General features: G+C 73.8%; 48 protein-coding genes, 1 other RNA gene and 2 pseudogenes (1 of these 51 running past the window's edge). 37 read left to right on the top strand and 14 right to left on the bottom strand.

What is annotated here, in order from left to right; translation table 11 throughout:
- From ACIA6B_RS21010 to ACIA6B_RS21000, 3 genes and pseudogenes are all read left to right on the top strand, one after another.
- A pseudogene (locus ACIA6B_RS21010) lies at nt 1-123 on the top strand (ATP-dependent helicase); its annotated part reaches 324 nt to the left of the window's first position; the annotation flags it as partial.
- Between the two features lie 114 nt (nt 124-237).
- Nucleotides 238-2898 (top strand): annotated as a pseudogene (locus ACIA6B_RS21005) (DEAD/DEAH box helicase); the annotation flags it as partial.
- On the top strand, nt 2895-3911 hold the full coding sequence (locus ACIA6B_RS21000; protein WP_396775563.1) for an SWIM zinc finger family protein: 1017 nt from the start codon (nt 2895-2897) through the stop codon (nt 3909-3911). The pseudogene ACIA6B_RS21005 and the gene ACIA6B_RS21000, both read left to right, overlap by 4 nt.
- 51 nt (nt 3912-3962) lie before the next feature.
- On the opposite strand, the gene ACIA6B_RS20995 is transcribed toward ACIA6B_RS21000, so the two are convergent.
- Nucleotides 3963-4220: a DUF3040 domain-containing protein gene (locus ACIA6B_RS20995; RefSeq protein WP_281936927.1), complete on the bottom strand. Its 258-nt coding sequence runs from the start codon at nt 4218-4220 to the stop codon at nt 3963-3965.
- Between the two features lie 597 nt (nt 4221-4817).
- Between ACIA6B_RS20995 and ACIA6B_RS20990 the strand changes: the two genes are divergently transcribed.
- Genes ACIA6B_RS20990 through ACIA6B_RS20970 form a run of 5 tightly spaced genes read left to right on the top strand, consistent with a single transcriptional unit; the run spans nt 4818 to nt 11082 of the window.
- Nucleotides 4818-6896 carry a DUF1800 domain-containing protein gene (locus tag ACIA6B_RS20990; protein ID WP_396775561.1) on the top strand — a complete coding sequence of 693 codons (2079 nt, stop codon included), beginning with the start codon at nt 4818-4820 and terminating at the stop codon, nt 6894-6896.
- Between the two features lie 14 nt (nt 6897-6910).
- Nucleotides 6911-8284: a DUF1501 domain-containing protein gene (locus ACIA6B_RS20985; RefSeq protein ID WP_396775890.1), complete on the top strand. Its 1374-nt coding sequence runs from the start codon at nt 6911-6913 to the stop codon at nt 8282-8284.
- Nucleotides 8281-9696 (top strand): ferric reductase-like transmembrane domain-containing protein, encoded by a 1416-nt coding sequence (locus ACIA6B_RS20980; protein WP_396775559.1) that lies wholly within the window; start codon nt 8281-8283, stop codon nt 9694-9696. Before ACIA6B_RS20985 ends, ACIA6B_RS20980 begins: the two co-directional genes overlap by 4 nt.
- 13 nt (nt 9697-9709) lie before the next feature.
- The gene (locus tag ACIA6B_RS20975) at nt 9710-10306 is read left to right on the top strand and encodes an FMN-binding protein (protein ID WP_396775557.1); all 597 of its coding nucleotides are present in this window, start codon (nt 9710-9712) and stop codon (nt 10304-10306) included.
- 50 nt (nt 10307-10356) lie between these two features.
- Entirely contained in the window at nt 10357-11082 is a 726-nt protein-coding gene (locus tag ACIA6B_RS20970; protein ID WP_396775888.1) for an FAD:protein FMN transferase, read from the top strand.
- 450 nt (nt 11083-11532) lie between these two features.
- On the opposite strand, the gene ACIA6B_RS20965 is transcribed toward ACIA6B_RS20970, so the two are convergent.
- The gene (locus tag ACIA6B_RS20965) at nt 11533-12204 is read right to left on the bottom strand and encodes a bifunctional DNA primase/polymerase (RefSeq protein WP_107155866.1); all 672 of its coding nucleotides are present in this window, start codon (nt 12202-12204) and stop codon (nt 11533-11535) included.
- A gap of 216 nt (nt 12205-12420) precedes the next feature.
- Between ACIA6B_RS20965 and ACIA6B_RS20960 the strand changes: the two genes are divergently transcribed.
- From ACIA6B_RS20960 to mctP, 7 genes are all read left to right on the top strand, one after another.
- Nucleotides 12421-13650, top strand: coding sequence for a helix-turn-helix domain-containing protein (locus ACIA6B_RS20960; RefSeq protein ID WP_396775555.1), 1230 nt, complete (start codon nt 12421-12423; stop codon nt 13648-13650).
- Between the two features lie 16 nt (nt 13651-13666).
- Nucleotides 13667-14242 carry a flavoprotein gene (locus tag ACIA6B_RS20955; protein WP_396775553.1) on the top strand — a complete coding sequence of 192 codons (576 nt, stop codon included), beginning with the start codon at nt 13667-13669 and terminating at the stop codon, nt 14240-14242.
- Nucleotides 14243-14380: 138 nt separating this feature from the next.
- Nucleotides 14381-15211 (top strand): Nif3-like dinuclear metal center hexameric protein, encoded by an 831-nt coding sequence (locus ACIA6B_RS20950; RefSeq protein WP_396775886.1) that lies wholly within the window; start codon nt 14381-14383, stop codon nt 15209-15211.
- A complete protein-coding gene (locus ACIA6B_RS20945; protein ID WP_396775551.1) occupies nt 15208-15945 on the top strand; it encodes a zinc ribbon domain-containing protein in 738 nt (245 codons plus the stop codon). The genes ACIA6B_RS20950 and ACIA6B_RS20945 overlap by 4 nt, the downstream gene beginning before the upstream one ends.
- 5 nt (nt 15946-15950) lie before the next feature.
- On the top strand, nt 15951-17162 hold the full coding sequence (locus tag ACIA6B_RS20940; protein ID WP_396775549.1) for a bifunctional RNase H/acid phosphatase: 1212 nt from the start codon (nt 15951-15953) through the stop codon (nt 17160-17162).
- Between the two features lie 133 nt (nt 17163-17295).
- Nucleotides 17296-17541 (top strand): DUF3311 domain-containing protein, encoded by a 246-nt coding sequence (locus tag ACIA6B_RS20935; protein WP_396775547.1) that lies wholly within the window; start codon nt 17296-17298, stop codon nt 17539-17541.
- Nucleotides 17541-19190 carry a monocarboxylate uptake permease MctP gene (gene mctP, locus ACIA6B_RS20930; RefSeq protein ID WP_396775545.1) on the top strand — a complete coding sequence of 550 codons (1650 nt, stop codon included), beginning with the start codon at nt 17541-17543 and terminating at the stop codon, nt 19188-19190. Before ACIA6B_RS20935 ends, mctP begins: the two co-directional genes overlap by 1 nt.
- A gap of 59 nt (nt 19191-19249) precedes the next feature.
- Here the strand turns inward: mctP and ACIA6B_RS20925 are convergent, their stop codons facing one another.
- Nucleotides 19250-19717, bottom strand: coding sequence for a MarR family winged helix-turn-helix transcriptional regulator (locus ACIA6B_RS20925; RefSeq protein ID WP_281936906.1), 468 nt, complete (start codon nt 19715-19717; stop codon nt 19250-19252).
- A gap of 56 nt (nt 19718-19773) precedes the next feature.
- Here ACIA6B_RS20925 and ACIA6B_RS20920 point away from each other — a divergent pair, with 56 nt between their 5' ends.
- Nucleotides 19774-20997, top strand: coding sequence for an MFS transporter (locus ACIA6B_RS20920; RefSeq protein ID WP_396775543.1), 1224 nt, complete (start codon nt 19774-19776; stop codon nt 20995-20997).
- 7 nt (nt 20998-21004) lie between these two features.
- Here the strand turns inward: ACIA6B_RS20920 and ACIA6B_RS20915 are convergent, their stop codons facing one another.
- Nucleotides 21005-21766 carry a sulfite exporter TauE/SafE family protein gene (locus ACIA6B_RS20915; RefSeq protein WP_396775541.1) on the bottom strand — a complete coding sequence of 254 codons (762 nt, stop codon included), beginning with the start codon at nt 21764-21766 and terminating at the stop codon, nt 21005-21007.
- Nucleotides 21767-21878: 112 nt separating this feature from the next.
- Here ACIA6B_RS20915 and ACIA6B_RS20910 point away from each other — a divergent pair, with 112 nt between their 5' ends.
- Both ACIA6B_RS20910 and rnpB read left to right on the top strand, forming a co-directional pair.
- Nucleotides 21879-22853, top strand: a complete 975-nt coding sequence (locus tag ACIA6B_RS20910) for a serine hydrolase domain-containing protein (RefSeq protein WP_396775539.1) — start codon at nt 21879-21881, stop codon at nt 22851-22853.
- A gap of 67 nt (nt 22854-22920) precedes the next feature.
- Nucleotides 22921-23329, top strand: an RNA gene (rnpB, locus tag ACIA6B_RS20905) — RNase P RNA component class A.
- Between the two features lie 24 nt (nt 23330-23353).
- On the opposite strand, the gene ACIA6B_RS20900 is transcribed toward rnpB, so the two are convergent.
- The gene (locus ACIA6B_RS20900) at nt 23354-23575 is read right to left on the bottom strand and encodes a winged helix-turn-helix domain-containing protein (RefSeq protein ID WP_396775537.1); all 222 of its coding nucleotides are present in this window, start codon (nt 23573-23575) and stop codon (nt 23354-23356) included.
- Between the two features lie 482 nt (nt 23576-24057).
- Between ACIA6B_RS20900 and ACIA6B_RS20895 the strand changes: the two genes are divergently transcribed.
- Nucleotides 24058-24315, top strand: coding sequence for a hypothetical protein (locus tag ACIA6B_RS20895; protein ID WP_396775535.1), 258 nt, complete (start codon nt 24058-24060; stop codon nt 24313-24315).
- 23 nt (nt 24316-24338) lie between these two features.
- Here ACIA6B_RS20895 and ACIA6B_RS20890 read toward each other — a convergent pair whose 3' ends face one another.
- Nucleotides 24339-24692: a hypothetical protein gene (locus ACIA6B_RS20890; RefSeq protein WP_396775885.1), complete on the bottom strand. Its 354-nt coding sequence runs from the start codon at nt 24690-24692 to the stop codon at nt 24339-24341.
- A 230-nt stretch (nt 24693-24922) separates the two neighbouring features.
- On the opposite strand from ACIA6B_RS20890, the gene ACIA6B_RS20885 reads away from it, so the two are divergent.
- On the top strand, nt 24923-25879 hold the full coding sequence (locus ACIA6B_RS20885) for a threonine/serine dehydratase (protein WP_396775534.1): 957 nt from the start codon (nt 24923-24925) through the stop codon (nt 25877-25879).
- 138 nt (nt 25880-26017) lie between these two features.
- Here ACIA6B_RS20885 and ACIA6B_RS20880 read toward each other — a convergent pair whose 3' ends face one another.
- Together ACIA6B_RS20880 and ACIA6B_RS20875 are read right to left on the bottom strand one after the other, a co-directional pair.
- The gene (locus tag ACIA6B_RS20880; RefSeq protein WP_396775532.1) at nt 26018-26494 is read right to left on the bottom strand and encodes a roadblock/LC7 domain-containing protein; all 477 of its coding nucleotides are present in this window, start codon (nt 26492-26494) and stop codon (nt 26018-26020) included.
- A 5-nt stretch (nt 26495-26499) separates the two neighbouring features.
- Nucleotides 26500-26871 (bottom strand): hypothetical protein, encoded by a 372-nt coding sequence (locus ACIA6B_RS20875; RefSeq protein WP_107161564.1) that lies wholly within the window; start codon nt 26869-26871, stop codon nt 26500-26502.
- A gap of 281 nt (nt 26872-27152) precedes the next feature.
- On the opposite strand from ACIA6B_RS20875, the gene ACIA6B_RS20870 reads away from it, so the two are divergent.
- From ACIA6B_RS20870 to npdG, 6 genes are all read left to right on the top strand, one after another.
- A complete protein-coding gene (locus tag ACIA6B_RS20870) occupies nt 27153-27485 on the top strand; it encodes a PadR family transcriptional regulator (protein WP_396775530.1) in 333 nt (110 codons plus the stop codon).
- Nucleotides 27479-28447 carry a hypothetical protein gene (locus ACIA6B_RS20865; RefSeq protein WP_396775528.1) on the top strand — a complete coding sequence of 323 codons (969 nt, stop codon included), beginning with the start codon at nt 27479-27481 and terminating at the stop codon, nt 28445-28447. Before ACIA6B_RS20870 ends, ACIA6B_RS20865 begins: the two co-directional genes overlap by 7 nt.
- 136 nt (nt 28448-28583) lie before the next feature.
- A complete protein-coding gene (locus ACIA6B_RS20860) occupies nt 28584-28787 on the top strand; it encodes a hypothetical protein (protein ID WP_107161651.1) in 204 nt (67 codons plus the stop codon).
- A 77-nt stretch (nt 28788-28864) separates the two neighbouring features.
- Nucleotides 28865-29569: a histone gene (locus tag ACIA6B_RS20855; RefSeq protein ID WP_396775526.1), complete on the top strand. Its 705-nt coding sequence runs from the start codon at nt 28865-28867 to the stop codon at nt 29567-29569.
- Between the two features lie 79 nt (nt 29570-29648).
- Nucleotides 29649-31085 (top strand): RNB domain-containing ribonuclease, encoded by a 1437-nt coding sequence (locus tag ACIA6B_RS20850; RefSeq protein WP_396775524.1) that lies wholly within the window; start codon nt 29649-29651, stop codon nt 31083-31085.
- A 190-nt stretch (nt 31086-31275) separates the two neighbouring features.
- Nucleotides 31276-31974 (top strand): NADPH-dependent F420 reductase, encoded by a 699-nt coding sequence (gene npdG / locus ACIA6B_RS20845; protein WP_281936855.1) that lies wholly within the window; start codon nt 31276-31278, stop codon nt 31972-31974.
- A 66-nt stretch (nt 31975-32040) separates the two neighbouring features.
- Here the strand turns inward: npdG and panB are convergent, their stop codons facing one another.
- Nucleotides 32041-32886, bottom strand: coding sequence for a 3-methyl-2-oxobutanoate hydroxymethyltransferase (panB, locus tag ACIA6B_RS20840; protein ID WP_396775522.1), 846 nt, complete (start codon nt 32884-32886; stop codon nt 32041-32043).
- Between the two features lie 115 nt (nt 32887-33001).
- Nucleotides 33002-34762: an NAD+ synthase gene (locus tag ACIA6B_RS20835; protein ID WP_396775520.1), complete on the bottom strand. Its 1761-nt coding sequence runs from the start codon at nt 34760-34762 to the stop codon at nt 33002-33004.
- Nucleotides 34763-34959: 197 nt separating this feature from the next.
- Between ACIA6B_RS20835 and glnA (ACIA6B_RS20830) the strand changes: the two genes are divergently transcribed.
- The 6 genes from glnA (ACIA6B_RS20830) to ACIA6B_RS20805 all read left to right on the top strand — a co-directional run bounded on the left by glnA (ACIA6B_RS20830) (nt 34960) and on the right by ACIA6B_RS20805 (nt 44639).
- Nucleotides 34960-36309, top strand: a complete 1350-nt coding sequence (gene glnA, locus ACIA6B_RS20830; protein ID WP_107161577.1) for a type I glutamate--ammonia ligase — start codon at nt 34960-34962, stop codon at nt 36307-36309.
- A gap of 82 nt (nt 36310-36391) precedes the next feature.
- The gene (locus ACIA6B_RS20825; protein WP_396775519.1) at nt 36392-36817 is read left to right on the top strand and encodes a DUF350 domain-containing protein; all 426 of its coding nucleotides are present in this window, start codon (nt 36392-36394) and stop codon (nt 36815-36817) included.
- Between the two features lie 34 nt (nt 36818-36851).
- Entirely contained in the window at nt 36852-37544 is a 693-nt protein-coding gene (locus ACIA6B_RS20820; RefSeq protein WP_396775517.1) for a helix-turn-helix transcriptional regulator, read from the top strand.
- Nucleotides 37545-37612: 68 nt separating this feature from the next.
- Entirely contained in the window at nt 37613-40957 is a 3345-nt protein-coding gene (locus ACIA6B_RS20815) for an NACHT domain-containing protein (RefSeq protein ID WP_396775515.1), read from the top strand.
- A 38-nt stretch (nt 40958-40995) separates the two neighbouring features.
- Nucleotides 40996-41367 carry a VOC family protein gene (locus tag ACIA6B_RS20810; RefSeq protein ID WP_396775513.1) on the top strand — a complete coding sequence of 124 codons (372 nt, stop codon included), beginning with the start codon at nt 40996-40998 and terminating at the stop codon, nt 41365-41367.
- 227 nt (nt 41368-41594) lie between these two features.
- A complete protein-coding gene (locus tag ACIA6B_RS20805) occupies nt 41595-44639 on the top strand; it encodes a carbohydrate binding domain-containing protein (protein ID WP_396775511.1) in 3045 nt (1014 codons plus the stop codon).
- A 134-nt stretch (nt 44640-44773) separates the two neighbouring features.
- Here ACIA6B_RS20805 and ACIA6B_RS20800 read toward each other — a convergent pair whose 3' ends face one another.
- The gene (locus ACIA6B_RS20800) at nt 44774-45238 is read right to left on the bottom strand and encodes a hypothetical protein (protein ID WP_396775508.1); all 465 of its coding nucleotides are present in this window, start codon (nt 45236-45238) and stop codon (nt 44774-44776) included.
- A 179-nt stretch (nt 45239-45417) separates the two neighbouring features.
- Between ACIA6B_RS20800 and ACIA6B_RS20795 the strand changes: the two genes are divergently transcribed.
- Nucleotides 45418-46308 (top strand): virginiamycin B lyase, encoded by an 891-nt coding sequence (locus ACIA6B_RS20795; RefSeq protein WP_396775507.1) that lies wholly within the window; start codon nt 45418-45420, stop codon nt 46306-46308.
- 12 nt (nt 46309-46320) lie between these two features.
- On the opposite strand, the gene ACIA6B_RS20790 is transcribed toward ACIA6B_RS20795, so the two are convergent.
- Nucleotides 46321-47250 carry an LD-carboxypeptidase gene (locus ACIA6B_RS20790; RefSeq protein WP_396775505.1) on the bottom strand — a complete coding sequence of 310 codons (930 nt, stop codon included), beginning with the start codon at nt 47248-47250 and terminating at the stop codon, nt 46321-46323.
- A gap of 65 nt (nt 47251-47315) precedes the next feature.
- Between ACIA6B_RS20790 and ACIA6B_RS20785 the strand changes: the two genes are divergently transcribed.
- Nucleotides 47316-48083, top strand: a complete 768-nt coding sequence (locus ACIA6B_RS20785; RefSeq protein WP_396775503.1) for a type 1 glutamine amidotransferase — start codon at nt 47316-47318, stop codon at nt 48081-48083.
- 1 nt (nt 48084) lies between these two features.
- Nucleotides 48085-51117, top strand: coding sequence for a bifunctional [glutamine synthetase] adenylyltransferase/[glutamine synthetase]-adenylyl-L-tyrosine phosphorylase (locus ACIA6B_RS20780; protein WP_396775501.1), 3033 nt, complete (start codon nt 48085-48087; stop codon nt 51115-51117).
- 74 nt (nt 51118-51191) lie between these two features.
- On the opposite strand, the gene ACIA6B_RS20775 is transcribed toward ACIA6B_RS20780, so the two are convergent.
- Nucleotides 51192-52823 (bottom strand): hypothetical protein, encoded by a 1632-nt coding sequence (locus ACIA6B_RS20775; protein WP_396775499.1) that lies wholly within the window; start codon nt 52821-52823, stop codon nt 51192-51194.
- Nucleotides 52824-52868: 45 nt separating this feature from the next.
- Here ACIA6B_RS20775 and mptB (ACIA6B_RS20770) point away from each other — a divergent pair, with 45 nt between their 5' ends.
- Together mptB (ACIA6B_RS20770) and mptB (ACIA6B_RS20765) are read left to right on the top strand one after the other, a co-directional pair.
- On the top strand, nt 52869-54272 hold the full coding sequence (mptB, locus tag ACIA6B_RS20770) for a polyprenol phosphomannose-dependent alpha 1,6 mannosyltransferase MptB (RefSeq protein WP_396775497.1): 1404 nt from the start codon (nt 52869-52871) through the stop codon (nt 54270-54272).
- A gap of 11 nt (nt 54273-54283) precedes the next feature.
- Nucleotides 54284-55747, top strand: coding sequence for a polyprenol phosphomannose-dependent alpha 1,6 mannosyltransferase MptB (gene mptB, locus ACIA6B_RS20765; protein WP_396775495.1), 1464 nt, complete (start codon nt 54284-54286; stop codon nt 55745-55747).
- Between the two features lie 98 nt (nt 55748-55845).
- Here the strand turns inward: mptB (ACIA6B_RS20765) and glnA (ACIA6B_RS20760) are convergent.
- A partial coding sequence (gene glnA, locus ACIA6B_RS20760; protein ID WP_396775493.1) for a type I glutamate--ammonia ligase occupies nt 55846-56777 on the bottom strand: 932 nt, incomplete at its 5' end.

The following is a 56777-nucleotide window of genomic DNA, read 5'->3' as shown; positions in this document are numbered from 1 at the left end:
GACGCGTACGCGCTGCTGCGCGCGCCCCGGCCGGACCCGGTCGGGGCCAGCCTGCGCCACCTGGCCGAGCTGGCCGACTTCGCCGCCGACCTGGTCACCCGTGGCCGCCTGCTCCCCACCGTGCTCGCACTCAAGGAGGAGCCCCCGTTTAACGCCTCCGGTAGAGAAGGGGCCCCCTCTCACCACCCGGCGCGAGCCCGGCGTCGGCTCCGGGCGGTGGCGGAGGCCGACGTGGCGACCGCGCTGGCGCTCTGGCGGCCACTGCTCACCGGCACGGACGCGGGCTGGTCCCGTGACCTGGCGCTGGCCCTGCCCCCGGCGGCCCGCGCCGCCCAGGAGTGGCAGCAGGCGCCGTCGGGTGCGGCTGTCGTCGCCCCGACAACGACAACCGCACCCACACCGCCGGCCGCTGCCGCGCGTCCGCGCGGGACGGCCGGGCGGGCGGCGGGCGTGGGAGCGGGCGAGCTGGTGGCGGATGCGCTGGACGCGCTCGTCGACGCCGCCGCCCGGGCGGCCCTGGCCGACACCCGGCTGCACCGGGGCATGCGACCCGGCGGTCCGGTGCCGCGCTGGCTGGCCGCGCTCACCGGCCCGGAGCGCGCCTTCACCACCGAACCGGCCGCGTTGGCGACGCTGCGGCGCGAGTTGGACGCCTGGCAGCGCGACGCCGCCGGCGGCGCGGTACGGGCCACGTTCCGCCTGGTCGAGCCGGCCGTCGACCCGGCCGCCGAACTGGTCGAGGGTGGCGCGTGGCAGGTGGAGTTCGGTCTGCACCCGACCGACGAGCCGGGGCTGGTGGTCGACGCCGGGCACATCTGGCAGCGGCCCGCGCCCGCGCTCGTCGCGCGCGGCATCGACCCGCAGGAGACGCTGCTGGCGGAGTTGGGTCGGGCCAGCCGGCTCTGGCCGGAGGTGGACGCGGCGCTGCGTACCGCCGCGCCGGAGGGGATGGAGCTGGACGCCGAGGGCGCGCACCGGTTCCTGCGTGAGGGAGCGCCGGTGCTGCACGCGGCCGGCTTCGGGGTCCTGCTGCCGTCCTGGTGGCGGCGTTCCTCGTCCCGCCTCGGCGCCCGGCTGCGGGCGCGCAGCCGCACCGCGCCGGGCGCGGTCGCCACCGCCGCCGGCACGCTGGGGATGGACGCGCTCGTCGACTACCGCTGGGAGGTGGCGCTCGGCGACCAGCCGCTGACCGCCGAGGAGTTGGCCTCGCTGGCCGACCTGAAGTCGCCGCTGGTCCGGCTGCGCGGTCGCTGGGTCGAGCTGGACCCGCAGCGGCTGGAGGCCGGGCTGCGCCTGCTGCGGTCCTCCGGCGAGCTGACCGTGGCGGACCTGCTGCGGATGGGGCTCTCCGGCGAGGAGAGCGGTGGCGAGCTGCCGGTGCTGGACGTGGTCGCCGACGGGGCACTCGGCGAACTGCTGGCCGGCGAGGCGGAGCGGCGGCTCACCCCGGCCGACCCGCCACCGGGCTTCGTCGGGACGCTGCGGCCGTACCAGCGGCGCGGCCTGGCCTGGCTGACCTTCCTCCAGTCGCTGGGGCTGGGCGGGATCCTCGCCGACGACATGGGGCTGGGCAAGACGGTGCAGTTGCTCGCGTTGCTCGCCGGCGACCCGCCGCAGACCGGCCCGACGCTGCTGGTCTGCCCGATGTCGCTGGTCGGCAACTGGCAGCGGGAGGCCGCGACGTTCGCGCCCGACCTGCGCGTGCACGTGCACCACGGCGCGGAGCGGGCCCGGGGCGAGGAGTTCGGCGTCGCCGTGCAGGAGGCGGACCTGGTGCTCACCACCTACTCGGTGGCCGCCCGGGACGCGTTCGACCTGGCCGGCGTGGACTGGCACCGGGTGGTGGTGGACGAGGCACAGGCGATCAAGAACGCCGCGACCCGGCAGGCCGAGGCGGTCCGCGCGCTGCCCGCGCGGCACCGGGTCGCAGTCACCGGTACGCCTGTCGAGAACCGGCTCGCCGACCTCTGGTCGATCATGCAGTTCGCCAATCCGGGGCTGCTCGGCCCGGCCGCGACGTTCCGCAAGCGGTTCGCCGAGCCGATCGAGCGGCACGGCGACGCCGAGGTGGCCGAGCGGCTGCGTCGCGTCACCGGCCCGTTCGTGCTGCGGCGGCTCAAGACCGATCCGTCGATCATCAGTGACCTGCCGGAGAAGCTGGAGATGGAGGTGCTCTGCAACCTCACCGCCGAGCAGGCCGCGCTCTACCGGGCCGTGGTCGACGACATGCTGGCGAAGATCGAGTCCAGTGACGGGATCGAGCGCCGAGGGCTGGTGCTGGCCACCATGACCCGGCTCAAGCAGGTCTGCAACCATCCTGCCCAGTTGCTGCACGACGGCTCCGCGCTGGCCGGCCGGTCCGGCAAGCTGGAACGGCTCGACGAGATCGTCGACGAGGTGCTCGCGGCGGAGGAGAGGGCGCTGCTCTTCACCCAGTACGCCGAGTTCGGTGGGATGCTGCGCGGGCACCTGTCGGCGCGTACCGGCCGGGAGGTGCTGTTCCTGCACGGCGGTGTCGGCAAGGCCGAGCGGGACGCCATGGTCACCCGGTTCCAGTCGCCGGACGGCCCGCCGCTGTTCGTGCTCTCGCTCAAGGCCGGCGGCACCGGGCTCACGCTGACCGCCGCCAACCACGTGGTGCACGTGGACCGCTGGTGGAACCCGGCGGTCGAGGACCAGGCCACCGACCGGGCGTTCCGCATCGGCCAGCGTCGCCGCGTGCAGGTACGCAAGTTCGTCTGCGCCGGCACCGTGGAGGAGAAGGTGGCCGCGATGATCGCCGACAAGCGGAACCTGGCCCGGTCGGTGGTGGGCAGCGGCGAGCAGTGGGTCACCGAGTTGTCCACCGAGACGCTGCGGGAGCTGTTCACGCTGGAGGCCGGGGCGGTGGTCGAGTGAGCACCGGTCCCCGCTTCGACGAGTACGGGCCGCCGCTGCGGGTCGAGGGTGGGCTGCGCGCACGCAGCACCCGGGGCGCGATCGGGCGTTCCTGGTGGTCGCGGCGGTTTCTGGAGGTGCTGGAGTCGTTCGCGCTCGGCTCCCGGCTCACCCGGGGTCGGGCGTACGCGCGCCGGGGGCAGGTGCTCCGGCTGGACGTCGCGCCCGGACTCGTCACCGCCGAGGTGCAGGGGTCGCGGCCGGCTCCGTACCCGGTGCGGATCGGGCTGTCCGCGTACCCGGAGGAGGTGTGGCGTCGGATCGAGGCGGAGCTGGCCGGTCAGGCGTTCTTCAGCGCCCGGCTGCTCGCCGGTGACCTGCCGGCGGAGCTGGAGGAGGTGTTCGCCGCGGCGGGCGCGCCGCTGTTCCCGGCCGAGGTGGGCGAGCTGGCGCAGCGCTGTGGCTGCCCCGACTTCGCGGTGCCGTGCAAGCATCTGGCGGCCACGTTCTACCTGCTCGCCGAGGCGTTCGACGCGGACCCGTTCCGGCTGCTGCACTGGCGCGGCCGATCCCGGGCCGACCTGCTGGACCGGCTGCGGACGCTACGCGGTGTCCGGCCCGGCGGCTCGGCGGCGTCGGCGAACCCGCCGTCCGGCACGGCGATATCGTCGTCGGCCGGGCCGGTGGACCAACCGGTCGGGACGGCAGTGGCGTCGTCGGCCGGGTCGGTGGAGCAATCGGTCGGGACGGCAGTGGCGTCGACGGCCGGGTCGGTGGACCAGCCGGCTGGGGCGGCGTCGTCGGTGACCGGCGCCGGGCGGGTGCTGGCCGGGTTGACGCCGATCGAGCCGGCGGCGGAGCTGGACCGGTTCTGGCTCTCCCCGGTGGCGCTGCCCGATTGTCCGCCCACCCTGGACACCGGCCCGGAGCTGCTGCTGCGGCAGCTCGGCCCACCCGGCGCCGAGATCGGTGGGCCGGGCCTGGTCGAGCGGCTGCGCCGCGCGTACCGGGAGTTCCGCGGACCGACCGGTTGAGCGGGTGCCCCACCTCCACCCGAGGCGTTGAGCGGAGGCCCGCCCCTGCGCTCACCGCAGGCGGTGGCGGAAGCGCCACATCAGGGCGGCGTTGGCGACCAGCACCGTGGCGCAGATCGCCCCGGCCAACCGCCCGGCCAGCACGGTCATCGCCGGCAGCGAGGCCCACAGCGTGATCGTCAACAGCATCAGGTACCGGCCCCGGCGACCCCTGATCCGGTTGTCCAACCGGGCGAAGAACCGCGGATCGCTCTCCCGCAGTTGACGGGTGATCTGTTCGAACCTGCGCTGATCCTCTTGGCTGAGCATGGCGATGCCTTCCCCTCACGGCTTCAGCGGTTCGGCGGCTTACCCGGATTCCCCGCCCGTCACGCCCCCTGCCCCTGCTCGTTTCCCTCCACCCCTCCACCCCTCCACCCCTCCACCCCTCCACCCCCTCCGCCCCTCGACAACGAGCGCCCGGTTTCACGGAAAGAGTGGCCATCCGAGGCGGAATGGCCACTCTTTCCGTGAATCTGCGCGGGGAGGGTGGGGGAGGGAGGCGCGGCGGGACGGGGCGGGCGGGGCGGGGGAGAGGGGTAGGGGAGGCTTAGCGGCGCCTTAAGTTTGCCTGTGGGGGTGAACGGGGGGTGAGGGCCCGATGGCGGGCGAAACCTCGCGTCGGGGTGGTTGGCGGGTGAGTCGGCCCTGCTCCGGGGGGTGCCGGGGGGAGGGGTCGACGTCGGGTGGCCCGCGCCGGGCCTGAGCACCGTCTTAAGTGCGCTCAGGAGCCGCTCCGGGCCGCCTTGAGCAGCCGGTCCGGCCTGGCTACTTTCCCGTAGCAACTCTCCGGCAACCGTCGCCGCCCCTCCCACCCAACCCCCGGGTGGCAGGCGTGCCGGCGCTCGAAGAAAACGGGATAGCTACATGGCCGACCTGAACGTGCCACCGCGTCGACCTCGGGACGACCGCGGCTGGGACGGATACCAGCACCCCCATCCGGACGGGTACCGCGACCTGGGCGCCACCGCCCCGTACGCCGGCGGTCACCCCGCCCCGGCGCCGCAGCCCGCCCCGGGCCCCCAGTGGGTCGGACCGAACGGCTTCGCCCCGGCCGGCCACGCGCCCGGCGCGGGTCACCCCCAGCCGCACCCCGGCTACGCCCAGCCCGCCGGTGGGTACCCGCCGCCGGCCGGCCCGGGACTGCCCAACCTGGACGACGACTCCGACGACGCCCCGAGTCGGGGCCGGCGTCGTGCCCTCGCCACGCTCGGCGGCGCGGCGGTGGTCGCCGGCGGCGCGGCCTTCGCGCTCTCCCCGCAGTTGCGCGGCATCTTCTCCGACAGCCCGGCTGCCGGTGACGCCACCGGCACGGTGACCACGGACGGCACCCAGGCGCGGCCCAGCGGCCAGCAGCCCAGCACGGTGCGGACCTACACCGAGCAGAACGAGAGCTACATGGGCTCCCGGGCGGGCGCGGCGCTCAAGCGCAACGCCCCGACCGGCGGCCGGATCTTCGGCAGCCCGGCCGCCGCCGCTGCGGCGACCCAGGTGACCGTGAAGACGGTGCTCGCCAAGGACCCGATCCGCCACCTGCTGAGCCGGACCACGTTCGGCCCGACGCCGACGATGATGGCCGAGGTCAAGAAGCTCGGCATCGACAACTGGCTGCGCCGGCAGTTGGAGCCGGAGAAGATCGCCCCGACCAAGGGTGAGCTGAAGCTGGCCGAGCTGCCCTCATTGAAGCTCAGCCCGACCCAGCTCCGCGAGCAGCGCGACCAGCTCAACGAGCGCGGCGTCGACCCGGCCCGGGAGACGGTGGACGCCACCATCGCCCGGCAGATCTGGTCCGACCGCCAGCTCTTCGAGGTGATGGTCGACTTCTGGAACGACTTCCTGCACGTGGCCGCCGACTTCGACGGCGGCGAGACGTACCGCAACTCGTTCGACAAGGACGTCATCCGCAAGTACGCGCTGGGCAGCTACCCGGACATGCTGGTCGCCGCGAACAAGCACCCCGCGCTGCTGCTCTACCTGAACCAGGTCGACTCGCGCAAGGACGCGATCAACGAGAACCTGGCCCGGGAGAACCTGGAGCTGTACTCGGTCGGCGTCGACGGCGGCTACACCGAGAAGGACGTGCGGCAGGCCGCCATGCTCCAGACCGGCCGGGGCGTCGCGGACGGCAAGTACATGTTCTTCGGCGACCGGCACTACGTCGGCAAGGTGAAGATCCTCGGGTTCAGCCACGCCAACAACTCGAACGACCCGAAGGTCGCCGACAAGGTGATCGACTCGTACATCAGGTACATCGCGCTGCACCCGTCGACCGCGAAGTACGTGGCCCAGAACCTGGCCACCCGGTTCGTCTCCGACACGCCGCCGAAGTCGATCGTGGACCGGCTGGCGAAGGCGTACACCACCAACAAGGGCAACATCCGGCCGGTGCTGGCGACGCTCTTCAGCTCGTCGGAGTTCTGGGCCGCGGTCGGCCAGAAGGTCCGCCGCCCGATGGAGTACCTGGTCGCCACGTACCGGTCGCTGGGCGTGGGCCCGGACGCGACCGCCGGGTTCGAGGGCGACCAGCGGCGTACGCCGTTCGCCCAGGGCCTGCGGCAGATCCAGGACAAGATGCGCGAGCTGGGCCAGTACCCGATGGGCAAGCCCACCCCGGACGGCTACGCCGACGTCTACCTGGCCTGGACCTCGGCCGGCACCATGGTCGACGGCTGGAACGAGGCCGGCGACCTGCTCGGCGGCTATCGCAAGCAGTTCACCTACGTGAAGCCGGAGAAGCTGGTGGCGAAGCCGCCGACGACCGCCGGGGCGTACGTGGACGCGTTGGCGCAGAAGCTCGTGCACCAGAAGCTGAGCGCCAAGGAGAAGAAGCTCGTGCTCGCCGTGGCCGGGGTGTCCGAGGGCGCCAAGGTCGACGCCACCTTCAACGGGGCCATCGCCGCGGTCGCGCGGACGATCCTCGCGTCCCCCCAGCACCACCTCCGGTGAGGCATTCGATGGAGATGACCGTGAACCCGTACCCCCTGCACCCCGAATGCCCCGACGTGCGGCGACTGGCCGACAACCCGACCGAGGCGCTGCTGCGCGCCGAGGCGGACATCGTCGCGGCCGAGAACGCGGCCGAGGCCGACCGGTACCGCCGGTTGGAGGAGGTCGAGGAGGCCCAGCAGGACGGCCGGGGCGTCACCCGGCGTACCTTCGTGGCCGGCGCGGCGGCCACCGCGACCGCGCTGGCGACCGCGCAGTTCGTGACCACCTCGGCGTCGTTCGCGGCGACCAAGACCGGCACGCTGATCCACGTCTTCCTCTACGGCGGGCTGGACGGCCTGAGCCTGGTCGCTCCGGCGAACGACCCGGTGCTCGGCAAGTCCCGTCCCGACCTGCTGCTCGGCAACGACTCGCTGGCCCTGGCCCGCGGCTTCAAGCTGACCAGCGCGTTCGCCCCGCTGGAGAAGTGGCTCAAGGCCGGCCAGCTCGGCTTCGTGCCGGCCGTGTCGGACCCGCGGCTGTCCCGCAGCCACTTCCAGGCCGCCGACGCCTGCAACCTGGGCGGCCTGCCCGGCGAGACCGGCGGCCGGGGCTGGCTGGACAGCCTGGTCGACACGCTCGGCAAGGGCACCGCGTTCCGCAGCGTCGGGATCGGCAGCACGCTGCCCCGCTCGCTTGTCGGCGTGAACGGCGCGATCTCCCTCAACAACGTCGGTGAGCTGCGGCTCAACGGCGACGACAAGTACCGCGCGGCCACCGAGAAGGCGATCCGCGGCCTGTTCACCGGCATCAACCACCCGGTGGAGGAGGCGGTCATCGAGGGCATGGGCGCGCTGTCCACCGCCCAGAAGCTCGCCGCCAAGCCGTACGCCGCCGCGGCCGGCGTCAAGTACGAGGGCGTCGGGAACGCGTTCCAGCAGCTCGCCCAGCTCATCAAGGGCGGGGCGAACGTGCGGGTGGCGACCGTCGGCATGGGCGGCTACGACACCCACGAGAACCAGGGCACCAGCGAGGGCGGCCAGCTCTGGCGGCGGCTCAACGAGCTGGCCAACGCCATGGCCGCGTTCTTCACCGACCTGGGCGACAAGGCCGCGGACGTGACGGTCATGGTGTCCAGCGAGTTCGGCCGGCGGGTCGCCTCGAACAGCGGCGGCACCGACCACGGGCACGGCGGCGTGGTCACCGTGCTGTCCGGGCGCAAGCTCGCCGGCTCGCTGCTGGGCATCTGGAACGGCCTGGACAAGTTGGACAGCGGCGACGTGCCGGAGTACAACAACATGTTCAACGTCTACGGGTCGGTGGCGCAGGGCCGCTTCGGCCTGACCGCCGCCCAGGTGGACAAGGTCTTCCCCCGGCAGAAGTTCACCCCGATCAAGATGTACGCGTGACGTATCAGCACACCGACGCCGCCGGCCGTCGTACCGGGCACTCCGCCCCGTACGGCGGCCGTCCGGCTGCTCCCGTGCCGCCGGGCCGGCCGCGTCGCGGGCCCGGCGGCCGGCGGGCGCTGGCGGCGGCGTTCTGGCTCGGTCTGGTCCTCGCGGTCCTGCCGTGGTGGCTGGCCACCCCGGCCGGCTCGCTGGCCGACACCGCCGACCTGCTCACCGCCGGTGGCCGGATCACCGGCCTGATCGCCGGTTACCTGCTGCTGGTGCAGGTGCTGGCGATGAGCCGGCTCGGCGTGCTGGAACGGGCGCTGGGCGGCGAGCGGATCTCCCGCCTGCACCGGGACCTCGGCGCGACGCTGCTGGTGGCGATGCTCACGCACACCGCGCTGCTGCTGGTGGGCTACGCCCGGCAGGAGCGCAACTCCGTGTTCGGCGAGGTCGGCGCGCTGCTCACCGACTACGAGGACATGCTCTCCGCGTTCGTGGCCGCCGGGATCATGGTGGTGGTCGGGTTCACCGCGGTCCGTGGCATCCGCCGCCGGCTGCCCTACGAACTCTGGTACGCGCTGCACCTGACCAGCTATCTCACCCTGCTGCTCGGCTACGCGCACCAGTTCAGCAACGGCGCCCAGCTCTACGAGCCGGGGCCGGTGCGCACCGGCTGGATCGCCGCGTACCTGCTGGTGGTGGCCGCGTTGCTGTGGGGCCGGCTCATCGCGCCGCTGGTGTTCAACCTGCGGCACAAGCTGCGGGTGGCCGACGTGGTGGCGGAGAGCCCGGACACCGTCTCGGTCTATCTGACCGGGCAGCGGCTCAACCAGATCGACATGCTCGGCGGCCAGTACTTCCGTTGGCGGTTCCTCAACCCCGGCGGCTGGTGGCAGTCGCACCCGTTCTCGGTCTCGGCGGCGGCGAACGGCCGCTGGCTGCGGCTCACCGTGAAGGTGGTCGGCGGGCACACCGCCGACCTGCGCGACCTCACTCCGGGCACCCGGGTGTGGGCGGAGGGCCCGTCCGGCACGTTCACCGCCGCGCACCGCACCCGGGAGCGGGCGCTGCTCATCGCCGGCGGCAGTGGCATCGCGCCGCTGCGGGCCATGCTGGAGGAGCTGCCGCCCGGCGCGGCGCTGATCTACCGCGCCCGTACCCCGGCCGACGTGCTGCTGCACCGGGAGCTGGACTGGCTGGCCCAGGCCCGGCAGACCTCGGTCTGGTACGTCATCGGCCGCCGCGACGACCCCGGCCCGCGCCAGGTGATGAACCCCGAGGGGCTGCGCCGGCTGGTGCCGGACCTGACCCGCCGCGACGTCTACCTGTGCGGGCCGGGCGGCCTGGTCGACGAGACCGTGCGGGCGTTGCGGGCGGCCGGCGTGCCCCGCCGCCAGATCCACCTCACCGCGTTCGAGCTGTAGGAAGGCACCCACCATGCGTCGCGCGCTGATCGCGATCACCGGACTGGCCGCCGGCACCACCGCGCTCGTGGTCCTCAAGGGCGGTCCCGGCGCCGGGCAGGCCACCGCCGGGGACGTGCCGGTTGCGTCGGCTCCGGTCGCTCCGGGCGGCTCGCCCGCGCCCGACGCCCCGCCACCCACCGCGGCCGGCGTGACGCCGTCGGCGCCGCCCAGCGCCTCGGCGAAGCCGAGCGCGAAGCCCTCCGCCGACCGGACCCCGGCGACCCGGACCAGCACCCGCACCCGGACCGCCCCGGCCGCGCCGGAGACGACCACGAAGGCGCCGAAGCCGACCACGCGGACGGTCACTGGGCCGACCGTCACCTACCGGTACGGGTCGCTGCGGGTGCAGATCACGCTGAGCGGCAGCCGCATCGTCGACGCGACCGGGCTGGACATGCCGGTCGGCGGCCAGGAGGGGCAGCGCGCCGACGACGTGCAGGCCCGCTACAGCGGCAGCTCCGGCGAGGTGGTGGCGAAGCAGAGCGCCAACCTGAACACCGTCTCCGGCGCCACGTACACCAGCACCGCGTACAAGCAGTCGTTGCAGTCCGCCCTCGACAAGGCGTGACGCGGTTGGCCGCCGCCGACCGGCCCGGCCTGCGTCGGGTCGAGCAGATCATGGGTACGGCGATCAGCCTCGACCTGGCCGACGACCTGCCCGCCGCCACGTCGCACGAGTTGGCCGAGCGCACCTTCGACTGGCTGCGCGAGGTGGACGCCCGGTTCAGCACGTACCGGGACGACAGCGAGGTGTGCCGGCTGGACCGGGGCGAGCTGCGGGCGGTCGACGCCTCCGAGGACCTGCGGGCGGTGCTGGCGCGCTGCGCCGACCTGTGGACGGCCACGGACGGCTTCTTCGACGCGTACGCCACCGGGCGGCTGGACCCGTCCGGCTACGTGAAGGGGTGGGCGACGCAGGTCGCCTCGGACCGGCTGGTGGCGGCCGGCGCCCCGAACCACTGCGTGAACGCGGGCGGCGACGTCCGGGTCCGGGGGCACGGCCCGACCGGCGAGCCGTGGCGGATCGGGGTGCGGCATCCGTGGGACCCGGCGGCCACCTGCCTGGTGCTGACCGGCACCGACCTGGCGGTCGCCACCAGCGGTGTCTACGAGCGCGGCCACCACGTGGTCGACCCGCGCCGGGGCACGCCGGCGGGGGGCCTGCGCTCGGTCACCGTGGTCGGCCCGGACCTGGGCGTGGCGGACGCGTACGCGACGGCAGCGGTGGCCATGGGCGAGCCCGGCATCGCCTGGCTGGACCGCCTTCCCGCGCCCTGGCGGCACGCCGTGGTGACGGACGACGCCCGTCTCCTCCGCTCCCACGCCCTCCCCGCAACCTCCTGACCTCCCTGACCCCCCTGACCCCCTGGCCCTCCGGATGCGCTGTTTCACGGAAAGAGTGCCTGTGCGCGGCCGGATAGGCACTCTTTCCGTGAAACAGCGCGAGGGGGGACAGCGCGAGGGGGGACAGCGCGAGGGGGGACAGCTCGAAGGGGGACAGCGCGAGGGGGACAGCGGGGGGGGTGGGTCAGCGGAGGGGGCGGTGGAGGATGGCGGGGCGGGAGCCTGGGGGGCGGGCACCCGGGGGGCGGGCGCCGCGGGGGCGGGTGAAGGCCCACAGGTGCGGGCGGCGGCGGTGGTGCGGTGGTGGTTCGGTGCCGCCGGTGTGGCGGGCCGCGTCGTCCCTGGACATCCTCAACCCCCGCTCTGGCGCGGATGCGCCCTCGCCCGGCTCAACGAGCCCGGTGGCGGGGAGGTCGCTCTCGGCGACAGTCGGGCAGTCGACCCGTCGGATCAGCGACCCCGGCGGGGCAGCGGGAGGTGACCGGGGAACAGCTCCGGGGTGAGCGTGACGCCGGCTGCCCGCAACGCCGCGATCAGCGCGTTCTGCACCAGATAGGAGTCGGGGAGCTGCCAGCGGGCCTGTTCCGGGGCGACCGCCCAGCGCACCGCGCCCTCGGGCAGTCGGGTGGGCGGGGCCGGGATCCACGAGCCGGGGCCGTGCCGCACCACGTGGAAGCAGTGTTCCAGCTCCGGTCGCAGCGGGTCGCCGGGGCGGACCAGGAACATCCAGCGGCCGGTCGGGGTGACCAGCACCGGCCCGCGTACGCCGAAGCCGGCCGGGTGGGCGGCGACCGTCTCCAGCACCTGCCGGCCCAGGTGGGCGGCGACCTCCAGCACGTCGAACGCGCGCCCGGTGGGCAGCAGCACCCCGTGCGGGCGGCTGCGCCACCAGGTCGCCACCCGGGCCGGGTCGGCGCTGGCCGCGTGGTCCCACTCCTCCAGCGCGGGGTGGCAACCCACCGTGGGGCAGCCGGCCCGGCCGCAGACGAAGCGACTGTTGGCGAGGCAGGCGCCGGGTGTGACCGGCCAGCCGTGCAGCGCGTACCGGATCGCGACCCGTCGCAGCCGCACCCGCTCCAGCGGCGACAGGTGAGCGACGCGCGGTCGGACGTTCCCCCACATGTGTGCCATCCCCTCTCGCCCCACCGAATCGTCCACCGCCACGCGTCGAGAACCGTCACTGCCGTAACCCGGGATCGTTGACCTGACGAATGGCCGGTGCAACTTGCACGAAAACTATGAGAACTGGCTCAACGGCTGACGTACAACCTGTGCGACCAGGGCAAATCTGGTGAACGTGCGGTGACCGGCCGGCGCCGACAGGGGGAGGGAGTGGGGATGGACGAACTACCCATAGGCCGGCGGGTGGCGTACTGGCGGAGCCGTCGCAAGATGTCCCAGCAGGTCTTCGCCGACCGGCTCGGCAAGTCCAAGAGCTGGGTGGACAAGGTGGAGCGCGGGGTCCGCCGGTTGGACAAGTTCTCCGTGCTCTACGAGATCGCCGACATCCTCCAGATCGACGTGCAACTGCTGCACGGCAAGGACCCGGAGCGCCGCAGCGACGCGCTCAACTGCATCGACCAGGTCGAGGTGGAGGAGATCCGCTCCGCCCTGGAGCGCTACGACTCGATGAGCGCCTACTTCGACGCGGCGCCGTACCCGCCACCGCTCGCCGACATGCGCAAGGCGGTCAACCACGCCTGGCTCACCTACCAGTACGGCCGCTACGGCATGCTCACCCGGGCGCTGCCCAAGCTGCTGCGCGACGCCCAGGCGGCGGACGCCGTCTACGGCGGCGACGACCAGGGCCGGGAGGCCGCCCACCTGCTCGGGCAGGTCTACCAGATCGCCTCCTCGGTGCTGCGCAAGCTGGGCGAGTGCAACCTGGCCTGGCTGGCCGCCGACCGGTCGATGGCGGTCGCCCAGCGGGCCGACGACCCGCTGCTCGCCGGCATCGCCACCACCCGGGTCTGCAACGCGCTCGTCGCGATGGGCCGCCCCCGCCCCGCGCTCGAACTCAACGTGCGGATCGCCGACCGGCTCGCCCCCGGCAGCGACACCGAGGCCCGGCCGGAGCGTCTCTCGGTCTACGGCTCGCTGCTGCTCCAGGGCGCCATGGCCGCCGCCCGGATCGGCGACTCGGCGACCGTGGACGATCTGATCAGCGGCGCCGCCGAGGCGGCCGTCCTGCTCGGCGGCGACCACAACCACTACTGGACGTCGTTCGGCCCGACCAACCTGGAGCTGCACCGCGCCGCCGCGGCGGTCGAGCTGGGGGACGGCGGCCGGGCGGTGGAGACCCACCAGCGGCTGCCCCCGGCGGCGTTCAACGCGCTCCTGCCGGAGCGGCGCGCGCACCACCTGCTCGACCTGGCCCGGGGGTACGCCCAGATCGGCGACGTCGCCAACGCCGGCGACATGCTGTTGCAGGGCGACCGGCTCGCGCCCTCCGAGATCAGGTGCCGTCCCATCGCCCACGAACTGATGTCGGACGTGCTCCGTCGCACACGTGGTGCGCCGCCGCCGCCGATTGCGGAGTTGGCTGAGCACATGGGAGTCGGAGTATGAGCGCGGGCCGGGCCCGATGAGCGGTCCGCGCACCAGCGACGGGCACCGCGGGGTGCTCTACGTCATCGCCTGTGGTTCGCCGCTGGCCCGTCACGTCGGCCGGCTGGTCGACCTGGCCCGGTCCGACGGCTGGACGGTCTGCCTGGTCACCACGCCGGACGGCGCGAAGTTCGTCGACCGGGCGGCGTTGGCCCGGCAGACCGGCCACCCGGTCCGTACGCACTACAAGCACCCGGGTGACCCGGACGTGCTGCCCCCGGCGGACGCCATGCTGGTCTGCCCGGCGACGGTCAACACGGTCAACAAGTGGGCGGCCGGCATCACCGACACGCTCGCGCTGGGCCTGCTGATCGAGGCGCAGGGGCTCGGCGTGCCGATCGCGGCGGTCCCGTTCACCAACGTGGCGATGGCCGGGCACCCGGCGTTCCGGGCCAGCCTGAACCGGCTCGCCGAGTGGGGCGTCCGGGTGGTCTTCGGCGACCACGTCGTACGCCTGCACCCGCCCGGGACCGGCGAGCAGCACCTGGACGCGTTCCCCTGGGAGGCGGGCCTGGCCGCCCTGCGGGACGCGGCCCGGCCGTTGGCCGCCTGAGGTGTAAGCACGGGCCCCTTGTTAACGCATTCGGTGGTGCAGGGGGCCCCGCCTAACGGCGTGGGCGTGGAAACCGCCGGGCGGCCGGTAAGCTGGCCGGCCGTGAGCACAACCGGATCGCCGCCCACGGTCGCCGACGTGGTGGCCGCCCTGGACCGCCGTTACCCGCCCGCCTGGGCGGAGGAGTGGGACCGGGTCGGCCTGGTGGTGGGCGAGCCCGACCAGCCGGTCCGCCGGGTCGCCTGCGTGGTCGACGTGGTTCCGGAGACGGTGGACGAGGCGCTCGCCGCCGGCGCCGACATGATCGTCGCGCACCATCCGCTGCTGCTGCGCGGCGTCTCCTCGGTGGCCGCCACCACGTTCAAGGGCCGGATCGTGCACCGGCTGATCAAGGCCGACGTCGCCCTGTACGTGGCGCACACCAACGCCGACGTGGCCGACCCCGGCGTGTCCGACGCGCTCGCCGCCCGGTTCGGGCTGACCGGGCTGCGTCCGCTGCACCGGCCCCGCCCCGGCTCACCGGCCGACGCGCCCGGCCGGGGCATCGGCCGCATCGGCGAGCTGCCCACGCCGGTCACGCTGGCCGAGCTGACCCGGCTCGCCGCCGACGTGCTCCCGGTCACCGCCTGGGGCGTTCGCGCCGCCGGGGATCCCGGGCGTATGGTTCGTACCCTCGCCGTCAGCGGCGGCTCGGGGGATGCCTTCCTGGCCGAGGCGGCGGCGGCCGGGGTGGACGCGTTCCTCACCGCGGACCTGCGCCACCATCCGGCCGGCGAGCACCTCGCCGCCGGGGGCCCGGCCCTGCTGGACGCCGCCCACTGGGCGACCGAACGGCCCTGGCTGGACGACCTGGCCGCCCACCTGGCCGACGACCTCGGCGTCGAGACCGTGGTGTCCGACCTGGACACCGACCCCTGGACCCTGCACGCCGCCGCGCCCCGACCGGACGACAAGGAGCCCCGACCGTGAAGGCTGACCCGAAGGTGCAGCGTCGCCTGCTCGACCTCCAGGCGATCGACACCACGCTCGCCCAGTTGGCGCACCGCCGCCGGAGCCTGCCGGAGCGGGCCGAGCTGGAGGCGCTCGCACGCGAGCTGTCGGCGTTGGAGGACGAGCGGGTCCGCGCCCAGGTGGCCGTCGACGACCTGGACCGGGACATCGCCCGGTTGGAGAAGGACGTCGACCAGGTGCGGGCGCGCAAGAGCAAGGACGAGGCCCGGCTGGCCTCGGGCAGCGGCCCGGCCCGGGAGCTGGAGGCGCTCCAGCACGAGCTGGTCTCGCTGAACCGTCGGCAGAGCGACCTGGAGGACGCCGAGCTGGAGCTGATGGAGCAGCGGGAGACCGCGCAGGGCGTGCTCGACGGCATCGAGAGCCGCATCGCCGAGGCCCGGGAGCGGCGGGCCGCGACCGAGCAGCGCCGCGACGACGCGCTCGCCGAGATCGCGAAGGAGGAGGAGTTCAAGCGCGCCTCCCGCCAGCCGCTCGCCGGTGACCTGCCGGCGGACCTGGTCACGCTCTACGACAAGATCCGCGAGGACACCGGGATGGGCGCCGCGCTGCTCACCGGTGGCCGCTGCGGCGGCTGCCGGCTGGAGCTCTCCGGCGCCGACCTGGCCCGCATCCGCAAGTCGGACCCGGACGACGTGGTCCGCTGCGAGGAGTGCCGCCGGATCATGGTCCGGACCAACGAGTCGGGGCTGTAGCCGCCGTGGCGGTACGCGCGGTCGTGATCGAGGCCGACGGCGGCTCCCGGGGCAACCCGGGCCCGGCCGGCTACGGCGCGGTGGTCCGGGACCCGGAGACCGGTGAGGTGCTGGCCGAACGCTCGGCCGGGATCGGCACGGCGACGAACAACGTGGCGGAGTACCGGGGCCTGATCGCCGGGCTGGAGGCCGCCGCCGAGCTGGGCGCGGCCGAGGTCGAGGCGCGGATGGACTCCAAGCTGGTGGTCGAGCAGATGTGTGGCCGCTGGCAGATCAAGCACCCCGGGCTGCGCCCGCTGGCCGCCCAGGCCGCCGGGCTGGTCGGCCGGTTCACCGCCGTCCGGTTCACCTGGATCCCCCGGGAACGCAACAAGCACGCCGACGCGCTGGCCAACGCCGCCATGGACGCCGCCGCCGGCCGCGCCCCGACGGCGGCGCCGCCGCGGGCCGTGCAGCCGCCGCGCGAGGTCGCCGGCCCCGACTCGGCGGCCCGGGCCGCCGCCCGCGAGGTCGCCGCCCGCGCCGCCACCGCGAAGGCCACCGGCACCGACCCGGCGACCACGCCGGCCTCCTGGGAACCGCGCCCGACCGAGGAGGGCACCCGGTTGATCCTGGTGCGGCACGGGGAGACCGACCGCACCGTGCAGAAGCAGTACTCCGGTCGCGGCGACGTGCCGCTGACCGCACGGGGCCGGGCCCAGGCCCGGGCCACCGCCGCCCGGGTGGCCGCGCTGGCGCCGTCCGTCGCGGCCGTGGTCAGCTCACCGCTGTCCCGGTGTACGGCCACCGCCAGGGCGGTCGCCGCGCTGGTCGGCAACCCGCCGGTACGCACCGACGACGACCTGGTCGAGTGCGACTTCGGGGTCTGGGAGGGGCGTACGTTCGCCGAGGTGCGGGACGGCTGGGCGGGCGAGTTGGACGCCTGGCTCGCCTCCACCCGGGTCGCGCCGCCGGAGGGGGAGTCGTTCGCCGAGGTCGCCGAGCGCACCGGCCGGGCGGTGGACCGGCTGCGGTCGGCGTACCCGGGGGAGACCGTGGTGGTGGTCTCGCACGTCTCGCCGATCAAGCTGGTGCTGCGCGACGCGCTGGCCGCCGGCGACGCGTTCCTGCACCGGCTCTACCTGGACACCGCAGGCGTCTCGGTGCTCGACCTCTACCCGGACGGCGGCGTCGCGGTCCGCTCGGTCAACGACACCGCCCACCTCGGCGACCTCTGACCGGGAGTCGGCCGTTCGGCGCAGCCGGGCGGCCGTTCGGCGCATCGACCTCCGCCTGTCGAATGTGACCGGGCTCACCGGGTCGTAGCCTCCGGCCGTCACCTGGCCCGCTACGACTTCCCGGAGGTTGTCAATGGCCACACCGGAACCGGAGGCGCTGGACACGGCGCGTTCCCGGGCGAAGGACAAGAGCCCCTGGAACTGGCTGCTCTTCATCCCGATCGTGGTGCCGCTGATCCCGGCCTTCTTCAACGCCGACTCGCCCCGGCTGTTCGGGTTCCCGCGCTTCTACTGGCTGCAACTGGCCTGGATCCTGCTGGGCGTCGGCACCACCACGCTGGTCTACCAGATGACCAGGAAGAAGCGGGGTGACCACTGATGTGGCGTGACCACCTCACCGAGATCATCGTCTTCTCCGTGCTGTTCCTGCTGGTCAGCGCCATGGGTTTCGTGGCCGCCCGGTGGCGCCGGCCGCAGGACATGGCCCACCTCGACGAGTGGGGGCTGGGCGGGCGCAGCTTCGGCGGCTGGATCACCTGGTTCCTGGTCGGCGGTGACCTCTACACCGCGTACACGTTCGTGGCGGTGCCGGCGCTGATCTTCGGGGCCGGCGCGGCCGGCTTCTTCGCGGTGCCGTACACGATCGTCATCTACCCGATGGTGTTCCTGGTGCTGTGCCGGCTCTGGTCGGTCTCGCACCGGCACGGCTTCGTCACCCCGGCGGACTTCGTCCGCAACCGTTTCGGCTCGCCGATCCTGGCGCTGCTGGTCGCCATCACCGGCATCGTCGCCACCATGCCGTACATCGCGTTGCAACTCGTCGGCATCGAGGCGGTGCTCAAGACCATGGGTGTCACCGGGGACAGCGCGGTGGCCCGACACCTGCCGATCATCATCGCATTCGCGATCCTGGCCGCCTACACCTACCAGTCCGGGCTGCGCGCGCCGGCGCTCATCGCGTTCGTGAAGGACTCGCTGATCTACATTGTGATTCTGGTGGCGGTGGTCTACCTGCCGTACAAGCTGGGCGGCTGGGGCAGCATCTTCGACGCCGCCGACGCGAAGTTCCAGGCGACGGCCAACAACCCGAACGACGGCATCCTGCTCAACGCCAACAACCAGCTCCAGTACGTGACGCTGGCGTTCGGCTCGGCGCTGGCGCTGTTCCTCTACCCGCACAGCATCACCGGCGTGCTGGCCAGCCGGAACCGGGACGTGATCAAGCGGAACATGTCCGCGCTGCCGGCGTACAGCCTGCTGCTCGGGTTGATCGCGCTGCTCGGCTACATGGCCATCGCGGCGAACGTGAAGCCGCTGCCCGGCGCGAAGGCCGGCAGCGTCGACGGCAACACGGTGGTGCCGCTGCTGTTCGACCAGCAGTTCCCGGACTGGTTCGCCGGCGTCGCGTACGCGGCCATCGGCATCGGCGCGCTGGTGCCGGCGGCGATCATGTCGATCGCGGCGGCGAACCTGTTCACCCGCAACATCTACAAGGAGTACCTGAAGCGGGACGCGACGCCGGCGCAGGAGGCGAACGTCTCGAAGATCACCTCGCTGGTGGTGAAGGTTGGCGCGGTGGCCTGCATCGTCTTCCTCGACCCGCAGTTCTCCATCGACCTCCAGCTCATTGGCGGCGTGATCATCCTCCAGACGCTGCCGGCGGTGGCGCTGGGCCTCTACACCCGCTGGTTCCACCGGGGCGCGCTGATCGCCGGCTGGGTGGCCGGCATGGGCCTGGGCATGTGGATGCTCTACCAGATCGGCAACCCGGCGACCGGGAAGAAGCACTTCGCCGGCTCGGCGTTCCCGCTCTCCGAGTTCGGCTTCGACACCAAGAAGACGATCTACGTGGGGATCGTGGCGGTGCTGGTGAACCTGGTGGTGGCCGCGCTGGGCACGCTGGTGCTGCGGGCCGCGAAGGTGGCCGACGGCCCGGACGGCACCACGCCTGACGACTACTTCGCCGACGAGGGCACGCCGCGGGTCTCCGCCGAACGCGCCGACTCCGCGCCCGAACCGGTCGCGTAGAAGGAGGGGCCCCCGGTTAGCGCATTCTGCATAACAGGGGGCCCCGCTTAACAAGGGCCTCAGCGGCGACGGTTGCGTGCGTCGAGCGCCTCGTTGAGGCGGTGCAGCAGCTCCGCGAGCGTGTCCCGGTCGTCGTCGGACCAGGCCGACAGCATCTCGCCGTAGAGCCGGGTCCGCGCGGCCCGCACGGCCGCCATCCGCTGGAGCCCGGCCGGCGTCGCGGTGATCACCGTGCCGCGACCGTCGGCCGGGTCGGGGGTACGCGCGATCAGGCCGTCGCGCTGGAGCGCGGAGACCTGCCGGGTGACCGTGGAGCCGTCCAGGTTCAGCCGGGCGGCGAGCGCCGAGACGTTCTGCGGGCCGGCGTCGTCGAGGTGCCGCAGGATCACGTACGCCGCGCGGTCGAGCAGCCGGTGCTCCATGGTGCCGGTGCCGCGCCGGGTGGCCTCGCCCAGCCGCATCAGCAGGGCGACCTCGGTCTCGATGCGGCCGAGTGTGACTTCCTTCGCGTGGTCGTCGTCGCTCATAGCTGTATGATACAAGGAAATTACCTGTACGATACAGCTATCTGGGAGGTTGCGGAGTGGATCGGCGATCCGAACCCCACCGCAGTGCCATCTACGCCACCACGCTCGTGGCGTTCCTCGCCATCGCCGGCATCGCGGTGGTCGACCCCATCCTGCCCGCCATCGGCGAGGCCATCGGCGTCACCGCCTGGCAGGTCGAACTGCTCTTCACCGCGTACATCGCGGTGATGGCCGTCGGCATGATCCCGGCCACGCTGGCCAGCGGGCGCTTCGGCTTCAAACCGGTGCTCATCACCGGCGTCTCGGTGGTCGGCCTGGCCGCCATCCTCGCCTCGTTCAGCAACGACATCGTCCAGCTCTCCGTGCTGCGCGGCGTCTGGGGGCTGGGCAACGCGATGTTCTTCGCCACCGCCATGGTGGTGCTGGTCAACCTCGCCAACGACCGGGAATGGGTGGTCGGCCTCTTCGAGACCGCGCTCGGCCTCGGCTTCGCCGTCGGCCCGCTCATCGGCGGTCTGCTCGGCGAGGTGAGCTGGCGGCTGCCGTTCTTCGTCTGCGGCGTCTTCATGGTCCTCGCGCTCGGCGTCGCCGCCCGCAAGCTCCGCGAACCCACGACCAAACAGCCTCCGGTACGCGTCGGCCAGATCTTCGCCACCTACCGCCGGCCGGCGTTCATCACGCTCTGCGTGGTCACCGCCGCGTACAACTTCGTGTTCTTCGTGGTGCTCGGCTACACGCCGCTGTTCCTGCGCCTCGACGTCATCCCGCTGGGCCTCGCGTTCACCGGCTGGGGCCTCGGCCTGGCCGCCGGCATCCTGCTGATCGGCCACCGGCTCGCCCACCGCATCGGCGCGGTGCAGACCGTCGGCGTGGCCATCCTCGGCCTGCTGGTCTGCATGGTGCTGTTCGCCACCTCCACCGGCACCGCCATGTCGCTCGTCGTGCTTGTCGTCGCCGGCCTGTTCATGGGCCTGGCCAACGCCAACCTCACCGACCTGGCGCTCGGCCTCGGCTCCGCCGACCGGCGCGTCGGCACCGGCGCGTTCAACCTGGTCCGCTGGGGCGCCGCCGCGCCCGCGCCGATCATCTCCGGCAAGCTCGCCGAACACGGCCTGGCGCTGCCGTTCTGGGTCGGCTTCGGGGTGCTCGCCGTCGGCGTGCTGGTCTACCTCGCGTTCGGTCACCTGATGGCCGCCGGCTACGGCGAACGGGTGATCTGGAACCGGGCCGCCCGCGCCGCCGAACACGCCCCGGAGGAACCGGTCGGGGAGGCGTACTGACCGATCGTCAGGTCAGCGCGCGCCACAGCAGGTAGAGGCCGATCGTGGTGCCGAACAGCACGATGACCGTCTTCAACACCACCGCCGGGAGCCGGCGGGCCAGCCGGGCGCCCGCGTACCCCCCGACGACGGTGGCCGGCGCGACCACCGCGACGGCCACCCACTGCACCGGGCCGAACAACGCGAAGACCACCAGCGTGGTCAGCCCCACCACGGCCGAGAGCAGGTTCTTCACCGCCGTCACCCGGGCCAGCGTGGCGTCCAGCACCAGGGCCAGCCCGGCCACCAGCATCACCCCGAGCGCCGCACCGAAATAGCCGCCGTACACCGTGCCGACCAGGACCATGGTCTGCACGGTGACGGTACGGCGGCGCGGGCTCAACCGCGACGGATGGCCCACCAGCCGGCGCAGCGGATCCTGGAACGCGAGAATCGCGGTCGCGCCGAGCACCAGGAACGGCACCACCACCTCGAACGCACGCGCCGGTGTGGCCAGCAGCAGCACGCAGCCCAACGCCGTGCCGACCGCCGCGGTGGGCAGCAACGACCACAACGCCCGACCGCGCGGCAGATCCGCCCGGCTGCCCGCCACGCTCGCCGCGTACCCCGGAAAGACCGCCACCGAGTTCGACACGTTGGCCGCCACCGGCGGCAGCCCGGTCGCGATCAGCGCCGGGAACGTGATCAGCGAGCCGCCGCCGGCGACCGCGTTCACCGTGCCCGCGGCCAGACCGGCGACCAGCAGCAGCGCGACGTCGGAGAGGTCCATGATCCCCGAGGCTAGTACGCCCCGGTCCGGCTGTCCGGGTACGAGTCGGGGGGACCACTGTGCGGCCCGGATTCCGGTATAACCAGGCGTGACGGGGCCGGGGGAGGCATCGATGCGGGACAGACTGGACCACGCGCTGCGCGCCCGCCAACTCGACGGCCTGCACGCCGTGGTGGCGATACGCGGCGACGACATCGCGTTGGCACACTACGGCGTCGGCGAGGACTTCACCTGGGAGCGTTCGCTGGGTGTCGTGGAGTTCGGGCCCGGGACGCTGCACGACCTCCGTTCGGTCACCAAGAGCGTGACCGCACTGCTGTACGGCATCGCGCTGGGCGACGGGCTGGTCCCGGCGCCGGCCGAGCCGCTGCTGCCGCACCTCCCGGGCTGTCCCGACCTGGCGACCGATCCCGCGCGTGCCCGGCTCACCGTCGCGCACGCGCTGACCATGTCGCTCGGGCTGGAATGGCGCGAGGACCTTCCGTACGACAGCCCGGCCAACGCCGAGATCGCGATGGAGCTGGCCCCGGACCGGTATCGCTACATCCTGGAGCGGCGTGTGGTCGAGCCGCCCGGCACCCGATGGGCCTACTGCGGCGGCGCCACCGCCCTGCTCGGCCGGCTGATCGCCGACGGCACCGGGCAGACACTTCCGGAGTACGCGCGGGCGACGCTCTTCGGTCCGCTGGGCATCAGCCGCCACGAGTGGCTGGCCGGCCCGGACGGGGTGGCCTCCGCCGCGTCCGGGCTGCGGCTCGCACCTCGCGACCTGGCCCGGCTGGGCGAGCTGGTGCTGCGCGAGGGAGTGTGGCACGGTCGCCCCCTCGTCCCGGCCGACTGGCTCCGCACGATGCTCCAGCCGCGCCTTGAGACCGAATGGGGCGCGCGGTACGGCTACCACTGGTACCTCGACTCCGTCGCGGGCCACGAGCTGGTGGCGGCGATGGGCAACGGCGGTCAGCGCCTCTACGTCCTGCCCGACCTGGATCTCAGCGTGGCCGTCACCGCCGGCAACTACGACGACCCCGAGCAGTGGCGGACCCCGCTCGCACTGCTGGAACAGGTCATCCTCGCCGAGGGCGGGTGACGCCCCGGGAGGCGTCGGGGCGGAAATGGGCGCGGCGGGCGCGTCGTTAGGATGGGGGCGCGACGGACGAGTCGACCGGGCGGTCGCGTCGGCGGGCCTTGGCCCGCCGCCGAGGAACGTCCGGACTCCACAGGGCAGGGTGGTTGCTAACGGCAACCCGGGGTGACCCGCGGGACAGTGCCACAGAAAACAGACCGCCGGCCCGTCACGGGACGGTAAGGGTGAAACGGTGGGGTAAGAGCCCACCAGCACCCCGGGTGACCGGGGTGGCTCGGTAAACCCCACCCGGAGCAAGGCCAAGAAAGGGCCGTCACCGCAAGATGACGACCCGCGCAGACGCTTGAGGGCTGCCCGCCCGATGTCTGCGGGTAGGCCGCTGGAGCCTGCCGGCGACGGCAGGCCTAGATGGATGGCCGCCGCCGGCGCGCCTACGGGCGTGCCGGGCACAGAATCCGGCGTACAGGTCGACTCGTCCGTCGCCCACCATCGCGCCGGTGAACCTACTTGGCCGGGGGATTGACGTAGACGCCTCGGCCCGGCTGGCCGTACACGAGGTTCCGCGCCTTGAGCTGGATCATGACGAAGCGGATCACCGTCTCGCTGACCTCGTAGATGTCGCACAGTTGGCGGGTGCTGGGCAGTCGGTCGCCGGGCTTCAACACGCCGGACTCGATCTGCCGTGTGATGTCGTCGGCGATCTGTTGATACAGCGGCTCAGCCATCCGATGCCTCCCCACGCAAGGGAACACGTAAGGCACCACGGCGGACGACACGGGGTATCGTCAGTACACCCGGTATACCTAGTAACGTAGGTTGTGAGGTGCCATGGTCCTCTACGACGAATACCTGCTGTCTACCGCTCTAACCCTCGCCGGGCGGCATCGACCGATCTGGTCCTGGGGCAGGTGGCGGCGGATCTGCCGCTGCGGCGCGGAGCTGCCGTGCCGGGCTGAACACCGGGTCCCGATCAATCGTGGGCACTGGCCGGAGGAGGGTCGGTGACCACTCACGGGCCGGTTCTGCCGACCTGGATCTGTGAAGCCTGCGGCAGACCCTGGCCCTGTGCCACCCGCCGACGCGAGTTGCAGACCGAGTACTGCCGATCCCCGGCGTCGCTGAGGCTGTACATGGCCTCGTGCTACCTGAGCGCGAGTCAGGATCTGGCCCCAGCTGCCCCCAGCAGCCTCCGCCACAGGTTCTTCGGGTGGCTGGGGTGAGGGCAGGAGATCTGATCACGGTGACTCGGGCGGCCAGCCCGCAGTTCGTCAGCCCGATCCTGTTCCGAGTGATCCGTCAACTCGACTGGACGACCTACGACGGCTGGGTGTGGCTTGACGGATACCAGCTCAGTGCCACGGGCGACGCGGTGGCGCGACGATCCATCTTCGTGCGGCCTGCCGGACTGGTCGTGCAACGAAGGGTCGCCCCGGCAGTCATGACGGTCGGGCAGCAGAGACGCTGACCTCCGTTTCTCTGCCTCGACGGCTACCGGAACTCGTGCACGACCTCGATCGGACCCACGATGTGCGCGTTGAACTCGGCAAGCTCCTCGGCGGGCACCCACAGCTCCAGGATGGTCTGCCCGCCGGCCTGGCGCACCGGGTAACGCTTCAGGAACTCCGACTCCACGTGGAAACGGGTCACGTAGCCGACGCCGGAGGCGGGCACGTTCCAGTCCCGGGCGATCCTGACCGCGTAGTCCTCGTTCAGGACCGGATAGAAGATCGGCTGGTCCGGCAGGCGCGGCGGCCACGCCCGCCAGCCGGACTCGCGGACGAGATCCAGCTCCGCCGGCCCGGTCGGGCGCCACAGCACCGTCGTACCGCCGCCGCTGCTCATGTCCACCTCGCCGCCCGGGTTGATGATGAGTCCGGACAGTACCGGCCGGGCCTTCTCCCGGACCACCACATTCGGCAGGCGCAGCCCGGGTCATTGGCGCGGCCCATGGGCGACCGACCGGCCTCGGATCGCGTCGGGCGGGTCACCCGGCGCGGAACCCGGGATGCCGCGTCGACCCAGGCAGCGATCCCTCGACCGTTGTGGTTCGCGGGTTGTGGCACGCTGCGGTGATGATCGAGCTTGCGGACATCGAGGCCGCCGCGGACCGGATCGCCGGTCACGTGGTCCACACGCCCACCGTGCCCAGCCCCGGCCTGTCCGAGCTGCTCGGCGTGCCGGTCACCGCCAAGTTGGAGCTGCTGCAACGTACCGGGTCGTTCAAGGCCCGGGGCGCGGCGGCGAAGCTGCTCGCGCTGGACGACGCCGAGCGGGCGGCCGGCGTGGTGGCGGTCAGTGGCGGCAACCACGGCATCGCGGTGGCGGTGATGGCCGGGGCGCTGGGCGTGGCGGCGACCGTGGTGATGCCACGGACCGCGCCGGCGCGGGCCGTCGAGGTCTCCCGCGCGGCCGGCGCGGACGTCCGCCTGACCGACGACATGGCCGCCGCGTTCGCGCTCATGTCCCGGTTGCGGGAGGACGGTCGCACGCTGCTGCACCCGTTCGACGACCCAGTGGTGCTCGCCGGGCAGGGCACCGTCGGGCTGGAGTTCGCCGACGACGCCGGCGAGCTGACCGACGTGCTGGTCAGCGTCGGCGGCGGGGCGCTGATCTCCGGGGTGGCCGCGGCGCTGCGGGCCCGCCGGCCGGGGGTACGCGTCTGGGGCGTGGAGACCGAGGGCGCGCAGGCCATGTCGCAGGCCCTCGCCAAGGGCGGACCGGTCGAGGTGCCGCTGTCGTCGATCGTCACCACGCTCAGCGCGCCGACCGTCTCGCAGCTCACCTACGACCACGTGACGGCGCTGGTCACCGACGTGCTCGTGGTCTCCGACGCGGAGGCGGTGCGCGGCACGGTGGAGTTGGCCGAGCACGCCAAGGTCTGGGCCGAGCCGGCCGCCGGATGCCTGCTGCCGGCGGCCCGCCTGGTCCGCGAGCGGGTGGGTGGGGACGCCCGGCTGGGGCTGGTGCTCTGCGGCGGCAACGCCACCGTCGCCGACGTGGTCTCGTGGTCCGGGCGGTTCGCCGGCTGAGCGGCTCCTCGCCGTGGCGTCGCCAGGATCACGGTGATCGGACGGTTCACCATCGAGACGTTCGTGCTCGCGCCCGGCGGCGACCACGACCGGGAACCGGTCGCGGCAGCCCTTGCGGAGCGCCGCGACCGGCTCGGGTCAGGGCGTGGCCGGGGTGACGCCGTCGAGCAGGTCGGCGAGCCGGGCCGCGGTGGTCGGGGCGTGCAGGTGCAGGCGCGCCACGTTGATGCTGTCCGTGCCGACCACGGCGAGCAACGCCTGCCGGCTGACCGCGTACACGCTGAGGTAGCCGTTCTCGTTGCGCACGGTGGACTGCTGGAATTCGCCTTGGCCCAGCCGGAAGCCGACCTGCCGGCCCAGCCCGAACATGGTCGCGGCGAGCGCCGCCAGGTCGTCCGGGTTGGCCTCGTTCTGCAGGTTGTGCGTGATCAGCAGGCCGTCGACGCCGCCGAGGACGCAGCCGTGCACACCGGGGATCTGGAGCCGCAGTTCGGACAGTTGCTGGCCGATGGCCGGGTACGGCAGCGTCGGGTTGCCCGCCAGCGACGGCGGCAACCTCCGCGCCGGTGGCAGCGTGCCGGCCGCGGCCGGCGTACGGCGGGGGAGATCGTCCACCCGGCTCACAGTTCCAGGCTCTCCTCGATCGCGCGCAGCTGGTGCCGGGCCATCGCCAGGTTGGCCCGGCTCTTGCTCACCATGAGGTACAGGAACAGGCCCTTGCCGGTGCGGTTGCTCAGCGGCCGGATGAGGTGGTACTGGCTGCCGAGCGTGATGAGGATGTCCTCGATCTCGTCGTCGAGCTTCAACATCTCGATGGTGCGCAGCTTGGCGCGGACCACGTCGGTGTTGCCGGCGGCGGCGACCGTCAGGTCGATCTCACCGGTGCCGCCGGCCACGCCGAGTGTCATGCCGCTTGTGTAGTCGACGAGCGCGGCTCCGATCGCGCCGTCGATGCTCATCGCGTTCTTCAACGCGACGTCGAGGTTGCCCACGGTGTTCTCCCCAGGGTGTTGGCCGGGTGGGCCGGTCTCCGCTCGGGGTGTCGTGCGGGCTGACAGCCGGCGCCTCCCGTGAATATGCTTCGTCGAAGGCTTCCACAAGGAGGTCCGGCCTGCACCTGAGCGGCCGGTGATCCACCTGTCCGGTCCGCCCCGGCCGGCCCCTGGTCCCGTATATGGGACTCGCCGGCCGATGGTCGATCGTGGACCCACCTGCTAAGCGCCGTCCGGCGCGGGCGTCACCACCCTATGTAGTAAACCGATACAGTACGGCGGTGCGACTGACCATTCCCGTGGTGAAGGTGGTCTCGGTGTTGCTCACCGCGCCCGACGAGCCGCGCTACGGCCTCGACCTGATGCGCCTCACCGGCCTGCCCAGCGGCACGCTCTACCCGGTGCTGCACCGCCTCCGGGCGGCCGGCTGGCTCGCCGCCGACTGGGAGGACGTCGACCCGGTCGCGGCCGGGCGGCCCGCCCGCCGCTACTACCGCCTCACCGGCGACGGGATCCGCGCGGCCCGGCTGGCCCTGGCCGAACTGCGCGCGCCCGCATCCGGGCCACGTCCGCGCGCCGGCGACGTCGGGCCGGCCGGGGCTCCGGCGTGGTGACCCGGCGGCTGGCCGCGCTCCTGCTGCGCACGGCGGTACGCCGCTGGCCGGCGGCATCGCGGGCCGAACTGGGCCGGGAGTGGGCCGCCGAGCTGCACGAGCTGGCCCGGTCGGGGCGGCGGCTGGCGATGCTCCGCTTCGCCGCCAGCCTGGCGACCAGCCGGGCGGCCACGTCGCCCGTCGACCGGGCCGTGCCGCGCGGGCGCGTGTGGCGTACCGCCGGGGTGTTGCTGTTCGCGCCGCCGGCCGGCCTCGCCGCGCTCGTGCTCGCCGCGACCACGACGAACCTGACCGACGAGTGGCTGGCGTTCCGGCTGAGCTGGGCCACCGCGGCGCTGCTCCCGCTCTGGGCCGGCGGCACCGCGCTGCTGGGCGTGCTGCTCGCGGTCGCCGTCGTCCGGTGCGCGCGGCGGACCGTACGCGTCGGGGCGCTGCCCACGGCGCTCGGCGTGGTGCTGCCGATCGCCGCGACGGCGGCGGTGGTGCTCGGCCTGTTCGCCGGCCGGGGCGAGCGCGGCGTGGCCGCGATGGTGCCCGGCGTGCTGCTCTGGCTGGCGCTGCTGGTACCGGCGGTCTGGGCCGCCGGGGCGCTGGCCCGGCGGGGACGGACGCGGACGGCCTGGCTGGTCGGGGTCCTGGGCGCGCTGGTCGCGGCCGACGCGGCGGTGGCCCTCACGGTGGTCGCCGCGATCCCGGCGACCGCACCCGCCGTGGCCGACCTGCCGCCGGACGCGGTGGACCGGGTGTCCGCGCCGCTCTGGCTGTTCACCTGCTGGACCGACTCGTCGTTCGGGCTGCCCCGCCCGACGGCGTGGGAACGGTTCCTCATCACCGACCGGGTCGTGGTCGAGCCCATGTTCTACCTGGCCTGCACGCCCTACGCGGTGGCGTACGCGGTCGCGGCGGCCCGGCCGCCCCGGGCTCCGGCACCCGGTCCGCAGCCCGTCGCGGCACCCGTCTGACGCCCGGGTGGGATCCGGCGGAGGTCTTCCGCCGTTCCCCCTCGAAACGGCCCCGATCAGGTCTAATGTGGAGAAGGCAACGACTATTTGTGGCGTTCCGGTGGCGGCCGGGCGGTTCCCGGTGCACAGTGATCGCATGAGCGACGACGGAAGTGGTGGGCACTACTACTGGTGCACGCGACACCACCGGGTCGAGACCGATGCCGACGTGTGCCCCGCGAAGCACGTTCTCGGACCGTACGCCTCAGCCGCCGACGCGGAGAACGCCCTGCAACAGGTGCGGGAGCGGAACGACGCGTGGGACGCCGAGGACGCCCGTTGGGCCGGGGAGGGCCGCTAGACGGCGCGGGACGGACCGCGTCGAGGTGATCCGTGCTCCGCGAGGGCGAGAGCACGTCCCCAGGAAAGGGAACCGAGATGGCCGTAGCACAGCAGGCCACCACCCGCCCGGCCGCGAAACGGACGACCGCGAAGAGGACCACCGCGGGCAGGACGACGACGGTCACCAAGGCGTCGCCGAACGCCTCGGGCGCCGGCGCCGGACGGACCCCGGCCAGGAAGGCGGTCGCGAAGAAGGCGGCGGCCAAGAAGGTCGTGTCGGCGGCGCGCAAGGCGCCGGCCACCAGGACCACCGCCAAGAGCGCGCCCGCCAGGAAGGCCACCGCGAAGAAGACGGCGGCGAAGAAGGCCCCCGCGAAGAAGACCACGACGGCAGCGGCGAAGAAGACCACCGCCGCGAAGAAGGCGCCGGCCAGGAAGACCACCACCACCGCCGTGGCGAAGAAGACCACCGCAGCGAAGAAGACCAGCGCGGCGAAGAAGACCACGGCGGCGAAGAAGACGACCGGAGCCCGGAAGGTCACCACGGCGGCCAAGAAGACCACCGCCAGCAAGACCACGGCCGCGAAGAAGACGGCGGCGAAGAAGACCACCGCCTCCACCCGGCCGGCGGCCCGGAAGGCGGCGGCCAAGAAGGCGCCCGCGCGCAAGACCACCACCGCGCGCAAGACCACCACCGCCGCGAAGAAGACCACGGCGGCCAAGAAGGCGCCGGCCCGCAAGACCACCACCGCGCGCAAGACCACGGCCCGGAAGGCGCCGGCCCGCCGGGCCTCCGCCTGACGGCTGCCGCCGCCGGCGGGGAGGGGCCGCCCGCCGGCCCGGTGAGCGGAACGGGCGGGGCGCTGTCAGGATTGACCGCGTGGTCATCCGACGCGTACTGGCGCCCCGCATCGACTTCGGCGCGCTGCGCCGCGAGCTGGGACTGCCCGAGAGCTTCCCGCCCGCGGCGCAGCGCGAAGCCGACGCCGCCGCCGCCGCGCCGCTGCCGGCCGTCGCCGACCGGACCGACGTCCCGTTCGTCACCGTCGACCCGGCGACCTCGCGCGACCTCGACCAGGCCATGCACCTCACCCGCCGCACCGGCGGCGGCTACCGCGTCCGGTACGCGATAGCCGACGTCCTCACCCACGTCCGCCCCGGCGGTGAGCTGGAGGCGGAGACCTGGCGTCGCGGCCAGACCGTCTACCTGCCGGACGGCAACGTGCCGTTGCACCCGCACACGCTCAGCGAGGGCGCGGCCAGCCTGCTGCCCGACGTCGACCGGGCCGCCGTGCTCTGGACCATCGACCTCGACGCCGACGGCGGCACCGTCGCGGTCACGCTCGAACGGGCCCGGGTCCGCAGCCGCGCCAAACTCGACTACGGCGGCGTGCAGCGCGACGCCGACGCCGGCCAGCTGCCCGAGCCGATCGCGCTGCTGCCCGAGATCGGCGCGCTGCTCACCGAGCGCGGGCTGCGCCGCGGCGCGATCAACCTGCCGCTGCCGGAGCAGGACGTCGAGCCCGACGGCGACGGGTGGCGGCTGGTGCTGCGCGGCCCCGGCCCGATGGAGGAGCACAACGCCCAGATCTCGCTGCTGACCGGCATGGCCGCCGCCGACATCATGCTCGCCGGCCGGATCGGGCTGCTGCGGACCATGCCCCGCCCCCGGTCGGAGGCGGTCGACCGGCTGCGGCTGGCCGCCGGCCCGCTCGGCGTGCCCTGGCCGGACGGCACGTCGGTCGGTCGGGTGCTCGCCGGGCTGGACGCGTCGCAGCCCCGGGCCGCCGCGTTCGTCGACCAGGCCGCCGAGCTGATGCGCGGGGCCGCGTACACCGCCTTCGACGGCGCGGTGCCCGAGCAGCCGGAGCACGGCGGGGTGGCCGCCGCGTACGCGCACGTCACGGCGCCGCTGCGCCGGCTCGCCGACCGGTACGCCACGGAGGTCTGCCTGGCCCTGCACGACGGCCGGGAGGTGCCCGCGCACGTCCGTGCCGCGCTGCCGAAGCTGCCCGAGGTGATGGCGGCGACCGACCGGACGGCCGGCGCCGCCACCCGCGGCGCGATCGAGCTGACCGAGGCGGTGCTGCTGGCGCCCCGGGTGGGGGAGACGTTCGAGGCGGCGGTGCTGGACGTGGACGAGCCGCGACCGGCGGGCAACGGCCGGCCCGGCCGCCCGCCGGGCGGCACGGTCGCGCTGGACGAGCCGCCGGTACGGGCCCGCTGCACCGGGGAACTTCCGCTCGGCGAGCGCGTCCGGGTCCGGCTGACCGTCGCCGACCCGGCCGAGCGGAAGGTCGCCTTCGAGCGGGCCTGACCGCCGTCGTCCCCGGTCCGCCACGCCCAGCTCGCCGCCCCGGGTGACCGGACCCCTGACGTACGTGTCGGCCCGGGTCGCGCCCTCGTCCGGTCCGGACCCGTCCCCCCGGCCGTTGTCGCCTGGCGCGCGGGCATTGTCACAGCGTCTCGGCGCGCGGCGCGCCGCCGCTCTTTGCGAGGATGGCCGCATGGCTTACGACGCGACCACGCTGCCCGACATCTCCGGGCTCACCGTCGGCATCATCGGGGGCACCGGTGACCAGGGCCGAGGGCTCGCCTACCGGTTCGCGCGGGCCGGGCAGACCGTGCTGATCGGTTCCCGTACGGCCGACCGTGCCGCCGAGGCCGCGGCTGAGATCGCCGCGCTGCCCGGCGTGCCGGCCGACGCCACGGTCACCGGCGCCGGCAACGACGAGGTCGCCCGGCGCAGCGACGTGGTGATCGTCGCGGTGCCGTGGGACGGGCACGCCGCCACCCTCACCGCGCTCGCCGAGCCGCTGGCCGGCAAGATCGTGGTGGACTGCGTCAACCCGCTCGGCTTCGACAAGCAGGGCCCGTACGCGCTCACCGTGGCCGAGGGCAGCGCCGTGCAGCAGGCCGCCGCGTTGCTGCCCGCGTCCCGGGTCTGCGCCGCGTTCAACCACGTCAGCGCACCGTTGCTGGCCGACCCGGAGGTCGACCGGATCGACCTCGACGTGCTGATCTGCACCGAGGACCGCGACCTGGTCGGCGTGGTCGCCGCGCTGGCCGCCCGGATCCCCGGCATGCGCGGCATCTACGCCGGCCGGCTGCGCAACGCCCACCAGATCGAGGCGTTCACCGCGAACCTGATCGCGATCAACAAGCGCTACAAGGCACACGCCGGCATCCGGGTCACCGACCTCTGAGCGTGCCTGTTGAGAGGGGCCCCTGCTATCCGCCAGGCGTTAAGCAGGGGCCCCTCCTTACCTCTGTCAGAAGGTGTGCTCGGCGGCGGGGAACTCGCTGTTGCGTACCTCGTCGGCGAACCGGCGGGTGGCGTCGGTCAACGCGCCGGCCAGGTCGGCGTAGCGCTTGACGAACCGGGGCGCGCGGCCGGTGCGCAACCCGGCCATGTCCTGCCAGACCAGCACCTGACCGTCGGTGTCCGGGCCGGCCCCGATGCCGACCGTGGGGATGGACAGCTCACCGGTGACCCGCTTGGCCACCTCGCCCGGCACCATCTCCAGCACCACCGCGAACGCGCCCGCCTCGGCCACCGCCCGCGCGTCCGCGAGCACCTCCTCGGCCGTGTCGCCCCGGCCCTGCACCCGGTACCCGCCGAGCGTGTGCTCGCTCTGCGGGGTGAAACCGATGTGCGCCATCACCGGGATGCCGGCGCCGACGATCGCCTCGATCTGCGCCGCGCAGCGCCGGCCGCCCTCCAGCTTCACCGCGTGGCAGCCGCCCTCCTTCATGAACCGCACCGCGGTCCGCAGCGCCTGCGCCGGCCCCTCCTCGTACGAGCCGAACGGCAGGTCGCCGACGACAAGCGAGTGCGTCGTGGCGCGTACCACGGCGCGGACCAGCGGCAACAGCTCCTCGGCGGTCACCGGCAGGGTGGTCTCGTAGCCGAACACGTTGTTCGCGGCCGAGTCGCCGACCAGCAGCACCGGAATCCCCGCCCGGTCGAAGATCGAGGCGGTGTACTGGTCGTACGAGGTGAGCATGGCCCACCGCTCGCCGCGCTCCTTGGCGGCGATCAGGTCGCGGGTGCGGATCCGCCGGGTGGCCGGCCCGCCGTACAGGGCGGTCACCTCGGTCGGGGTGGACTCCACCATGACAATCTCCTTCCTCGAGGCCGCGCACGCGGTCCCCGGGTTCCCCGCGATCGTCGCACCGGGCGGCCGGTCGGGGGCAGGCCGGAGTGGAGGAATTCACTCCCGACCGGGGCGCTCAGCCGTCCTCGCGCCAGCGGTTGGTGATCGGAAGCCGCCGGTCCCGCCCGAACGCCTTCATGGAAATCTTGGTGCCGGGCGCGGACTGCCGCCGCTTGTACTCGGCGGTATCCACCATCCGCAGCACCTTGTCGACCACCGCCGGGTCGTGACCGGACTCGACCAGGCCGTCGCGGCCCAGGTCGCCGTCGACGTACCCGATCAGGATCGGGTCGAGCACGTCGTAGTCGGGCAGCGTGTCGCTGTCGAGCTGGCCGGGGCTCAACTCGGCCGACGGCGGCTTGCCGATCGAGTTCTCCGGGATCGGCGGCGTCTCGCCGCGCCGTTCCGCGTCCGCGTTGCGCCACTTCGCCAGCCGCCAGACCAGCGTCTTCCACACGTCCTTGATCGGGTTGTAGCCGCCCACCGAGTCGCCGTAAAGCGTCGAGTAGCCGACCGCCAGCTCGCTCTTGTTGCCGGTGGTCAGCACCAGGTGGCCCTCCTGGTTCGACAGCGCCATCAGGATCACGCCGCGGACCCGGGCCTGGAGGTTCTCCACCGCCACGCCGGACAGCGACATGTTGGCCAGGAACGTGTCGACCATCGGCTGGATCGGCTCGATGCGGTAGTCCAGGCCGGTGCGCTTGGCCAGCTCCTCGGCGTCCGTGCGGGAGTGCTCGGAGGAGTGCTGGCTGGGCATCGAGACGCCGACCACCCGGCGCGGGCCGAGCGCGTCCACCGCGAGCGCCGCGGCCACCGCCGAGTCGATACCGCCGGAGAGCCCGAGCACCACCGAGGGGAACCGGTTCTTGTCGGCGTAGTCGCGCAGGCCCAGCACCAGCGCCTGCCACACCTCGGCCTCGTCGGCGACCGGCTCGATGATTCCGCCGGCCGCCGCCGGCCCGCTCGGCGCGGCCGGGACCGCCGGCACCTCGTGCCGGACCAGCCGCATCCCGTCGGCCAGGTCGGCGGCGCCGCCGCTCGCCGCCGGCGCCGCCGGCAGCTCCACGTCGTGCACCAGCAGGTGCTCGACGAACTGCGGCGCGCGGGCCAGCAGCGTGCCGTCGGCGGCCACGATCAGCGAGTCGCCGTCGTAGACCAGCTCGTCCTGGGCGCCGACCATGTTCACGTACGCGATGGCGGCGCCCGCCTCGGCGGCCCGCCGGCGCACCAGCGGCAGCCGCGCGTCGTCCTTGTTCAGCTCGTACGGCGAGCCGTTGATGCTGAGCACCAACCCGACGCCGGCCTGCCGGGCCACCGCGAACGGCCCACCGGCCTGCCACAGGTCCTCGCAGATGGTCAGCGCCACGTCGACGCCGCCCACCCGCACCACGGTCAGCGTGTCGCCGGGCACGAAGTAGCGGTCCTCGTCGAACACCCCGTAGTTGGGCAGGTGGTGCTTGAAGTAGGTGGCCACCACCTGACCGCGGTGCAGCAGCGCCGCCGCGTTGCGGGCCCCCCGGCCCGGCTCGGCGTCGGCGCTGACCTGCGGCGGCCCGTCCGCGTCCAGGTAGCCGACCAGCACCGGCAGCTCGCCGAGGCCGTCGTCGGCCAGGTCGGCGGCGAGCCGGTGCAGCGCGGCCCGGGACGCGGCGACGAAGGACCGGCGGAAGACCAGGTCCTCGACCGGGTACCCGGTCAGCATCAGCTCGGGGAAGAGCGCGAGCTGGGCGCCGGAGTCGGCGGCCTCGCGGGTCCACGCGCGGACCCGGTCGGCGTTGCCGGTGAGGTCGCCGACCGTCGGGTTGACCTGGCACAGGGCGAGACGCAGGGTGGGCATGTCCCCCATCTTGCCCCAGCCGTCCGCCCCGAATCCGGCCGGATGCTCCGGACCCGGCAACCGTCCCTCGGGCCGGGACACGGTAGGGCGGTGGGCCGGGGAAGGGCGTAACGTCGGCGTAACGGGGTCGGTGGAGACTGAGCGGTCAGCCGGTCCGACCCGATCGGTGGAGAACGTACGTGTCACGAGGGGTGGATGTGGACCGTCAGCAGGAGTTCGTCCTCCGTACGCTGGAGGAGCGGGACATCCGTTTCGTCCGGCTGTGGTTCACCGACGTGCTCGGCACGCTCAAGAGCGTCTCGGTGGCCCCGGCCGAGTTGGAGGCGGCCTTCGAGGAGGGCATCGGCTTCGACGGCTCCGCCATCGAGGGGTTCGCCCGGGTCTTCGAGTCGGACATGGTCGCCATGCCCGACCCGACCACGTTCCAGGTGTTCCCGTTCGAGGGCGGGGTCAGCGGCGAGAGCGCCCGGATGTTCTGCGACATCCTGCTGCCCGACGGCAGCCCCTCCTGGGCCGACCCGCGGCACGTGCTGCGCCGGATGCTCTCCCGGGCGGCCGACAAGGGCTTCACCTTCTACACCCACCCCGAGATCGAGTTCTTCCTGCTGGAGAACGGCCCGCAGGACGGCTCGGTGCCGATCCCGGTGGACACCGGCGGCTACTTCGAGCACACCACGCACGCCGTGGCGCGCGACTTCCGCCGCCAGGCGGTGCTGGCGCTGGAACGGATCGGCATCTCGGTGGAGTTCAGCCACCACGAGGTCGCCCCCGGCCAGCAGGAGATCGACCTGCGGTACGCCGACGCGCTCACCACCGCCGACAACATCATGACGTTCCGGCACGTGGTGAAGGAGGTGGCGCTCTCCACCGGCGTGCAGGCCAGCTTCATGCCGAAGCCGTTCACCGACCAGCCGGGCAACGGCATGCACACCCACCTGTCGCTGTTCGAGGGCGAGCGCAACGCGTTCCACGACGCCGGCGACCCGATGAAGCTGTCCAAGGTCGCCAAGTCGTTCATCGCCGGGCTGCTCACCCACGCCCGGGAGTACACCGCGGTCACCAACCAGTGGGTCAACTCGTACAAGCGGCTGTTCCCGCAGGCGCTGCCGGACCGGATCACCGAGAGCCCGGCGTACGTCTGCTGGGGTCACCTGAACCGGTCCGCGCTGGTCCGCGTGCCGGCGTACGGCAAGCCGAACTCGGCCCGGGTCGAGGTCCGCTCGCTGGACTCCGCGACCAACCCCTACCTGGCCTTCGCGGTCATGCTCGGCGCCGGCCTGAAGGGCATCGAGGAGGGCTACGAGCTGCCCCCGGGCGCCGAGGACGACGTCTGGTCGCTGAGCAGCGCCGAACGCCGCGCCATGGGCTACGAGGCGCTGCCGGAGAACCTGTCCGAGGCGATCGACGTGATGGCCGGCTCCGAGCTGGTCGCCGAGGTGCTCGGCGAGCACGTCTTCGACTTCTTCCTGCGCAACAAGCGGGCCGAGTGGGAGCAGTACCGCCGCGAGGTCACCCCCTACGAGCGGCAGCGCTACCTCTCCCTCTAGATCGAATTTGCGCGGTGCCGCTATCGTCTGCGGCACCGCCCGCGCACCCGCGCCCGGGCGGGTGGAGCCGGGGAGGCGTTCGGTGCTGGAAGACCTGCTCAACGGGGCGTGGCAGAGCATCGTGTTCGGGGTGGTGGGGGTGGCGCTGATGGCCGCCGGCTTCCTGCTCGTCGACCTGCTCACCCCGGGCAAGCTGCGCGAGCTGATCTGGACGCGCCGCAACGGCAACGCCGCGCTGCTGCTCGCCGCCAACCAGCTCGGCATCGCCGGCATCGTCTTCACCGCGATTCTGACCAGCTACAGCTCGTTCGCCAAGGGGCTGGCCTCCACGGTCATCTTCGGGTTGGTCGGCCTGTTGGTGATGGCGCTGGCCTTCCTGGTGCTGGACCTGCTCACGCCGGGCCGACTCGGCGACGTCATCGCCGCCGACGAGCCGCACCCGGCCGCCCGGGTCAGCGCCGCCACCCACTTCGGCGCCGCGTTGATCGTCTGCGCCTGCATCGCCTGACCGGTTGTCAGACCCGGGGCATAGCCTCCGGAACGTGAACCGTACCGACCGTCTCTACGCCCTGGTCGAGGAGCTGCGGGCGGTGTCGCCGCGCCCGCGCAGCGCGGGCTGGCTGGCCCGCCGCTTCGAGGTCAGCACCCGCACCGTCGAGCGCGACATCTCCGCGCTCCAGGGCGCCGGGGTGCCGATCTGGGCCGAGCCGGGCCGCACCGGCGGCTATGTGGTCGACCGCGCCCGCACGCTGCCGCCGGTCAACCTGACCCCGGCCGAGGCGGTGGCGATGGCCGTGGCGCTGCACCGGCTGGGCGGCTCCCCGTTCGCACCGGCCGCCGGCGCCGCGCTGCGCAAACTGGTCGCGGTGATGCCGCCGGCCGCGGTGGCCGAGGCGCACCGGCTCGCCGGCCGGGTGCACCTGGTGGGCGACGGGCCGGGCACGCCGGTCCCGGCCGCCGTCGCCGACGCGGTCGCCGCCGGGCGGGTGCTGCGCCTGCGGTACGCCGACCGCGACGGCGCGGATTCGGCGCGCGACGTGGAGCCGCTGGCGTACCTGGGCAACGGCACGCACTGGTACCTGGTGGCCTGGTGCCGGCTGCGCGACGGGCTGCGTTGCTTCCGCACCGACCGGATCCGCTCGGTGCGCCCGCTGGCCGAGCCGGTGACCCGGGAGCTGCACCTCGACGACCTCGACCTCCCGGTCGACCGGCTGCGCCCGCTCAGCCTGGTCTGAAACCCGACAGCGTCTCCGGTTCGGATGAGGGACGCTGGCGGGTCTGCCGTCCCCGGGGAGGAACGCCGGTGCCCGACACGCTCAGCTACGCCGACGCGGTACGTCTGCTCGGCGGGGAGAAGAGCAAGGTCGTCGACTGGTTCGACAAGTTGACCGGGGGCGTTCTGCTGGCCGCGTCGGTGCCGGTGCCGGCGCTGCTGGGCATCTTCGACGCCAAGGCGGAGTTCGTCCGGCTCGGCCACGAGTTGGTGTGTGGCGTGTCCGAGAAGCGCTCCGGGCTGTCCCGGTACGGGCGGACGCAGCGGCTGGAGGCGGCGCACGCGGTGATCGCGGTGACCGCGTTCTTCGAGGCGCTCGACGGCCTCGACCTGCCGTTCGACCTCGGGGAACTGGCGATCGACCGCGCCGACCAGCTCCGCTGGGCCGGTGCCCGGTCCGCCTCCGATCTCCTCACCGACGCGCTGTTCGCCACCGCCGCGCCGGTGCCCGGCCCGCACCTGCCCCAGCCGGCGCTGCGGTCGACGCTGGTCCGCTGGTATGCGCGGCTGACCGCGGGTTTCCTGGAGTTCCTCCAGGGGATGGCGACCGGCGACACGCTCTCCGAGGCGAGCTGGGGGGTCACCAGGCGGGCCCTCGCCGGTCTGCCCGACGTCGCCGTCGACAGGTACGTCGCCCTGCTGCACCGGCTCGCCGTGGACTTCCCCGAGGTGTCCTTCTGGATCGGCCTGCACGAGCACGAGGCCACCCGGGTCGAGGTTCGTCGGCTGTCGCTGGGCCTGGCCGACCTGCACCGGGCCCTGGCCGAGCTGTCCACCGGTTCGGCTCCGGACGGGCGGCGGGCCGGCCTCGCCGCCGCGTACGTCGCCGAACTGGCCCGACCGATCATCACCTCCGGCGACGTGCCGGCCGGGCTGACCGTGCCGACGCTGGGCGAGGCGTACGTGCCGCCGCTGTGCCGGATCGCCGACCTCGACCGGACGGCGCGACCCAGCGACGAGAGCTGGTGGGCCGACCGGCCGGACCGCGACGACCTCTGGCAGGCGCTTGTCGTCCACGTCACCTCGCCCGGGGCCGTCCGGGCCCCGCTGCTGGTGCTCGGCCAACCCGGTTCGGGCAAGTCGGTGCTCACCCGGATCGTCGCCGCCCGACTGCCGGCCGCCGACTTCCTGGTGGTCCGGGTGGTGCTCCGCGACGTGTACGCGGCCGGCGACATCCAGGAGCAGATCGAACAGGCGGTCCGTCAGGACACCGGCGAGCGTGTCGAGTGGCCGGTGCTGTCCCGCTCGGCCGGCGGTGCGCTGCCGGTGGTGCTGCTCGACGGCTTCGACGAGCTGTTGCAGGCCACCGGCGTCAGTCAGACCGACTACCTGCGGCGGGTGGCCGAGTTCCAGCGGCGGGAGGCCGACCAGGGGCGGCCGGTGGCGGTCGTGGTGACCAGCCGGACCAGCGTGGCCGACCGCGCCCAGCCGCCGCCCGGCACGGTGGCGGTGCGGCTGGAACCGTTCGACGAGACACGCGTCGACGCCTGGGTGCGCACCTGGAACCGGGTCAACGCCGCCGCGTTCCGGGCACCCGGTGCCCGGCCGCTCGACCCGGCCACCGTGCTGTCGCACCGGGAGTTGGCCGAGCAGCCGCTGCTCCTGCTGATGCTCGCCCTCTACGACGCCGAGGGCCACGACCTGCGCCAGGCCGGCGAGCTGCGCCGAGGCGAGCTGTACGAGCGGCTGCTGCGCCGCTTCGCCCGGCGGGAGGTGGTCAAGCAGCGCACCGGCCTACCCGAGCCGGAGCTGGACCGGGCGGTCGAGGAGGAGCTGTGCCGGCTGGCGGTGGTGGCTTTCGCGATGTTCAACCGGGGCGTGCAGTGGGTGAGCGCCGCCGAGCTGGACGCCGACCTGGCCGCGCTGCCCTTCGGCGGGTCGACGGCGGGCCGGCGGGACGGGCTGCGCGCCCCGCTGGCGGCGGCCGAGGTCGTGCTGGGCCGGTTCTTCTTCATCCATCGCGCACGAGTCGAGGATGAGGCACAGCGCCGCGAGACGTACGAGTTCCTGCACGCCACGTTCGGTGAATACCTGGTGGCCCGGCTCACCGCGCAGGTGGTCGACGACCTGGTCACGCGGCGCGGGGCGGCCAGTCTCACGCTGACCGTCGAACCGGTCGAGGACGACCTCCTGCACGCCCTGCTCTCGCACGCGGTGCTCAGCAGCCGGAGCACGGTGCTCGTCTTCATCGAGGAGAACCTGCGCGGGCGGCAGATTCCCGTCCGGGACGCCTGGGCCGACCTTCTGGTGCGGCTGTTCCGGGCCGCGCTCTTCGCGACCGGTGGCCGCCGCTTCGACGACTACCGTCCCCGTCGCCTGCGGGAGCCCGCCCGCTGCGCCGCCTACACCGCCAACCTGCTGCTGCTGATCCTGGTGGCGGTGTGGGAGACGTCCGGACGGACGCTGTTTTCGGAGGACCCGGTGGCCGAGTGGCGGGCCCAGGTGGGGTTGTGGCGCTCCCAGCTCTCGGCCGAGGAGTGGCAGAGCCTCAGCGACGTGCTGGCGCTGGAGCGGCTCGGGGCGGGGCCGGACCGGGACGTCCGGCTGCGGCTGGGTGACCGCCGCGCGGTGCCGCCGGACGCCGACCCGCTGTGGGTGCTCGGTGCGCCGCAGGGGGTGCATGCCGGCCTGTCGGCCGAGCTGTTGACCCGGGTCCGCCGCGCCGCCCACCTCGCCTGTGACGTCGACGGGGCGATGCTGGCGGGTGCGCTGGAGCCGATGTTCGACAAGCTCGCCACGGCGCTGGCCCTGGTCGTCGGGTCGGACTCGGGCGGCTCCTCGTCCGCCGCGCACGCGTTGTTCGAGGCGTGGCTGCTGCCGCTGCGCGCGGCGTCGCAGCAGGAGCGGCGGCGGGTGTACCTGCGCTGTGTGGTCCTGGCCGAGCAGGGCGCGGGCGTGGTCCCCGATTGGGATCGCGGCGTCTTCCTCCGCCTGCTGCTCGACCGGGTGGCCGGTGACGACGACGTCTCCGCCGAGGTGGTGGCCGACGTGGTGGAGGCCGTGTGGCGGCCGAACCTGCTGGCGTCCACGAACGATCTGTCGGCGATGATGCGCTGCGTGCAGCGGGTCCTCGGCGTGGATCGGGAGGTGGACCGGCGACTCGCCGCACTCGTCGACGCGGTGGTGGAGAAGCACGTGCCGCTGCTCGATCTGTTCTCCGACGAGGTCGTGGTCGACGTGATGGTGCGGTTGCACGAGATCGGCGTGATGACCATGCCGATTGCGGCGTCGCTTCTCGACAACCTCGATCGGCAGTACGGCGGGCGGCGGCCCGACCTGGTGCGCCGGCTGGTTCCGCTGGTGCACGATCCGGAGAATCTGTCGGCGAAACACCGACAGGACGCTGTCGGGGGCACCCCTGACGCTGGTTCCTGACGACGTCGGCCGACCGGCCGGCGCGGTGAGGAGGCAGCATGTCCAGCACGCCGGTGACCTGGTTCGAGATCGGCTCCGACCGGCCGGACGAGGCGCAGCGGTTCTACGCCGACCTGTTCGGCTGGAGCTTCGAGGAGCAGGGCGGCCCGGGTAACTCGTACCGGCAGACGGCGGCCGGCGGCGATTCGGGGATCGGCGGCGCGATCCGGGGCACCGACGCCGCCGCCGACAACTACGCGATCTTCTACGCCCAGGTGGCGGACGTGGCGGAGACCTGCCGGCGGGCGGAGGCGGCCGGCGGCACGGTGCTGGCGAAGCCGGTGACCGCGCCGAGCGGGCTGACGCACGCGCGGCTGCGCGACCCGTCGGGCAACCTGCTCGGCGTCTTCACCCCGCCGGCCGAGGGCTGATCGCGGTCTGGGTGCGGTTGTGGTCGTCCAGGCGACCACAACCGCACCCAATGCTGGCCGCAAGAGACGGGCGCTCGGTGCAAGAGGTTGCACGCATCGGCTCTCATGAACATCTGGTTTCATGTGATCGAAGCTGGTAACTTCCTGGCACCACGCGTCGCAAGTTCTTGCAACGCCTTCATCCCCTTGCGTCCGCTGAGTTGGGCCGGGGTGTCAGGAGAGCCGCCATGAGAGGCAGGACCACCACCCGCCGCCGGTGGGGAGCGCTCGCGCTCGCCGCCGGCGTGCTCGCCGCGCTGCTGCCGTTCACCGCCGCCGAGGCGGCCAACACCGTCACCGTCTACTACCAACCGCCGGCCGCCTGGGGCAGCGCGGTGAACATCCACTACGGCGTGGACGGGCAGGGCTGGACGCCGGTGCCCGGGGTGCCGATGGACGCCGCCTGCGCCGGCTGGCGTCGCACGGTCGTCGACCTGGGCGCGGCCACCGGCGCCCAGGTCGTCTTCACCAACGGCAGCGGCGTCTGGGACAACAACAACGGCGCCAACTACCGCCTCGGCGCCGGCACCGTGACCGTCGCCGCCGGACGGATCGGCACCGGCGACCCGTGCGCGGCGGCCACCCCGTCCCCGTCCGGCACCCCGACGCCGGGCCCGTCCGGCACCCCGACGCCGACGCCGACCGGCAGCAACGGCGGCGGGAACACCGCCGAGGTCTGGTACCACCTCACGCCGCGCGGCTGGACCGCCGCGAACCTGCACTACCGGCCCACCGGCGGCACCTGGACCACCGCGCCGGGCGTCGCCATGGAGGCGCGCTGCGCCGGCTGGGCCCGCCGGATCGTGGACCTCGGCGCGGCCACCGGGCTGACCGCCGCGTTCAACAACACGGCCGGCGCCTGGGACAACAACGGCGGCGCGGACTACAGCATCGGCACCGGACGCAGCGTCGTCGACAACGGCCGGGTCACCGCCTCCGCCGCCGACCCCTGCACGCCGGCCGTCCCGGACACCACCCCGCCGTCCCCGCCGGGCGGTCTGACCGCCGTCGCCGACGGGCTGGCGGTCACCCTGACCTGGACGGCGGCCACCGACGACCGGGCCGTCACCGGGTACGAGTTGACCCGCACCGGGGACGCCGGAAGCACCACGGTCACCAGCAGCACCACCCGGTACGTGGCGTACGACCTGCGGCCCGGCACGGCGTACACCTGGACGGTGCGGGCGCTCGACGCGGCCGGCAACCGGTCGGCGGCGAGCGCGCCGGCGTCCGCGACCACCGGCAGCGCGCCGGCCGGCGGCGCCCCGCTCGGCGGCGACCCGCGCGAGGACAGCATCTACTTCGTGATGACCGCCCGGTTCGCCGACGGTGACCCGGCCAACAACCGGGGCGGCAGCCAGCACGTGGCCTCCGGCAACGCGGCGAACAACGACCCGATGTTCCGGGGCGACTTCAAGGGGCTGGTCGACAAGCTCGACTACGTCAAGGCGCTCGGCTTCTCGGCCATCTGGATCACGCCGGTGGTGCTCAACCGCTCCGACTACGACTTCCACGGCTACCACGGCTGGGACTTCTACCGCGTCGACCCGCGGTTGGAGAGCGCCGGGGCGTCCTACCAGGACCTGATCAACGCGGCGCACGCCAAGGGCATCAAGATCTTCCAGGACGTGGTCTACAACCACAGCTCCCGGTGGGGCGCCAAGGGGCTGTTCACGCCCACCGTCTACGGCACCCGCGACGACCAGTGGAAGTGGTACTACGACCAGCAGCAGGCCGGCCGCGAGTACGACCCGATGGTCGAGGCGACCGGGAACGACCCGGCGCTCACCCCGGCGCAGAACGCCAAGGCCAAGGGCCGGCCGTACAACGGCGACGTGTGGTCGTCCGCCGCGCCGGCCGGCAACCAGTGCCTGAACTGGGGTACGCCGACCGGCGGACGCAGCGCCGAAGGCTACACGCTCTACCAGTGCCAGTGGCCCACCCCGACCAGCAAACTGTTCCCCGCCGACAGGTACCACCAGTGCTGGATCGGCAACTGGGAGGGCGAGGACGCGCGGAGCTGCTGGCTGCACGAGGACCTGGCGGACTTCAACACCGAGAACGCGGCCGTGCAGGAATACCTGATCAACGCATACAACAGGTACATCGACATGGGCGTGGACGGCTTCCGGATCGACACCGCCGTGCACATCCCCCGAGTCACCTGGAACCGGCGCTTCCTGCCCGCCATCCAGCAGCACGCGGTGTCGAAGTTCGGCGCGAAGGGCAAGGACTTCTACGTCTTCGGCGAGGTCGCCGCGTTCGTCAACGACAAGTGGAACCGCGGCTCGGTCAACCACTCCGCCCAGTTCTTCACCTGGCAGGAGCGCAAGGAGTACAGCCCGGACGACGTGCGGGCCGCGATCGAGCAGTACGACTACGAGCAACTCCTCGGCCCGGCCGGGCAGCCCACCACCGACAACGCGTTCCTGCGCGGCAACGCGTACCACGCGCCGGACCACTCGAAGTTCTCCGGCATGAACGTCATCGACATGCGGATGCACATGAACTTCTCCGACGCCGGTAACGCGTTCGGCAACGGGAAGGACTCCGACGACAGCTACAACGACGCCACCTACAACGTCGTCTACGTCGACAGCCACGACTACGGGCCGAACAAGTCCGGCACCCGCTACACCGGCGGCACCGATGCCTGGGCGGAGAACATGAGCCTGATGTGGACGTTCCGCGGCATCCCGACGCTCTACTACGGCTCGGAGATCGAGTTCCGGAAGGGCGCCCGGATCGACTGCGGGCCGACCTGCCCGCTGGCCACCACCGGCCGCGCCTACTACGGCGACCACCTGGCCGGCAGCGTCACCGCCGCCGACTTCGGGGTGGTCGGGTCGGCCAGCGGGCCGGTGGCCACCACGCTCGCCCAGCCGCTGGTCAAGCACGTGCAGCGGCTCAACCTGATCCGGCGGGCCGTGCCGGCGTTGCAGAAGGGGCAGTACTCGACCGAGGGCGTGAGTGGCGCGATGGCGTACAAGCGGCGGTTCACGCAGGGCGCGGTGGACAGCTTCGCCCTGGTCACCGTCTCCGGCTCGGCCACGTTCCGGGGCGTGCCGAACGGCAGGTACGTGGACGCGGTCAGCGGCGACGTGCGTACGGTCACCGACGGCACGCTGACCGCCCCGGTCAGCGGCCAGGGCAACCTGCGGGTCTACGTGCTCGACCTGCCCGGCAATCCGGCGCCCGGCAAGATCGGCGCGGATGGGCCGTACCTGCGCTGAGCGTCGGCGCTGTTAAGCGGGGCCCCCTCCTATACCGAATGCGTGAGGAGGGGGCCCCGCCTTGCACGTGGGTGGCCCCGCCGGGGCCGGCCGGGAGGGAGGTGCGGCCGGCGAGGGGTGGCGGGGCCACCGGGTCACTTGCCGCCCTGGCCGTGCCAGCCGCGGTGGTCCATGCCGGGGCCGCCCGGACCGGGGAAGACGCCCGCCTCGGCGGCCTTGAGCACCGCGTCGGCCTGCTCCCGGGTCAGCTTGCCGTCCTCGACGGCCTGGTCGAGCCGCTCCTTCAGGGCGGCCTGCCGGTCCTGCGCCGACGGCGGCGTCGGCCGCTCCGGCCGGTCCGCCTGCCGCTGCTCGCGCAGCTTCTCCAGCGCCGCGGTGACCTTGTCGGCCGGGACACCCAGCTCCTTGGCGAGCGACTCGGCGAACTCGGCCTGCCGGTCGGCGTGCCGCTGCTGGCGGTCGCCGCCCTGGTCGCTGCTCGTGCTGGCGCTCGGCTTGTTGTCGTCGGCGAGCGCCACCGTCGGGGCGGCGATCCCGACGGTGAGCACGCCGGCGGCGGCGAGGCCGACCAGCAGGCGCTTCCGCGTCGTGCGGATCATGCGGTTCTCCTTCTCGATGGTGGTGCGATGACGTCACCGACAGTGACGGCCGGAGCTGGGGGCAACCCGTGGCGACCCTGTCAGCGAGCTGGGAATCGGGGCGAGAATACGGACAAATGCGGTTGCGGCCTCGCGGCGACATGGGAAGGCTGGGCCGAATCCCGACGAAAGGCCACCCCATGACACAGCCCGTCATCCGCGAGGTCGCGCTCACCGGGCCGGGCTCCGGCCCGTACGCGATCACGGTCGGGCCGGACGGCGCGCTCTGGCTGACGCTGGCCGGCTCCGGCGGCGTCGCCCGGCTCAGGCCGGACGGCGCGGTGCGGACCTTCCGCACGGACCCGCCGGAGAGCCGGCCGCTGATCATCACCACCGGCCCGGACGGCGCGCTCTGGTACACCCGCTCCGGCGACCACCGGCTCGGCCGGCTCACCGTCGACGGCAGGGGCGGCTCCGTCGCGCTGCCCCCGGGCTGTGCCCCGTGCGGCCTGGTCACCGGGCCGGACGGCGCGCTCTGGTACGCCGGCATGGGCGACGACACGGTCGGCCGGGTCACCGCCGACGGGGAGGTCAGCACGGTCCCGTTGCCGGTCGCCGAGGGCTTCCCGTCAATGCTGGCGGTCGGGCCGGACGAGGCGCTCTGGCTGACGCTCAACCGGGCGAACGCCATCGCCCGCATCGGCCTCGACGGGTCGGTGACGGTGCATCCGCTGCCCACCGACGCGGCCGGGCCGGTCGGCATCACGCGGGGCGGGGACGGCGCGCTCTGGTTCGTCGAGATCCTCGCCGGTCAGGTCGGCCGGATCACGCCGGACGGGCGGATCGACGAGTTACCGCTGCCGGACCGGGCGGCCCGGCCGCACGCGATCGTCGCCGACCCGGCCGGCGGCTGCTGGTTCACCGAGTGGGCCGCGAACCGCCTCGGTCACGTCGCGCCCGACGGCACGTTCACCCACCACGACCTGCCCACCCCGAACTCCGAGCCGCACGGCCTCGCGGTCACCCCCGACGGCTCGGTCTGGGTCGCCCTGGAAACCGGCGCGGTCGCCCACCTGACCCCGCCGGCCTGACGAGGTGACGGGTCAGCGGACGGCGGGAGTGACCGTGAGGGTGTCGGCGCTGGTGTCCAGGACGGCGGGGGTGCCGACCGGGACGGTGAGCTGGCCGGGGCCGTGGCCGATCGGGAGGCCGCCGAGGACCGGGACGCCGAGGTCGCCCAGCCGGTCGGTGAGCACGTCGACCACGGTGGTGTCCCAGTCGTCCGCGCACTCGGTGAACTGGCCGACCGCCACGCCGGCGAGCCCGGCCAGGGCACCGCAGCGGCGCAGGTGGGTCAGCATCCGGTCGATCTTGTACGGCGGTTCCTGCACCTCCTCGACCAGCAGGATCGCACCGGTCAGGTCCGGCATGTCCGGCGTGCCGATCGACGCGGTGAGCAGGCACAGGTTGCCGCCCAGCAGCCGACCCTCGGCCCGCCCGGGCACCCGCACCGGGTGCGTCTCCTCCGCCTCGACCGCCGCGACCGTCACCGGTTCCGTGGTCATCAGCGCGGCGTGCAGCGACTCCGCCGAGCGGATCGGGGTGCGCTCGTCCCGCCAGGCGGCGCCCGGACCGTGCACCCCGACCAGCCGGGCGCCCCGCCAGAGCGCGAACTGCAACGCGGTGATGTCGGAGAAGCCGGCCACCACCTTCGGGTCGCGGCGTACCGCCGCCATGTCGATCAGGTCCACCACCCGCTGCGCGCCGTACCCGCCCCGGGTGCAGAGCACGCCCCGGATCTCCGGGTCGGCGAACGCGGCGTTCAGGTCCGCGGCCCGCAGCGCGTCGTCGCCGGCCAGGTAACCCCGCCGGGCGTACGCGTTCGGCGCGGGCACCGGCCGCAGCCCCCAGCCGGTGAGCAGTTCGATGCCGCGGGCCACCCGATCGGGCCGGGTCGGGCCGGACGGCGACACCAGCATCACCGCGTCGCCGGGACGCAGGACCGGTGGGCGCAGGCAGTCGTCGGTGGGCACGACGCGAGCCTAGTGCCGCCGAGCCGGACCGTCCGGTGTCGGGCGTACCGGCTAGCCTCGACGTCGTGGCGACCGCGCTGGTGATCGAGAACGACCCGACCGACGACCTCCGCCGACTGGGGGAGTGGCTCACCGAGGGGGGTCTGGAGCTGCGCGTCCTGCGCCCGCACGCGGGCGACGCGCTCCCCGCCGACCTCGACGGGTACGCCGCCCTGGTGGTGCTCGGCGGCGACCAGCAGGCCTATCCGCTGGCCGACGACAGCCCGGGCGCGCCCTGGTTCCCGGCGCTGGAGGGGCTGCTGCGCAAGGCGGTCCGCCACCGGCTGCCCACGCTGGCGATCTGCCTGGGCGCGCAACTGCTCGCCACCGCGCACGCCGGTCGGGTGGAACGCAGCCCGTCCGGGCCGGAGGTCGGCCCCACCGTGGTCGGTCGACGCGACGCCGCCGAGACCGATCCGCTGTTCCGCTTCGTGCCGCTGATGCCCGACGTGCTCCAGTGGCACGCCGACGAGATCACCGAGCTGCCGCACGGCGCGACGCTGCTCGCCGCGTCCACCCGCTACCCGCACCAGGCGTTCCGTCTCGGCGACCGGGCCTGGGGGTTGCAGTTCCACATCGAGTGCGACACCGCGATGATCGCCGAGTGGTCGCGCGACTCGGCCACGCTCGCCGAGCTGGGCTACGACCCGGAGCTGGTGGTGGCCGCGTGCGACCGGGCGATGGCCGACGTCGAGGAGGCCTGGCAGCCGTTCGCGGTCCGGTTCGCCGCGCTCGCGCTCGGCGAACTCGGCGACGACAACCCGCGCCGCAGCCTGCCGCTGCTCGGGGCGTGAGGTGAGCCGGCCGGCCCGCGGGCGCCTGGCCCGCTACGGCTTCGCCGAGAGCGACACCGGTCCACGCGCCGTCGACCTGCTCGGCCCGGACGGGCTCGGCCTGTGGCGGCCGGACACCCAGGAACCCATCGACGACCGGGCCGTCGAGCTGCTCACCGCGCTCTCCCGGGCCGCCGACCCGGACCTGGCGCTGCGCCAGCTCCACCGGCTCGTCGAGGCGGAACGGCAGCACGGCGACGAGGTCGCCGTCCGCGACGCGCTCGCCGCCGACCCCGGCCTGCGCCGCCGGCTGGTCGCGGTGCTCGGCGCCTCCTCGGCGCTCGGCGACCACCTGGTCGCAAACCCCGGGCAGTGGGCGGTGCTGGCCACCGAGCCGGACGGGCTCGCCCCGACCGCCGACGGGCGGCTCGACCTGACCGCCGCCGCCAAGCTGACCACGCTCACCGGCGCGGTTCCGCTGCTGCGGCAGGCGTACCGGTTGGCGCTGCTGCGGATCGCGGCGGCCGACCTGACCGGCGGGCGCGGCCTGGAGCAGACCATGGCCGCGCTGTCCGGGCTGGCCGACGCCACGCTGGCCACCGCCTACGACATCGCGGTCGACGAGCTGCCCGAGGGCACCGCCCCGCCCCGGCTCGCGGTGGTCGCGATGGGCAAGTGCGGCGGCGACGAGCTGAACTACGTCTCCGACGTGGACGTCATCTTCGTCGCCGCCGGTGACGACGACCTGACCGCCGCCACCCAGGTCGCCACCCGGCTGATCGGGATCTGCGGGCTGGTCGCGTGGCCGGTCGACGCCGCGCTGCGCCCGGAGGGCAACCGGGGTCCGCTGGTCCGCACGCTCGCCAGCCACCTGGCCTACTACAAGCGCTGGGCCCGCACCTGGGAGTTCCAGGCGCTGCTCAAGGCCCGCCCGGCGGCCGGTGACCTGGCGCTGGCCCGGGAGTGGATCGCGGCGCTCGCCCCGCTGGTCTGGACCGCGGCGGAGCGGCCGGAGGCGGTCTCCGACGTCCGGTCCATGCGCCGCAAGATTCTCGACAACGTGCCGCCGAAGGAGCTGGAACGCGAGATCAAGCGCGGTCCGGGCGGGCTGCGCGACATCGAGTTCGCCGTCCAACTGCTCCAGCTCGTGCACGGTCGCGGCGACGAGTCGCTGCGCGTGCCGGGCACTCTGCCGGCGCTGCGCGCCCTGGTCGCCGGCGGCTACGTCGGCCGCGCCGACGGCGAGGCGCTGCTGCGCGGCTACCGTTTCCTGCGCGCCGTCGAGCACCGGCTCCAGCTCCAGGGCCTGCGCCGCACGCACACCGTGCCGACCGAGCCGGCCGCGCTGCGCTGGCTCGCCGCCGCGCTCGGCCACGCGGCCACCCCGGGCCGCAGCGCCGTCGAGGAGTTCCGCGCCGAGTGGGTCACCCACGCCACCGAGGTACGCCGACTGCACGCGAAACTGCTCTACCGGCCGCTGCTGGAGTCGGTGGCCCGGGTGCCGGCCGAGGGGCTGCGGCTCACCCCGGAGGCGGCCCGGCACCGGCTGGAGGTGCTCGGCTTCGCCGACCCGGCCGGGGCGCTGCGGCACCTCCAGGCGCTCACCGGCGGCGTCAGCCGCACCGCCGCGATCCAGCGCACGCTGCTGCCGGTGCTGCTCGACGAGTTCGCCGACGCCCCGGAGCCGGACCGCGGCCTGCTCAACTACCGGCAGGTGTCCGACAAGCTGGGCAGCACCCCGTGGTATCTCCGCCTGCTGCGCGACTCCGGCCCGGTCGCGCGCCGGCTGGCCCGGGTGCTCTCCTCCTCCCGGTACGCGGCCGACCTGCTGGCCCGGGAGCCCGAGGCGCTGCGGCTGCTGGCCGAGGACAGCGAGTTGACCCCGCGTCCCCGGGAGACGCTCGTGGCGGGCTTCGTGGCGGCGGCGGCCCGGCACGACGACCCGGTCGAGGCCACCCGGGCGGTCCGCGCGCTGCGCCGCCGCGAGCTGGTCCGGATCGCCGCCGCCGACGTGCTCAGCCGGGCCGGGTCGCTCGCCCCGCTCACCCCACGCCCGCCGGGCGGCGGGGCACGCCGTCCCACGGTGGTGGACGTCAGCGCGGTCGGCACCGCGCTCTCCCACGTCACCGACGCCACGCTGGCCGCCGCGCTGCGCGCCGCCCGGGTCGCCCAACCCGGGCCGCCGGGCCTGCGCTTCGCCGTGATCGGCATGGGCCGGCTCGGCGGGTACGAGTCCAACTACCTCTCCGACGCCGACGTGCTGTTCGTCTACGACCCGCCGCCCGGGGCGGACGAGAGCGCGGCCGGGGCCGCCGGCGCCGCCGCGCACGCGATCGCCGAGGAGTTGCGCCGGCTGCTCTCCGCGCCGGCGCCCGACCCGCCGCTCGGCGTCGACGCCGACCTGCGCCCGGAGGGCCGGCAGGGCCCGCTGGTCCGCAGCCTGGCCGCGTACGCGCAGTACTACGCGCGCTGGTCGAAGGTGTGGGAGGCGCAGGCGCTGCTGCGGGCGCGGTTCGTCTGCGGCGACGACGACCTGGGCGCCGAGTTCGAGGCGATGATCGAGCCGGTGCGCTACCCGGCCGACGGGCTGAGCCGCGAGCAGGTGGTGGAGATCCGGCGGATCAAGGCGCGGGTGGAGACCGAGCGGCTGCCCCGCGGGGCCGACCCGGCCACCCACACCAAGCTGGGTCGGGGTGGGCTCGCCGACGTCGAGTGGGCCGTGCAACTCCTCCAGCTCCGGTACGCCGGCCGGCTGCCCGCGCTGCGCGGCACCCGTACCCTCGACGCCCTTGCGGCGGCCCGCGAGGCCGGCGTGCTCGACCCGGACGACGCGGCCGAGCTGGCCGCCGGCTGGACGCTCGCCGCGCAGGTCCGCGACGCGCTGATGCTGGTACGCGGCCGGGCCGGTGACCAACTGCCCCGGCACGGGGTGGAGTTGGCCGGTGTGGTGCGCCTGCTCGGCCACGAGGACCCGGGCGAGTTCCTCGACGATTACCTGCGCACCGGCCGCCACTCGCGCGCCGTCGTCCAGCGCATCCTCGAAGCTCCCCTCTGAGGTGAAAGGCGGGGCCCCCATTAACGCCTGAGGTATGGGCGGGGCCCCCTCCTAACCGCTGCGGCGGCCGGCGGTCAGCCGGTGAGCGTGTAGGTGCCGGGGCGGGGCACCGTGACGGTGAGCCAGTCGCCGTCGGGGGAGAGCGTGGCGCCGCCGGTGACGGACAGCCAGCGGTCGTGGCGGACCCGGACCGGCACCGGACCGGCGACGGGAGCCCGGAACGTGACCGAGGCGCCGTCCTGCCGGACCAGTTCACCGGGCGGGCCGACCAGCGGTGTGGGGTCGGCGACCGCGTACAGCCGCCAGTGCCGGTCCGACCAGACCTCGGTCAGGTACGGCTGCCCGGCGGTCACCAGCTCCGCCTCCGGCCGCCCCACCCAGGACAGTTCCGCGTCCGGCACGGCGACGTACTGCACCGCGTTGTCGGCCAGCCAGGCCCGGTAGCTGTCGGCGGTCAGCGGGACGCCGGTGCCGGCAGCGCCCGGCACGGTGGTGAAGAACAGCGGGTTGCGGTCGATGTCGGCCTGCCGCAGCCAGCCCCGGGCCAGCGGCACCTCGCCGAGGCGGGCGGCCTCCCAGTAGTTGCGGGTCGGCGGCACCTCCACCCGCCCGGTGAGCCCGCGCCGGGCCAGCTCCGCCCGCAGCGGCGCGAAGTACGCCGGATCGACCGTCGGGTCGTCGGCGCTGCGCAGGTCGGCGGTGACCACCGGCGGCTGCCACCAGCAGACCACCGCCAGCAGCGCGGCCAACCCGACCGCCCCGGCGGCCCGGGGCAACCCACGCCCGACCGCCTCGCGTCCGGCGAACGCGCCCCGGCGGTCGGCGGCGGGCGACAGCCGACCGGCCAGGCCGCGCGGCAGGGACGCGGCGGCGGCCAGCACCGGCAGCGCGAACATCACCACCAGGCGGGTGGCGTTCAGCCCGACCGGGGTGGACAGCAACGCAGCCGCCAGCACCCCGGCCGCGGAGAGCAACGCGCCCACCCGCACCGGCCGGTACGCCACCAGCGCCGCGACCAGCAGGCTGGTCACCACCGCGTGGACCGTGTCCGCCCGGCTGATGTTCATCCAGCCGCCCTCCCCGAACAGCAGCCCGGTCACCGCGAGCGGCCCGGCCGCCGGCACGGCGAGCAGCAGGCCGTCGGCGTACCGCCGGGTGAGCAGCAGCGCGACGCCGGCGAGCCCGACGAACAGCCCGGCCACCGGGCTGGCCGCGGAGGCGAGCAGCGCGGCGACGGCGACCGTCGCGGCGCGCATCCGGTTGACCCGGGCGGTCACGTCGGCGGGCAGCGTCAGGGCGAGCAGCGCGGCCAGCCCGAACGTGACGCCGAGCGCGTAGGTGACCCGGCCGGAGACCAGGTTGCCGGCGATCGTGACGACCCCGACCAGGCTGCCGAGCAGCGGGCGGGGCACCCGGAGCCGGACCAGCAGGGCCGCGAACGCGGTGGCCGACGCGAGCAGCGTGAGCGCGCCGGTGGGGCGTACCCCGAGCAGCGCCATCAGCGGCGGCGAGACGAGGCTGTAGCCCCACGGGTGCACGCCGCCGTACCAGCGCAGGTCGACCAGGGCCGGCCCGTGCGCGGCGAAGAAGCCGGCGCGCGCCACCTGGGCGGACAGGTCCGACCCGGTGGCCGGCAGGACGAGGAGGAGCACGGCGAGGACGAGCGCCGACGCGGCGGACACCGCCACCACCCGACCGCCCCGCATGCCCACCTCCTGATCGCGAACCACCGTACTGGCAGCATTACGAGGGTGTCTCACCACCTCTCGCGCTGGACCGGCCTGGCGGGCTCGGTGCTGCTCGCCGTGGCCGCGTACGTCGGCGGCGCCCTGCCCGACGGCGAACTGCGCCCCACCCCGGTCAGCATCTGGCAGGGCCCGGACGGGCCGCTGATCATCGGACTGTGGTTGGCCGGCACCGCGCTGCTGGCCTGGGCGTGGTGGTCGTTGCGGAACCGGGTGCCCTCGGCCAGGTGGGCGTTGGTGACCGTCGCGCTCTGGATGCTGCCGATGCTCGTCGCCCCGCCGCTGGGCAGCCGGGACGTCTACGCGTACGCCTGCCAGGGTGCCAGCTTCTCGGCCGGGATCAACCCGTACGAGCAGGGCGTGTCGGCGCTGCCCTGCCCGTGGCTGGACACCATCTCGTACATCTGGCGGGACACGCCGGCGCCGTACGGCCCGCTGTTCGTGCTGATCGCCGGCGCGGTGGTCAAGGCCACCGGGTCGCTGTGGGGCGCCGTGGCGCTGTTCCGGGCGCTCGCCGTGGCCGGGGTGGCGCTGACCGCCTGGGCGCTGCCCGCGCTGGCCCGCCGCTGCGGGGTGCCGCCGAAGCGGGCGCTCTGGCTGGCGCTGGCCAGCCCGCTGGTGCCGGTGCACCTGGCCTCCGGGGCGCACAACGACGCGATGATGGTCGGCCTGCTCGTCGCCGGGCTGGCCGTGGTGGCCAGCCGGCCGGGCCGCCCCGGGCCGCTGCTCGCCGGCGGGTTGCTGCTCGGCCTGGCCGCCGGCATCAAGGTCACCGCGCTGGTGGTGGTGCCGTTCGCGGCGCTCGCCGCGGTCGTCGGGCCGTACCGGATCCGGACGCTGGTCCGCGACGGCGGGTGGGTGGTCGGCGGCGCGCTGGCCGCGCTGGCCGGCGCGACGCTCGTGGCCGGTCTCGGCCTCGGCTTCATCAGCGGCCTGGAGCAGGGCGGGCTGGTGGTGGCCTGGACCTCGCCGCCGACCGCGGTCGGGCAGACCGTCGGCTACCTGCTGGCGCCGTTCGGCGTGCACGTCGACGCGCTGCCGGTGACCCGGGCGATCGGCATGGTGGTGCTGGTCGCGCTGCTGGTGTGGCTCTGGTTCCGGGCGTGGCGCCGGGGCGGGCCGGTCTGGTACGCGGCGCTGGCGCTGGTCGCCACCGTCGCGCTCGCCCCGCTGTTCCACCCCTGGTACTGGCTCTGGCCGCTGGCCGTGCTCGCCGCCACCGCCCGCCGTACGCGCTGGTTCTCGATCGTCACTGTGGTGTCGTCGTTCCTGGTGCTGGCGGACGGGACCGGTTTACCCCGGTACACCAAGATGCCGGGTGCGCCGCTGATGACGCTGTTCGTGATAGGGCTGATCGTGTGGTTGGTACGGTCGGCCCGGAAGGGGCGGCAGCCGGTTCCGGTGGAGTGAGGAGTGTGCCGGTGAGCGAGCCCGACGCGCCGGTGCGGCCGGTGGCCGCCGCGCTCGCCCGGTACGCCGGACTTGTCGGCGCGGTCCTGCTCACCGCCGCCGGCTGGCTGGGCGGGGCGCTGCCCGACGCGCCGCCGCGTACCACGCTCGCCGGTCTCTGGCAGGCCCCGCACGGGCCGGTGACGCTCGCCTGCTGGCTGGTGGGGACCGTGCTGCTGGTGGGCGCCTGGTGGTCGCTGCGCTGGGGCGCCCCGTCGGGCCGGTGGGCGTACCTGACGGCCGGGCTCTGGTCGCTGCCGCTGCTGGCCGCGCCGCCGCTGGGCAGCCGCGACGTCTACTCGTACGCCTGCCAGGGCTGGACCTGGACGCAGGGGGTCAGCCCGTACCGGGTGGGGGTGGCGGCGGCCGGCTGCCCGTGGGCCGGTTCGGTGTCGCCGATCTGGCGGGACACGCCCGCGCCGTACGGGCCGTTCTTCGTGTTGTTGGCCGGGCTGGCGGTGCTCGCCGGCGGCGGCCTGGTCGGGGCGATCGTGCTGTTGCGGCTGGTCGCGGTGGCCGGGGTGCTGCTGGTCGCCGCTGCCCTGCCCGGCCTGGCCCGAGCCGCCGAGGTGCCGGCCCGCCGCGCGGCCTGGCTGGTGCTGGCCTGCCCGCTGGTCGGGGTGCACCTGGTGGCCGGTGCGCACAACGACGCGCTCGCGCTCGGGCTGCTCCTGCTCGGGCTGCTGGCGCTCGTTCGCCGGCCGGGCACGCCGCGCGCGCTGCTGGCGGCCGGCGTGTTGCTGGGTCTGGCGGTCGCGGTGAAGGCGGTCGCCGTGGTGGTGCTGCCGTTCGCGGCGCTGGCCGCGGTGTCCGGCCGGCACACCTGGCGGGCGCTGCTGCGCGACGGTGGCCGGCTGGCCGCGGCGGTGCTCGGCACGCTCGTCGTCCTGTCGCTCGCCACCGGCCTCGGGTTGGGCTGGGTGGACGGGCTCGGCCGCAGCGGCGACTCGCAGCAGTGGACCTCGCCGCCGACCGCTGTCGGTTTCGTGATCGACTACGCCGGTGAGGCGGCCGGGCGTGACCCGCACGCCGTGCCGGTGACCCGGGTGGTCGGGCTGGTGCTGCTGGTCGGGCTGCTGGTGGCGCTCTGGTGGTGGGTGTGGACGGCGCTGCGCCGGTCCGGCGACGACCGGCAGCGGATGACGTTGTTCGGGGCCGGGCTGGCGCTGGCCGCCACCGTGCTGCTCGCCCCGGTCTTCCACCCCTGGTACGCGGTCTGGCCGCTGGCCCTGCTCGCGGTGGCGGTGGTGTCACCGGCCCGGACCGTCTGGTTCGTGGCGCCCTGCGCGGTGGCGTCGGTGCTCACGCTGCCCGACGGCACGAACCTGGCCCGGTTCACCAAGGCGCCCGGCGCGGTGCTGATGACGGTGCTGGTGGTGGCCGGCGTGGTGGCCGGCGTCCGGGCCGGCCTGCGCCGCCGGCACCTGCCGCGCTGACGCCGGCCCGCCAGCGGAACGGCCGGGCCGGCAGCGGAACGGCCGGGCCGGCCCCGCGGAAGGCGGAGCCGGCCCGGCCGGTGCTGACGAGCGTGTGCTCAGCAGTCGAAGTACATCGCGAACTCGTGCGGGGTCGGGCGCAGGCGCACCGGGTCGACCTCGTTGGCGCGCTTCCAGTCGACCCAGGTGGAGATCAGGTCCGGCGTGAACACGCCGCCGTCGAGCAGGTAGTCGTGGTCGGCCTCCAGCGAGTCGAGCACGGCCGACAACGAGCCGGGGACCTGCTTGACGTCGCCCCACTCCTCCGGGGGGAGGTCGTAGAGGTCCTTGTCGATGGGGGCCGGGGGTTCGATCTTGCTCTTGATGCCGTCGAGGCCGGCCATCATCATCGCGGAGAAGGCGAGGTAGACGTTGGCCGAGGGGTCGGGGACGCGGAACTCGACGCGCTTGGCCTTGGGGTTGCTGCCGGTGACCGGGATGCGGGTGCAGGCGGAGCGGTTGCGCTGGGAGTAGACCAGGTTGACCGGGGCCTCGAAGCCGGGCACGAGGCGTCGGTAGGAGTTGACGGTCGGGTTGGTGAAGGCCAGCAGCGAGGGGGCGTGGTGCAGCAGGCCGCCGATGTACCAGCGGGCGGTGTCGGACAGGCCGGCGTAGCCGGTCTCGTCGTAGAACAGCGGCTCGCCGTTGAGCCAGAGGCTCTGGTGGGTGTGCATGCCGGAGCCGTTGTCACCGAACAGCGGCTTGGGCATGAACGTGGCGGTCTTGCCGCCGGCCCAGGCCTCGTTCTTCACGATGTACTTGAAGAGCTGGAGCTGGTCGGCGGCGTGCAGCAGCGTCGAGAACCGGTAGTTGATCTCGGACTGGCCGGCGGTGCCGACCTCGTGGTGCGAGCGCTCCACGGTGAAGCCGGTGTCCACGAGCCGCCGCACGATCGAGTCGCGCAGGTCGGCGTAGTGGTCGACCGGGGGGACGGGGAAGTAGCCGCCCTTGTAGGCGGTCTTGTAGCCGCGGTTGCCGCCTTCTTCGACGC

The organism is Micromonospora sp. NPDC051141 (assembly GCF_044455765.1).
Taxonomy (GTDB): Bacteria; Actinomycetota; Actinomycetes; order Mycobacteriales; family Micromonosporaceae; genus Micromonospora.
The sequence above is the reverse complement of the archived record's forward strand: the minus strand, read 5'-3'. Positions and strand labels throughout refer to the sequence as shown.

What these genes read in the sequence shown, in the direction of transcription:
- ACIA6B_RS20795 (WP_396775507.1), top strand. Translation starts at nt 45,418, where the DNA reads ATGACACAGCCCGTCATCCGCGAGGTCGCGCTCACCGGGCCGGGCTCC.
- ACIA6B_RS20990 (WP_396775561.1), top strand. Translation starts at nt 4,818, where the DNA reads ATGGCCGACCTGAACGTGCCACCGCGTCGACCTCGGGACGACCGCGGC.
- ACIA6B_RS20960 (WP_396775555.1), top strand. Translation starts at nt 12,421, where the DNA reads ATGGACGAACTACCCATAGGCCGGCGGGTGGCGTACTGGCGGAGCCGT.
- ACIA6B_RS20985 (WP_396775890.1), top strand. Translation starts at nt 6,911, where the DNA reads ATGACCGTGAACCCGTACCCCCTGCACCCCGAATGCCCCGACGTGCGG.
- ACIA6B_RS20775 (WP_396775499.1), bottom strand. Translation starts at nt 52,823, where the DNA reads ATGCGGGGCGGTCGGGTGGTGGCGGTGTCCGCCGCGTCGGCGCTCGTC.
- ACIA6B_RS20925 (WP_281936906.1), bottom strand. Translation starts at nt 19,717, where the DNA reads ATGAGCGACGACGACCACGCGAAGGAAGTCACACTCGGCCGCATCGAG.
- ACIA6B_RS20900 (WP_396775537.1), bottom strand. Translation starts at nt 23,575, where the DNA reads ATGGCTGAGCCGCTGTATCAACAGATCGCCGACGACATCACACGGCAG.
- ACIA6B_RS20855 (WP_396775526.1), top strand. Translation starts at nt 28,865, where the DNA reads ATGGCCGTAGCACAGCAGGCCACCACCCGCCCGGCCGCGAAACGGACG.
- ACIA6B_RS20805 (WP_396775511.1), top strand. Translation starts at nt 41,595, where the DNA reads ATGAGAGGCAGGACCACCACCCGCCGCCGGTGGGGAGCGCTCGCGCTC.
- ACIA6B_RS20995 (WP_281936927.1), bottom strand. Translation starts at nt 4,220, where the DNA reads ATGCTCAGCCAAGAGGATCAGCGCAGGTTCGAACAGATCACCCGTCAA.
- ACIA6B_RS20975 (WP_396775557.1), top strand. Translation starts at nt 9,710, where the DNA reads ATGCGTCGCGCGCTGATCGCGATCACCGGACTGGCCGCCGGCACCACC.
- ACIA6B_RS20955 (WP_396775553.1), top strand. Translation starts at nt 13,667, where the DNA reads ATGAGCGGTCCGCGCACCAGCGACGGGCACCGCGGGGTGCTCTACGTC.
- ACIA6B_RS20910 (WP_396775539.1), top strand. Translation starts at nt 21,879, where the DNA reads ATGCGGGACAGACTGGACCACGCGCTGCGCGCCCGCCAACTCGACGGC.
- mctP (WP_396775545.1), top strand. Translation starts at nt 17,541, where the DNA reads ATGTGGCGTGACCACCTCACCGAGATCATCGTCTTCTCCGTGCTGTTC.
- ACIA6B_RS20935 (WP_396775547.1), top strand. Translation starts at nt 17,296, where the DNA reads ATGGCCACACCGGAACCGGAGGCGCTGGACACGGCGCGTTCCCGGGCG.
- ACIA6B_RS20810 (WP_396775513.1), top strand. Translation starts at nt 40,996, where the DNA reads ATGTCCAGCACGCCGGTGACCTGGTTCGAGATCGGCTCCGACCGGCCG.
- ACIA6B_RS20860 (WP_107161651.1), top strand. Translation starts at nt 28,584, where the DNA reads ATGAGCGACGACGGAAGTGGTGGGCACTACTACTGGTGCACGCGACAC.
- ACIA6B_RS20970 (WP_396775888.1), top strand. Translation starts at nt 10,357, where the DNA reads ATGGGTACGGCGATCAGCCTCGACCTGGCCGACGACCTGCCCGCCGCC.
- ACIA6B_RS20965 (WP_107155866.1), bottom strand. Translation starts at nt 12,204, where the DNA reads ATGTGGGGGAACGTCCGACCGCGCGTCGCTCACCTGTCGCCGCTGGAG.
- ACIA6B_RS20800 (WP_396775508.1), bottom strand. Translation starts at nt 45,238, where the DNA reads ATGATCCGCACGACGCGGAAGCGCCTGCTGGTCGGCCTCGCCGCCGCC.
- ACIA6B_RS20835 (WP_396775520.1), bottom strand. Translation starts at nt 34,762, where the DNA reads ATGCCCACCCTGCGTCTCGCCCTGTGCCAGGTCAACCCGACGGTCGGC.
- panB (WP_396775522.1), bottom strand. Translation starts at nt 32,886, where the DNA reads ATGGTGGAGTCCACCCCGACCGAGGTGACCGCCCTGTACGGCGGGCCG.
- ACIA6B_RS20885 (WP_396775534.1), top strand. Translation starts at nt 24,923, where the DNA reads ATGATCGAGCTTGCGGACATCGAGGCCGCCGCGGACCGGATCGCCGGT.
- npdG (WP_281936855.1), top strand. Translation starts at nt 31,276, where the DNA reads ATGGCTTACGACGCGACCACGCTGCCCGACATCTCCGGGCTCACCGTC.
- ACIA6B_RS20915 (WP_396775541.1), bottom strand. Translation starts at nt 21,766, where the DNA reads ATGGACCTCTCCGACGTCGCGCTGCTGCTGGTCGCCGGTCTGGCCGCG.
- ACIA6B_RS20890 (WP_396775885.1), bottom strand. Translation starts at nt 24,692, where the DNA reads ATGAGCAGCGGCGGCGGTACGACGGTGCTGTGGCGCCCGACCGGGCCG.